Source organism: Microbispora sp. ZYX-F-249, from assembly GCF_039649665.1.
Classification (GTDB): Bacteria; Actinomycetota; Actinomycetes; order Streptosporangiales; family Streptosporangiaceae; genus Microbispora; species Microbispora maris.
Map to the genome: position 1 here is coordinate 1 of NZ_JBDJAW010000036.1, position 56,717 is coordinate 56,717.

Sequence of the window (56,717 nt, forward strand, 5' to 3'; positions counted from 1 at the left end):
CGGCGGCGCAGCTCGCACTACTTCCTCGCCCATCCCCGGGCGATCGCCGCCTTCGGGCGGCAGTGCACGCGGCGCGGGGTGTATCCGGACGTCACCGAGGTGAACGGGGCGAGGGTCATGGCGTGGCGGGGCGTGCCGATCCTGCCCTGCGACAAGATCCCGATCACCGAGGGCGGGCTCAGCTCGATCCTGGTGATGCGCACCGGCGCCGAGAAGCAGGGCGTGGTCGGCCTGCGCCGCACCGGGCTGGCGGACGAGTACGAGCCCGGCCTGTCGGTGCGCTTCACGGGCATCGACGACAAGGCGATCCTCTCCTACCTGGTGACCGCCTACTATTCGGCGGCCGTCCTGGTCCCCGACGCCCTCGGCGTACTGGAGAGCGTCGAGGTGAACTGAGGCCCGGCGCCGGCCGGGCGCTCGATGAGGCTCCCGGCCGGCGCTTCAAGGCAGCCGCGGACCGCCGCCGAGGGTGAGGACCTGGCCGACGAGTCAGGTCGCGACGTGAGCCAGGTCGCGACGCAGCCGGCCGCCAGGCCGGGCGGCGACGCCCGCGTGGTAACCGCGTTCTCCCCGCACGCGCGGCGCGGCGCGGTTAGGGTGACCGCTGGCCTGTAAGGATCCAAATAACGAGCGTCGCGGAGTGGGCTTGTTCGTAGCGTCGGATCGCGCCCGCCGGGCGGAGGCGGCCTCCGCCCTGGGCAGCCTGGAACGCGGGATCGAGGTTCTCCTGTGCCTGGCCGCCGGCATGCGGCCGATGAACCTCACCCAGGTGCACCGGTCGACCGGGTTCTCCAAGACCACCACCCACCGCCTGCTCGGGACCCTGCAGCGGCGCGGCCTGGTCACGCGCACGGGCGGCGACTACACGGTCGGCGGCCGCGTCGCGGACCTCGTGGCACCGCGCGGCTGGGCGATCCAGGGGCGTCGCCTGCCCGGCTCCCGCAGGGCGGTCCTGCCGCACCTGCTCCAGCTGTACGAGGCGACCCGGCAGACCGTCAACCTGGCCGTGCCGGACGGATTCGAGCTCGCGTACGTCGAGCGGTTGTACGGGCACAACCGGGTGAAATCGCCATCCGACGGCCTGGACCGGGCGCCGCTGTACTGCACGGCCGCGGGCAAGGTGCTCCTCGCCCACGACGCGGGCCTGCGTACGGCGTTCCTGTCCGCCCCGGCCCTGCGGCGGGTGACCGGCCGCACGGCGACGGGTCGCACGGTGACCGGCCCGGCCGCGCTGGAACGCGAACTCGCCGCCGTCCGCGGGGAGGGCGTGGGGTACGCGCGGGAGGAGTTCGCCGAGGGCGTGTGCTGCGCCGCCGCGCCCGTCTTCGGCCCGGACGGCGGGGTGTGCATGGCCGTCGCGGTCGCGGCCCCGGCGGGAGCGATGGGGACGGCGGCGCTGCCGCGTCTGGGTGCGGCGGTGCGCAGGACCGCCCGCCAGATCACCGGCGCGCTCAGCCTGTGACTCCCGATCTCCGGATTGGGGCCGCCGGGCTCGGGGAAGGCTCGACCACGTCGAGCATCGGGCCCGGCGTCCCCCGCGGTGGCGGAGGCGGCCGGTCGCCGGTGCCACGGAACGGCACAGCCGTCGCTGGGGAGAGTCATGCGTCCAGGGCCGTACGCGTCCCGCCTGATCGGCCGGGCCGGCCTCGTCGCCGTACCGATGGCCGTGTTGCTCACGGCGTTGCTCACGGCGGTGCTCACGGCGGTGCTCACGGCGTGCGGGACGCCGCAGCCCGAGGTGCGGTCGCGATCCGCTGCCACGGGTGGCCCGGCGACGGCCACGGTCTCCGCGACGACTGAAGGGGCGGCCTCGCCCTCGCCCGCCTCTTCGGTGGTCACGGCCGCGGACGATCCGCAGGCGTGCCGGGACGCGGACTGCGAGGTGGCGGTCCGCCCGGGGGACCGGCTGCGGCTCGACCGGAAGACCGGCCTCGAGGCGATCACGGTCGTCTCCCTCGACCGGGGCGAGGTGCGGCTGCGTTTCGAAGCGGGCGGGGGGACCTATCGCGTCGAGGGCATGAACGCCGACGTCAGTCAGGACTGCGTCAACGGCCGCTGCCACACCGGCGGCGGGCTGACGCTGGCCATGGGACGGCCCGGCAGGATCGGCGACATCCGCCTCCGGCTGGCGAGCGTGTCACCCGGCTACGCGGTCCTGGTCCTGACGCCGTCGTAATCGTGTCCCGCACGGCGTGACGCGGCGCTCGTGCCGCCCGGCGACGGGAATCCCGCCATGCGGAGATGCGAACGTGGACTACGGTGACCGATCGTGGACCTTTATGGCGCACTCGCCTCGTTCGCGGTCATCGTGGCATTCCTCACGCTCACGCCCGGCCTGGACACCGCCCTGATCCTGCGTACGTCGCTGCTCGCCGGCCGGAGACCGGCCTGGGCCGTGGTGCTCGGCATCCAGGCCGGCACCCTGCTGTGGGGCCTGCTCACGGCCGCCGGCCTGTCCGCGCTCCTCACCGCCTCCCAGGTGGCGTACGAGGTGCTGCGGTGGGCGGGTGTCGCGTACCTGATCTGGATGGGCGGCCGGATGCTCTGGCACAGCCGCGGCGGCCGGGCCGACGACGCGGCGCAGCCCGGCCCGGCGGACGCCGGGTGGGGACAGGCGTTCCGGCGGGGCCTGCTGACCAACCTGCTCAACCCGAAGGTGGGCGCCTTCTATGTCGCGGTGCTGCCCCAGTTCATGCCCGAGGGCGTGCCGCACGCGGTGATGGGCGTGCTCCTGGCGAGCGTCCACGTGTGCGAGGCGCTCGTGTGGAGCGTCGTGCTCATCGGGTTCACCGGCATGATGCGGGGCTGGCTGCGCAGGCCCGCGGTCAAGCGCGCCCTGGACCGGCTCACCGGCCTCATCGTCATCGCCTTCGGCCTGCGCCTGGCGGTCCAGCAGTCCTGACCGCCCGCCCTCGAATCGAAGGACGCCGCCGGCCGCGCCGAGAGGCAGCACGGGGCGGCCGTGGTCGCGGTCAGGCCCGCGCTGCTGACTCAGGTCGGGCTCCCGGCGTACGGGCCGATGCCGCAGATCCGGGGGACCGCGGTGATCGGGACGTCCTCGGTGAGGGCGCGGACCAGCAGGGCCTCGACCCCGCGCAGCATGCCCTCGGCGACCTCCCGGGGCAGGTAGGCGGTGTCCACGATGAGGCTGAGCTTCCCGGTGTCGGGGGCCGAGACGACCGTGAAGAACGCCTTGAACCGGACGCCGGGCCAGGCGTTCGTGACGTACGTCCGGGTCTGCCCGGTGAGGCGGGCCACGTCCTCGTCGGGGCCGACGGGAGGCAGGCCCGGCCAGGTGCCGACGGTCCGCCTGTCGTTGAAGAACGCGTCGAGGTCCGGCTCCCTGCCGCGGCGGCGGCCGATCTCCTCCCGCATGGCCTGCATCGCGAACGGGTCGTAAAGCGCGTTGCGGTACGCCCTGAGCGCCCCCCGTTGCGCTGCCCGGCAGGCGGCGGCGAAGTCCGTGGCGGGCAGGTCGAGCACGAACAGGCCGTCCTGTTCCACGGTGCCGACCATCGCGTGGGTGCGCGCGTCGCGGCGGTTGCTGTGCACGAGCTGCATGACCGCACGCGGCCGGCCGCTCACCGTGGCCAGCACGGTGGCGCAGGCGGCGAGCAGCACGCTGGTCGTGCTGATCGTCCAGCGCTCCGCCAGCCGTTGCGCCGCGACGGCGAGCGCCGCCGACTCCATGCCGACCTCGATGAACCGCGGGTCGTCCGCCTCGCGCGGCGGATGGTCGAACACGTCGAGCGGCCCGTCCGCCAGCACCGAGTGCCAGTATCGGATGGACTTGGCCGAGCGCGCGGGGTAGGGCTCCTCCAGCTCCGCGGCCGCCTGGTCCATCGGCTGCCACTCGGCGGGCGGCGGTTTCTCGCCGCGCAGCAGGACCTTCCACTCCTCCGAGAGCGTGTTCAACGCCTGGAAGTCCACCGCCAGATGGGAGAAGGCGATCGCCAGCGCCATCGGGCGGCCACCCTTGACGACGAGGGCGCAGCGCAGCGGCAGGTCCCGGTCGTGGACGAAGGCCGTCCGGCCCAGCTCGCCCGCGACCCGCTCGGCGACCCGCAGCGCCCGGTCCTGGCCCGCCTCCACGACGTCCACGGTCAGCTCGCCGTCGCGTGCGACCCGCTGCACCGGCCCTTCCGGAGTGAGGGCGAAGGTCGTACGCAGGCTCTCGTGGCGTTCGAGCAGCACGCGCAGCGCGTCCAGGACGCTGCCGGGGTCACGCCTGCCGTACACCGGGAGCACCCACGGGCAGCTCAGGAACGTCTGGCTGTCGCCCATCAGATGGACCGCCCGCCATATCAGTCGCTGTCCCCAGGTCAGCGGCGCCTCGCCGTCCCGCGCGCCGCTGAACGCCACCGTCACCATGCGCGTGCCGTCCCTGCGACGGGCGTGGCCCGGGCCACCAGGGCGGACAGGGTGCCGACGTCCTCGACCGCGGCGAGCTCGTCGCACAGGTCCATCTCGACGCCGAACGCGTGCTCGACCGCGTCGATGAGCCGGATCCGCCCGAGCGAGGTGAGACCGAGCGCCGACAGCGAGTGACCGGCGGCGAGCACCTCCTGGACGGTGATCTCGCCGTCCGACACCTCTGAGATCAACTGCGCCAGCCGGCGCGTGTACTCCTCCGCCGTCACGCCGCACCTTCCTCTCGTACGACCCCGTCCTGGCACCATCGAACCGAAATTTTCGCCACGATGCCCTGTTCCGCGATGGGGATAGAAGTGCTGGTTAGTCCGGTTTGGGTTGCTCCGGAAATCCGGTGCAACGTGAAGAATAGGCAACAAGAGTGGTATGGCAACAGTGAAACTTGCAAGTCTTTGTCCGAAATCTTTCGGACGGGATGGCGTGGTCTCGGGGCGTGTGCGCAGGACGGGGACGGGCGGCGGCCGCACCGGGCGGCAAGATCCTTTGTCCGCCCGGGCTCGTACGATGAGGCCCATGACCAGGCACGGTTTCACGCTCACGGCACAGGGTCCGTTCGACTTCGGCGCCACGTTGCGCTTCGTCGAGGACTGGCCGGCCACCGGCGGGCTCCCCTCCGACGGGCGGGCGCTGCGCTTCGCCTACTGCGCCGAGTCCGACTGGCTGCCGATCGGCGTGACCGTGACCGCCGCGCCCGGTGGGGTCGCCGTGGCCACGACGCGGGCCGCGGGGCCGGGGATCCGGGGCGAGGTGGCGCGCATCCTGTCCCTCGACGTGGACGGTTCCGGCTTCGCCGAGGCGGGTGAGACCGACCCGGTACTCGGCGACCTGCAGCGCAAGAGCCCGGGACTGCGGCCGTTGTGCTTCTGGAGTCCCTGGGAGGCGGCCTGCTGGGCGGTCATCGTGCAGCGCTCGTCGATGCTCATCGCCGCCCGGATCAAACAGCGCATCGCGGAGCGGTATGGCGCGCGGGTGACCGTGGACGGGGAGCCGTACGCCGCCTTTCCCCCGCCCATGACGTTGCTGGAGGCGGGCGGCCTCGGCCTGCCCGCGCAGAAGGAGGAGTGGCTGCGCGGCCTGGCGCGCGCGGCGCTCGACGGCGTGCTCACCGCCGAGCACCTGCGCGCGCTCGACCCCCCGGAGGCGCTGGCCGAGCTTCGCGCCCTGCCCGGCGTGGGGCCGTTCTCGGCCGGCCTGATCCTGATCCGCGGCGCGGGCGCGCCGGACGCGTTCCCGGGCGACGAACCCCGCCTGTTCGCGATCCTGCGCGAGGCGTACGGCCTGCCGGAGGACGCTCCGCCCGCCGCCTACCGGAAGGTGGCCGAGGCGTGGCGGCCCTACCGCTCCTGGGCCTCCTTCCTGTTCCGGGCGTCCGGGTACGGCGTCCCGGCCGACGAGAGGTGAACGGCGACTACGCCGCCAGCAGCGTGGTGACCAGAACGAAGGCGGCGAAGACGGAAACGAGGACGACGAGCCCGATCAGGAATCCGGACCTCCTCGACGCCTTCGCGCCGGGGGCGGGCACGTCCACCACGACGGTCCCGGCGATGACGTCGTGCAGGCACCGCCGGCCCGGATCGCCGAAGATCCACAGGGCGTCGACGAGATAGAGAACCGGCCCGAGATACGGGGCCGCCGAGCTCAGGAGAGGATGGACGAGCGTCCGGATCCCCACCTGGCGATTCGCCGGCGTCGCTCCGGTCGTCGCGGCCACCACTTTCAGGCGGTACAGGCGCTTGCCGAGCGTCTGGCCCCACAGGGCGTGCTGCACCCAGAAGTAGGCGGCGTCCACAGCGATGATCGCGATCTGCAGGGGCCGGCCGGCCTCCGCGTAGGGGTTGAGCAGCGTGGTGAGGTAGTCGGCCTCGTCGGCCTCGGGCTGGGAGGTGATCCCCGGCACCAGCCCGATCAGAGTGTTGGCCGCGAGAAGGATCAAGTTGTCGACAAGGAAGGCGGCGAAACGGTGACGCCGTGCGGCGGTAGTCCACGTCGCCGTCTGGGGGGCGGTTGTCATGCGCGCAAGTGTGCCGTGACGCCCCGACATCGAGAGCGGCCGCCGCGGAGAGCGGTTCCGTCCCCCGGCTCGCGTGCGGCCGGTACTGCGCTTGAGAAAACGCTGAACGGGTCGCGACACCGTCTCATCGAAGTCTCATGGGCAGCCCGCCTGGGCCGGGGAGGCCGAGGACCGCTGGGGCGACAGCGTCCAGTGGGCGCAGTACGTCGAGCGGGCCGGCGAGATGACACCGGAGGACTGGAAGACGGTCGCGGCCGCCATCGCCGCACTGGACGCCGACCTCGCCGCCGCGAAGCGGGCAGGCGTCAGCCCCGGGTCGCCCGGCGCGAACGTCCTCGCGGAGCGGCACCGCGCACTGATGCCGAGGTATTTCGACTGCACCCACTCGATGCACGCCTGCATCGGGCGGATGTTCGCAGCCGATGCCCGGTTCGCCGCACACTACGACGCGGTCACGCCGGGCCTGGCGGTCTGGCTGCGCGACACGATCTGCGCGAATGCCAGGGCTCACGGCGTCGACCCGGAGTCCGCGACCTGGGAGTGATCGCGGCGTCCACCGGTGGTTCCGGCTCACCGGGGTGGTGCCGGCCGCGGCGAGGGACCCGGTGTATCGCGGACGTATCGAAAACCGCATACGCCACCGCAACAGCCTCGCGTCTTCGATGTGGACGTGAACCAGCGCGTCACTGTCAGCGCCGGATTCGTCGAGCGAGGAAGGACCGTGATCATGGATTCGGGTTCGATACGGGGCATCGACCGGCGGCGGCTGGTCAAATGGGGCGGGCTGGCGGCCGCCGGCGTGGTGGCGGCCGGCGGGCCGTTGGCGACCGCCGGGCCCGGCCACGCCGCCTCGTCTCCTCCCGGCTCGCCCCGGCGCGACCGGATCCCGCGGGACACCCTGCCCGGCGGGGCCTACGACCGGTACGTGGCGCGGCTGGCCGCCGAGGGGAAGTTCTCCGGGGTGGTGCTGCTGTCGCACCGGGGCCGTACGGTGCTGTCCCGCAGCTACGGCATGGCCGACAGGGAGAAGGGGATCCCCAACCACGAGGGCACGGCGTTCAGCCTCAGCTCGGCCGGCAAACCCTTCCACGCGGTGGCCATTCTGCAGCTGGCGCAGCAGGGCAAGTTGCAGCTGTCCGACCCGGTGGGCGAATACCTGAAGGGCTTCGCGCCGGAGATCGCCGAGCGGGTGACCATCGACAACCTGCTGTCCGGCTGCTCCGGGCTCGACAGCCCGGCCGAGGACGTGCGACGCGTCTTCCAGAGCCGGGCGGAGGTGCACGACTACTACGAGCGGCGGACCCGGCTGGCGAAACTGGTGGGTGTCCCGGGCGTTCCCAGCACCACCCACCAGGAGGCCGAGGCCACCATCCCTCCGCTGATCGTGGAGGCCGTGAGCGGCATGACGTACTGGGACTACGTCGAGAAGAACATCTTCGAGCGCTGCGGCATGACCGGCTCGGCGTTCTACACCAGGCCGCAGTGGCTCACCGGCAGGAACATCGCGCATCCGTACATGACGCTGGCCGACGGCAGCCAGGTGGACGCCCTCCGCAACCTCGACAAGGGCAGCCCCGCCTCGTACATGCTGGACAAGAACCCGGGCCGCGCCTTCATCGACGCCCCCGGGGACGGCGGCTTCGCCACCGCTCCGGATCTGGTCCGGTTCGCCCGGGCGCTGGGCGACGGCACGCTGCTGGACCGGCCCTGGGCCGACGTGCTCACCGCGGCCAAGGTCCCGCACGGCCCGGCGTCGTTCGGGGCGTACGGGATCCCGATCGAGATCGTCAATGGTCAGTGGATGTACCAGCGTGCCGGTGGCAACCCCGGTGTCGGCGCCAACTGGAGCATCTACCCGGACACCGGCTGGGTCGGGGTCATTCTCAGCAACAGCGAGGGCGTGTCGCTGCAGGACATGATCGGGCGGGAGATGCAGGCCGTCACCGGCGCTTCGCCCAGTGGAGGATCGGGCGGGGGATCGGGCGGCTGATGAACCGGAGCGCATCCCTGTCCGCACCGCCCCGCCGCACGCGCGGGACGGTGCTCGCCGGCCTGGCGATCCTCGGCCTGGCAGGTGTGTTGTTCGTCGTGCGGGGGCCGCTCCTGATGTCCGCTCCCAGGTGCTTCGCCGGGCGGTGGCACGGCTGCTACGACACGGAGAACGGCGTGCTGCTCATGACGCTGGTCGCGCTGCCGTTGGCCGCCCTGGTGGCGTTGGCCCTGGCGCGCGTCCGGCGAGCCGCCGGCGGCCGGTCGGCGTGGCGGACGTCGCTGGCCGAGGTGGGCATGGTCTACGGGACGGTGCCGTTCGTCTGGATCACCATGATGCCGGGCCCGGGGGCCGGCGTCGTCTCCGGCCGGGTGAGTCTGATCCCGTTCCGGGACCTGCTCACGATGGGGCCGCTCGGCATCGGCGGCAACCTGCTGGTCTTCGCGGCGCTGGGGTTCTTCGCCCCGATGCGGTTCGCGGCGCTGGCGTCCGTGCCGCGGATCCTGGCGCTCGGGGCGGGCTGCTCGGCCGTGATCGAAATCGCCCAGTACGTCCTGCGGCTTGACCGGGTGTCCTCAGTGGACGACGTGCTCGTCAACGCCGCCGGTGCCGTGCTGGCCGCACTGGCGTCGCGCCGCTGGTGGCGCACCACGGCGGCGGAAGCGCCGTCGGACCGGCCTCGCCCCGCGCCGGCGTCGGCAGGTTGAGTCGCGTGTCCGGTGTGCGCGGGCCTTCGCATACCTTGGCGATATGTTGTGCTGCGTAGGCTTCGGACATGCGCGTGCTGATCGTGGAAGATGAGCCCTACCTGGCCGAAGCCGTCCGTGACGGTCTGCGGCTGGAGGCGATCGCCGCCGACATCGCCGGCGACGGCGACACCGCCCTGGAACTGCTCAGCGTCAACTCCTACGACCTCGCGGTCCTCGACCGCGACATCCCCGGCCCTTCCGGCGACGAGGTCGCCCGGCACATCGTCGCCTCCGGCAGCGGCATCCCGATCCTCATGCTCACCGCCGCCGACCGGATCGACGACAAGGCTTCGGGGTTCGAGCTCGGCGCCGACGACTACCTCACCAAACCGTTCGACCTGCGAGAGCTCGTGCTGCGGTTGCGGGCGCTCGACCGCAGACGCGCGCACGCCCGGCCCCCGGTCGTCGAGATCGCGGGTCTCCGGCTGGACCCGTTCCGCCGGGAGGTCTTCCGCGACGGACGCTACGTCGCGCTCACCCGCAAGCAGTTCGCCGTGCTCGAAGTCCTCGTCGCCGCCGGAGGCGGTGTCGTCAGCGCCGAGGAGCTCCTGGAGCGGGCCTGGGACCAGAACGCCGACCCTTTCACCAACGCCGTCCGCATCACCGTCTCCGCCCTTCGCAAACGACTCGGCGAACCATGGCTCATCGCCACGGTGCCCGGGGTCGGCTACCGGATCGACGCCGGCACGGACACCAGGCACCCATGAGCAGGCACGCATGAACAGGCGCCCGGGGCTCAGCGCCCGGTTGAAACTCACCATCAGCTACGCCGCATTCCTCATGCTCGCCGGCGCTCTCCTGCTGGCCGTGGTCTGGGTGTTCCTGCTGCGCTACGTACCCGACGGTGTGTGGATCACCGGGCTGAGGGGCGGCGGGCCCTGGGCGCCGGCCCCGCCGTTCGTCCCCAACCGCACCGACCTCCAGCGCGCCTTCGTCCCCCGCGCGGCCCAAGCACTGGCCATTCTGCTGGCGTTCGGCCTGACAGGCGGATGGATCCTCGCCGGCCGGATGCTCGCACCGCTCACACAGATCACCGACGCCACCCGGAAAACCGCGAACGGACTCCTGTCCCATCGGATCCGCATGAAGGGCCGCCAGGACGAGTTCCGTGAGCTCGCCGACGCCTTCGACACCATGCTCGAACAAATCGAATCCCACGTCGCCGAGCAGCGCAGGTTCGCCGCGAACGCCTCCCACGAACTGCGCACCCCGCTGGCGATCTCACGGACGCTCCTCGACGTCGCCCGCAAGGACCCCACACGGGACCGGGACGAGCTCATCGAACGCCTGCACACCGTCAACCAGCGGGCGATCGAGCTCACCGAGGCCCTTCTGCTGCTCAGTCGCGGCGACCGCGGGAACTTCACCCGCGAGACCGTCGACCTCTCCCTCGTCGCCGAAGAGGCCACCGAGACACTGCTGCCCCTCGCCGAACAGCGCCGGATCACACTGGACGTCACCGGCGGGGCGGCCCGGACCAGCGGCTCCGCCGAGCTCCTGCTGCGGATCGTGACGAACCTCGTCCAGAACGCCATCGTCCACAACCTCCCCACCGGCGGCACCGTGACGGTCCACACCGGGGCGTACGGCGGCGCGAGCGTGCTGCGGGTCGAGAACACGGGCCCTCGGCTCCCACCGGAACTGGTGCCGACCCTCACCGAACCCTTCCGGCGCGGAACAGAGCGCGTACGCACCGGCGAACACGCGGGCGTCGGCCTCGGCCTGGCCATCGTGCACAGCATCGTCCGCGCCCACGACGGGACACTCGACCTCGTTCCCCGGCCCGACGGCGGTCTCCTCGTCATGGTCCGGCTTCCCCGCACGCCGTAGCCACCCTCCCGAGCGGACGCGCCGGGAAGCGCGCCGCGGCCGGCTACCTCGCCGCAGCGCGGCCGTGCTCCGGCGAGGTAGCCGCGTCTCGCCGGGTCAGCCGGCGGCGACGAGCGAGGAGGCGCCGGCCGGTGACGGCGTGGCGGTCCGCGGCCGGGTGTAGCCGGCGGGCCGCAGCGGGCCGGGGTCGTCGTGCGTCACCGGCAGCAGCGGCATCACCTGCTCGCCGAACCGGTACGTCTCCTCCAGCAGCGGATTGCCCGAGACGATGAACGAGTCGATCCCCAGGGCGTGGTACTCGCGGATGCGCGCGGCGACCGATTCGGGGCTGCCGACCAGTGCGATGCCGGGGCCTCCGCGGATCAGGCCGAAGCCCGACCACACGTTGGGATACACCTCGAGCTCCTGGGCGAAGCGCGGCTTGACGCCCTTGTGGAAGGCGAGCTGCCGCGCCTGCCCCACGGACTCCTGCTTCACCGCCTCGGCCTGCACCCGTGCGACGACGCCGTCGTCCACATGGTCGAGCATGTCCTGCGCCGCCGCCCAGGCCTGCTCGTCGGTGTCGCGGACGATCAGGTTCAGCCGGATTCCGAAACGGATCGAGCGGCCGTGCCGGGCGGCCCGGGCGCGTACGTCCGCGATCAGCTCCGCGGTCTCGGCGGGCGGCTCGCCCCACGTGAGGTAGTTGTCGATGTGCTTGGCCGCCACGTCGCGGGCGATCGGCGAGGCGCCGCCGAACCACAGCGGCGGGTACGGATCCTGCAGAGACAGGAACGCGGCCTCGGCCCCCTGGATCTTGAGGTGCTTGCCGTCGAAGTCGACGCGTTCCCCGCGCATGAGCGCCCGGTAGACGGTGAGGAACTCGTCGGTGTGCTCGTACCGCTCCTCGTGCTTGAGGTGCACCCCGGCGGCCTCGAGCCCGATGTGCCCGCTCACGATGTTCAGGATGACCCGGCCGCCGGAGTTCTGGTCGAGCGTCGTCGCGAGTTTCACCAGCGACGTCGGCGTGTACACCGAGGGGTGCACCGCGATCACGAACTTCATCCGCCGGGTCGTGGGCACCAGCGAGGCCGCCGTGATCCAGGGGTCCATGCCGCCGGTCGGCTGGGTGGCCAGCAACGCGCCGTAGAAGCCGTTGACGTCGATCGACTTCGCCCACGCCTGGACGTACTCGAAGTCGACCGGCCGCTTCCATTTCGGGTCCCACGGATATCTGCCGTCGTTGGCGATCAGGTACCAGAGGATTTCCAGCCGGCGCTCGGGGAGCGGCGGGAGAAGGTCGGTCTCGGTCATCGGCGCGCTCCGTCGGTCGTGCTCGTGCTCGTGCTGGTGTGTGTACTCAAGGGACGATCGGCTTCGATCCGCCCAGGGCGGCGGCGTGGATCTCCAACGTGGCCGCCTCCTCGATCGTGGCGACGAGGCGGGCGGTGCTCAGCGGGCTGTCGTCGAAGGCGAGCAGCCCGTGGTTGGCCAGCAGGACGGCCCTGGTGCCGGGATGCTCGGCGAGCAGGCCGGCGATGGACGCGCCGAGGTCGCCGTTGTTGCGCGTGCGGTACGGCGCGCAGGGGATGTCGCGGGTCTGCCCGCGGTTGACGAGCGGCTCGTAGTTCGGCGGGATCGGCCGGTGGGCCAGGGCGAACGCGGTCGCGTGCGTCGAGTGTGTGTGGATGACGGCGTTCACCTCCGGACGGGTGTAGGCAAGGGTGTGCATCTGGAGCACCTGCCGCACCCCGGGGCCGAGCTTGCCCGCGACCAGGTCGCCGTCCAAAGTGATCACGCCGAAGTCCTCCTCGCCGATGTCGGCGGGCAGTCCCTTCGCGTTGATCAGCAGGTGGCCGGGGGAGTCCGGCAGGCGGACGCTCGCGTTCGCCGAGTACGGATTCTGCAGCGCGCCCAGTTGGTGCAGCAGGCGCACCGCCCGGACGAGTTCGGCGCGTACGGCCGCGTCGGCCGGGGTCAGCACCAGCTCACCGGCCTTCAGCCACTCGCCCTCGCGGACGGGGCTGGTCAGGGTCGGGGTCATCGGTCTTCCTTCGTGTCGCAGGTCGGGCGTGGGGATCGGGCGTGGGGATCGGGCGTGGGGGTCGAGCGGGAGGTCAGTCGTGGGTGCGGGTCGCGCCGAAGTGCCAGTGCAGGACCCGTCGCTCGACGAACAGGAAGGCGGCGTTGAGGGCGTAGCCGAGCATCGCGATGGTGACCGCGCCGACGATCAGGTCGGTCACCTGGAAGCTCTGCTGCTGGATCATCAGAAGATGCCCGAGGCCGTCGTTGCCGGCGATCATGCCGACGACGACCGAGATCACCAGGGAGGCGGCGAGGGCCGAGCGGAGCCCCACGAAGATCGAGGGTGCGGCGGCCGGGATCACGATCTCGGCCATCGTCTGCCGCCAGGTCAGCCCGAAGGTGCGCGCGGTGTCCATAGTCGTGCGGTGTGTGGATCCCGCGCCCGAGTAGGCGTTGAGCAGGATGTGGAAGAACGCCGCCAGCGCGACCACGCTGATCTTCATCGCGTCGTCGATGCCGAGGTAGAGGATCAGCAGGGGGATCACCGCCGAGATCGGCATCGGCCGCAGCAGTTCGAGCGGTGGTTCGAGCAGCACGTAGACGAGCCGTACGCGGGCCATGAGCACCCCGATCACCACGGCCAGCACGGCGGCGACCCCGTAGCCGATCAGCATCGTACGCAGGGTCTGCAGGGTCGCCGTCAGCAGCGGCCCGCCGAGGATCTGGTCCCACCACTGGACGGCGACGTCGCTGACGGTGGCGTATCTGGGCGACGGGTTCAGCGTGGCGTACCGCTGCCAGGCGACCAGGGCCGCGGCGAACACGAGCCAGCCGAAGAGCCTGCTGCGCAGCGCGCGCAGGAACCAGGGGCGGCGTTTCGGCGCGGAAGGCGCGGAAGGCGCGGAAGGAGCGGAAGGGCCGACGGCGGCGGGGCCGGGGGCCGCCGGGAGCGGCACGGCGCCGGCGGCTCTCGTCACTGTGGGATTGGTGGTCATTCGCCGGAGTCCTCTCAGTCCAGGACCAGGTGCAGCAGTTCGCGCCGGTGGTGCAGGAACTCCGGCGACTCCCGCGTGGGCACCTGGCCGCGCGGGCGGGGCAGATCGGTCCGTACGTCCGCGAGCACGCCGCGTCCCTCGGGATGCAGCACCACGACCCGGTCGGCCAGGTAGACCGCCTCGTCGATGTCGTGGGTCACGAACACCACCGTCAGCCCCTCCTCGGCCCAGGCGTGCAGGAGGACGTCCTGCAGCTTGGCGCGGCTCAGGGCGTCCACGCCGCTGAACGCCTCGTCCATGAGCAGCAGCTGGGGCCGCGCGGCCAGCGCGCGGGCGATGGCCGCCCGCTGCTGCATGCCGCCGGACAGCTCCCACGGGTACCGGTCGGCCGCGTGGCCGAGGCCCACCAGATCGAGGTAGTGGGCCACCAGCTCGTCGTGACCGCCCGCGGCCGGTTCGTACGCGTGCCGCAGCCCGAACCGGACGTTGCCCGCCACCGTCTTCCACGGCAGCAGCGACTGGGCGTAGTCCTGGAAGACGCAGCGCGCCTGCCGCGGCGGCCCGTCGATCGGCTGCCCGGCCACCCGGATCTGTCCCGCCGTGACGGGGAGGAGACCGCTGAGCAGCCGCAGCAGCGTGGATTTCCCGCAACCGGACCGCCCGACGAGGGCGACGAACTCCCCGGCGGCGATGTCCAGGGACAGCCCGCGCAGGGCGGTCACCTCCCGCCGGCGGGTGCGGTACGTCTTCGCGACGTCGTCCGCCGTCAGCAGGGTCCCGGTGCCCGCGGCCGAGCTGCGTGTGGTCCCGGCCGCGGCGGGTGCGGCTGATGTCGCCATGGAGGCTCCCGGCGTTCGTGGGTGATGGTCAGGGGGTGGCGGCCGTGGCGGTGGGCCACAGGTAGGGCGTGAGGTCGAAGGGCTTCTTCAACGCGCCGAACCGCGCGCCCGTCTCGATCCACTTGTTCTCGGCGGCCACGTCGAACGGGCCGCTGAGCTCGCCGCTGGTCGCCGCCGACGCCTTGTCCAGCGCGCCGGGATACTTGGCCTCCAGCTTGGCGACGTCCGCGCCGCCGTACTTCACCAGCAGCGTGTTCTGCGCGAGCGGCTCGGACGACTGGAACGCGGTCACGCCCTGCCGTACGGCCCGTACGAAGCGTCTGACCAGGTCCGGGTGGGCCTCGGCGAAGCTGCGCAGCGCACCGTAGCCGGACGTCGCCGCGCCTTCGGGCACGCCGGAGTCGAAGGTGCCGGCCACCGTCAGGCCGTACTGCGCCTCCCAGGCGGTGACGTACGCGCCGCTGGTGGCCGCGGCGTCGAGCGTGCCCTGGGCCACCAGGCCGCCCGAGGTGGTGCGGTCCTGCACGGTGGTGTACTTCGGGCCGTTCGGGTCGAGGCCCTGGTCGGCGAGCCACTTCTTGATCTGCACGGTGGTCAGCGCCTGCGCCGGCACCCCGAGCTTCTTGCCGGCGAGGTCCTTCGCCGAGGTGATGCCGCTGCCCGGCTTCGTCACGATGACGTTGACCGGCTGCCCGGGCTTCAGCGCGTTGGCCGGGTTGATGATCGTCAGTTTGAAGCCCTGCTCGATCGCGGCCGCCCAGGCGAAGATGTCGGCCCACGCGATGTCGATGGAGCCGCCCTCGGTGGCCGCGACGAGCGCGGGGCCGCCGCTGAGCGTCACGAGTTCGACCTTGATGCGCTCCTTGTCGAAGAACCCGTTCTCGATCGCGGAGTACACACCCGGGGGCGAGCCGGCGATGACGCCGACGCGGACGGTGTCCACGCCCTGCGCGCCGGACTCGCCCTCCGACGACGCCGCCGACGTGCCGCAGGCGGCCAGCAGCACGCCGACGGCGGCGACCGCCGTCAGGAACAACGGACGGCGGACGCGAGCACGACCGGCGGGCCGGGCCGAGGAGCCGCGGCCGCCTGAGGTGGATGTGCTGATCAACTCATGGCCTTTCGAGAGAGCAAGGGGGGTCGGCCGGTGACCGGCGCGGCTCCGCCGCTGCCGGCCCGCACGGGCGTGATGGGGGAAGACGGCGCGCGGATGACAGGCGGCAACCGGTCCCGCGCGTACGGGGAGACGACGGGCGGCAACCGGTCCCGCGCGAGGGGAGGGAGAACGGGCGGCCGCGGTCAGTCCCGCACGGCCAGCCGCTCGTACGCGAGCCGCAGGGGCTGCGGGTCGATCCAGGCATCGAGGTCGAAGTCGGCGCCGAGGAAGCCGTGACGCAGCAGGAACGCCTTCTGGATCCGCAGCAGGTCCACCCGCTCCTCGTCCAGAGTGGGGTGGAGCGTGCGGTGGAATCCCTCCCGGTAGGCCAGGAGGACGCCCTGCGCGCCGGATCCGGTCTCGGCCGCGAGCACCGCGCGTACGCCGTCCGGATCGCCGGTCGCCCAGTCGGCCGCGCGCAGCGTCTCGACCAGGAACTCGACCACCAGCTCGGGGCGCGACCGCAGCAGGTCCTCGTGCACCGTGATCGGCCGCGGGGTTCCGTTGTTGACCCTGGACCGCCGCCACGGCACCGCGTCCAGGTCGATGCCGACCACCGCGCCGCGGACGTGGGCGGCCTCCAGCGCGGCGGCGCCCTTTACGTAGACCGCGTCGACCCGTCCGGCCGCCAGCTCGTCCAGCTCCCGGAACCGCGGCGCGGCGCGCTCGGCGCGGATGCGGCCCGGGGGGACGACCGGGTCGAGCGGCACCTCGACGAACTCCACGTCGTCGAGCGTCAGACCGGCGAGCCCGAGCGCGCCCTTGAACCCGTGGAGGGCCATGGCGCGCGCATGGCTGGTGTCCCTCGTGGCGGCCCAGCCGGGTACGGCGATCCGCGCACCCCGGAGGGCGGCCGGCGAGGTGATCGGCGAGTCCGGGCGGACGACGATCGACTGCCCCTCGTCGATCCAGGTGAGCCCGACCAAGCGGGTCCTGGCGCCCTCGGCCCGCGCCGCGATGGCGGGCACGTTGCCCCCTTCGCGGATCAGGCCGACGAGGTCGTGGTCGTAGTGGTGCCGGGCGATCTCCAGCGGGGCGTCCTGGAGGATGCCGACCTCGACGCCCAGGTCCGCGTACCGCGCGGCCAGCCGGCCGGTCGCGTAGGCGAGCCCGCCGGCCGTCGGAACCGGACAGCGGGTGAACCAGACGGTGTCCACGGACTCGGCCGTCGCGGGCATGCTCCGCCCCTTTCGCCGCCGTCTCTGTCGAGACGGGCGTATTCCTAGTAACTATGTAGGAATAGTAGGAGAGGTCCGTGATCGGAGCAAGTGAGCGTTCAGTCCTGTGATGGGCGTCACGACCGCCGAATGCCGATGGCACTCGTCTTCCTCGGCATCGGCCGTAGTGCTACCCGACCGCTGTGACGTCGTGAGTCGAGGCGAAGAAGAGGGCGTGCAGGTTGGTCCGCAGGGTGTGGGCGTCGGGATGCCCGAGCTCCGTGAGGATGGAAAGGGCACGCAGCCAGGCTCGGTAGGCGGCCTCGTGCTCGCCCGCGGCGCGCTGCGTCGCACCGAGGCGGGTGAGGGTGTAGGCCTCTCCGTACCGTTCGCCGAGCTGCTGGAAGAGCGTGAGAGCCTCCTGATAGCTCGCGGCGGCTTGAGCGTGCCGGCCGAGGTGGTGCAGGGTCTGACCCAGGCTGTCCCAGGCGGCCGCCTGGCCGTAGCGGTCGCCGATTCGCACGTACAGGGACAGGACCTCCTGACAGGCGGGCAGGGCCCGACCGTGATCGCCGAGCTGACCGTGCGCCCACCACATCCCCACCAGGGCGAAGGCCTGTCCGATCTGATGGCCGGCCGCGCGGAACAGGCGAAGCGCCTGCTCGGAGTGGCGCAGCGTGTCCGAGTAGCCGGCTTGCCGGGCGAACGCCAGGGCGAGGCTGAGATGAGTCCGGCCCCTGCCGGAGGATTCGGTCAGCTTCTCCCACTGGGACAGGGCGTGCCGGTAGTGGGTCAGGGTGTCGTCGCCGAGCCCCGAGGCGTTCGGGTCGTGGCGCCCGCGCTGGGTCAGGAAATCGGCCAGGGTCCACACCAGTTGCCAGGCGTGGGCGTCGAAGCCGGCCTCGGCCGCGTGCTGGACGGCACCGACGACAACCGCGTGCTCGGCGGCGAACCATGCCAGCGCCTCATCGTGATCCAGGAGGGGGTGGACGGTCACCCCCGGCTGCGCCGGGACGAGGGAAAGCGGATCGCGAGACGGGTTCAGCAGCAACGCCGCGCCGTGAGCGGTGTGCAGGTAGTGGTCGAACATCCGGTGCAGCGCCGCGTGCCGATCGGTGTCGCCGTCCCACCGCCGGGTCAGCTCGGCGGCGTACGCGCGCAGCAGATCATGCATGCCGTAGCGGCCCGGGGCCTGTTCGGTGAGCAGATGGGCGCGGGTCAGCTCGGCCAGCAGCCGCCGGGCCCGAGCCACCGGCACGCCGGCCAGACTGGCCGCGGCGGGCACCGTGACATCGGGGCCGGGATGCAGGCTCAGCAGCCGGAACAGCTCTGCCACCGGGGTGCCGAGGGTCCGGTAGCTCCAGGAGAACACCGCCCACAGATCGCCGCTGTCGCTCAGCGCGTCGGCCACGGCCGCGAGCGGGAACGCCGGCCGGGTGGCGGCACGCGCCGCCACGACCGCCAGTGCCAGGGGCAGTCCCGCGCACGCGGCGACGATCTCCTCGACCGCCTGAGGCTCGGCCGCCACCCGGCAGGCCCCGAGGCGGCCGGCGAGCAGCTGACGGGATTCGGTGGGCGTGAGCAGGTCCACGGTGAGCGGGCAGGCGCCTTCCATCGCGACCAGACCGGTCAGCTGCTCGCGGCTGGTCACCACCGCCGCGCAGCCGGACGAACCGGGCAACAGCGGCCGCACCTGCTCGGCGTCGCGTGCGTTGTCCAGCACTACCAGCACCCGTCGGTCGGCCAGCAGGCTGCGGTACAACGCCACCTGCGCGTCGAGCGCGGGCGGGATGTCGTCAGCCGGGACGCCAAGGGCGTGCAGGAACCCCCGAACCGCCTCGCCCGGCGTCATCACCGGCCCATTCGGGTCGAACCCGCGCAGATTGACATATAGCTGCCCATCCGGGAATCGAGCGGCGACCTGATGCGCCCAATGCACCGCCAGCGTCGTCTTGCCCACACCCGCGGTGCCCGACAGGAGGGGGATCGCGACCGCGCCCGCCGGAGCCGTGCCGTCGGCGGGCAGCAGCCGGTTCAGCGCATGGAGGACACTCGCCCGTCCGGTGAAACCGGGTACGTCCCCCGGCAACTGCCGCGGCACCGGTAAGCCCGGGCGCACCTCCACGTGCCCTCCGGCCGGCGGCGGGCCGAGGGCGGGGTCGGCGCGCAGGATCCGCTCGTTGAGAGCACGCAGCTCCGGCCCCGGCTCGATGCCGAGTTCCTCGATCAGGAGGGCACGTGTGTCGCGGAAGACCTCCAGGGCCTCGGCTTGGCGGCCGGAGCGGTACAACGCCAGCATCCAGTAGCAACGCAGCCGCTCCCGATACGGGTGAGCCGTGGCGAGCCGGCCCAGTTCTCCGATCAGCGCACTGTGCCGGCCCAGCTCCAGATCCACGCAGACGCTAAGTTCCTGGGCGCGCAGTTGTGCCTCCTCCAGCCGCCGGACCTCCTGCATCACGATTGCGACATCACTGGCATCCGCGTACGGCGTGCCCCGCCAGAGTTTCAACGCCTGCCGCAATGTGGCGCCGGCCGATTCGAGGTCCCCGCGGTCATAGGCGGCCTGCCCGCGGTCCACCAGATCCGCGAAACGCAGCGCGTCCACCTGGCCGGCTCCGACGATGATCGCGTACCCGGCCGCGCTGTGCACGATGTGCTCCTGCCCGGCGATCGAATGCCGCAGCCGATGCACATAGCCCTGGAGGTTCTTGCGCGCGCTGGCGGGCGGCTGTCCGTTCCACAGCGCCTCGATCAACGCCGGCACCTCCACCGGCTCCCCGGCCCTGCAGAGCAGCAATGTCAGCAGACGACGCCACTTCGCCGGCTCCACCGCCACGGCCACCCCGTCGCGACGGACCTCCAGCGGTCCGAGCACGCCGAATTCGATCAACAGCCCCCGCCCTTCATCGCATGACAATTCGAATCTGACGGCGATCAATCAAATCGTCAAGGAAGGAGACAACCACCGCACAACCGCCGCACAACCGCCACGGCTCACCATCGGTACAGAATAGGTAGCCGGCCGATACAGCCCTTGATCCGGGGAGGTACTCCGCGTGCCTGTTCCGTCCCGATCGTCGTTGCACCACACCTGAGGGAAACACCCCGACGGAAGGATTCAGGCGTGCGCAAGTTCCTCCGCGTACTGACGACGCTCGTCGTCACGATCGCAGGTCTCTCCCTGCCGATGATCGCCGCTCAACCGGCGCAGGCCGCCGCCAGTGTCTGCTCCTCCAGGTACGGTTCCTATTGGAACCACCAGGACAAGGCGCACTGGTGGGCGGCGGCGGCAGCCGGCAGGGCGCAACAACACCGAATGCCCATCGACCTTCAGGGGCCGTGGAAGGACGACGGCGTCCAGGCCCATATCTGGGACTGGTACGGCGGAGAAAGCCAGTACTGGTGCCTGCACAGGATAGAATTCGCCAACCAGTCGTACGCATTCCAGTTCAGAAACTATTACACCGGAAAATGTCTCGGTGTACCCGAGTTGGGTAACTACGTCGCCGTGCGGCAATACACCTGCACCTCCGATGGTTACAGGCAGCGGTGGGTGCTGATGGGCCAAGGCCTCGTGAGCACACCTGACGGGATCAAGACCGGGCAGGCACTCCGTATGGACGATTCGAATTACTGTCTGGACGTCCGGGACGAGCAGACCGCGGCGGGGACGCCGCTTCAACTCTGGACATGCTCGAAAACTCCGAATCAGGTGTTCTACTGATTCCGGTAGAGCGAACTGCCCAGCCGTGAGAACGGCCCTTCGCGGCCCTGCCCGATGAGACGGGGAGAAGGCCGGGGGCTGGAAAGCAGGGGTCTCGGCGCACACCGGGACCCCTGCGCCATGTCCCGGCTCGGCCGGAGTTCGGATATCCGGTGGTATCACCATCCGCCGGCCTGCCGGCGGGAGCACGTGCGGTGACGTGCCCGAGTTGACGTGCGGGATCGCCGGCCGGGGGCCGTCCTCCAGCACCTCGACCGCGCCGAGCAGACCTCGCAGGCCGATCCGCTCGCGTTCGACGTCCGTCGGGTCGAACAGCCATTCGGCGATGGGCAGGGCGGCCGCCTCTTCTGCGAGGCCGCGCTCGGCCTCGATCATCTCCTCCTCGACTTCGATCTCGAGTTCGTGCAGGAATCCGTTCTCGTCGCTCGGAGCGGTCATCGATCCTCTCTGTTCTGTTCTGTGCGGATGGCTCGGCCCGGGGACGCGACGACCGGGGCGGCCCGCGGGGCGGAGGAACCACGGTCATAGCGTGCGCACCCGTATGGATGGACTGGACTATTCGCCGGTGGCGGCGCGGTCGAGCCAGTCGTGGTAGCGGATCGCGCCGAGCGCGGCGCCGTCGTCGACGGGCACCAGCGACCGCTCGCTCAGCTCGCTGCCGAAGTAGCGCGCGTGCTGGTCGGTGACCACCTCGCGGGGGTCGCCCCAGGCGGCCAGCGCCTGACGGAAGAACTCGTCCATCCGGAACTGCTCGGGGCCGGCGATCTCGACCCTGCCGTTCAGAGGCGACCCCACCGCGGTCCGGCCGACCGCCTCGGCGACGTCGTCGCCCGCGATGGGCTGGAAGAGCACGGGCGCGATGTGCACCATGCCGTCCACAGTGGCCTCGTCGGCGATGCCACGGGCGAACTCGAAGAACTGGGTCGAGTGCACGAGCGAGAACGGGACTCCCGATTTCTCGATCAGCTGCTCCTGCGCGATCTTCGCCGCGAAGTAGCCGTTGTCCGGCATCCGCTCGGTTCCCACGATCGACACCGCGACGTGGTGACCCACGCCCGCCGCCGCCTCGGCCGCGAGCAGGTTGCGCGTGGAGGTCTCGAAGAACTCCAGCACCGCGGCCCGCTCGAACGACGGCGAGTTCGAGACGTCGACCACCACCTGCGCACCCGCCAGCACCTCGGCCAGTCCCTCGCCGGTCAGTGTGTTGACGCCGGTGTTCGGCGACGCCGCCACCGCCTCGTGCCCCTGCCTGCGCAGCGTGGTCACGAGCTTCGACCCGATCAGGCCGGTTCCGCCGACTACCGTGATCTTCATCGCGTTCCTCTCGGTCCGCCGGGCCGCACCGTCGCCGCCCGGTCGCCAGCTAAGACCGGACAGCCCTCGGGCTTGTGACGGCTGCCGTCGAATCGTTCTCCGACCGCTGATGGGTGCGGGTGGCTGCCGTCCGATCGTGACGGCGATCAGCACAACGCAGACGGCCGCGATCGCCCCGGCCACGCCGGCCTCGCCGGTCCAGGGCGTCGCGAGTGTTCGTCGTGCTGGTTCCGGCGAACGTCTACGCCGCGATCGAGGGCGTACCGCTGAACGGCGATCCGGCCACACCCTTGTGGCTCAGAATTCCGGAGCAGATTGTCTACATCACGATCGCTCTCTGGGCGACCAGGCCCGTCGGACCACCGAGGATCACCGCGCGGGGACGCCGGCCCTGTGGCCCGCCCAAACGAGTGGCGAGTGAAAACGCCAGTGGCACGCCGTGAGGCAAGCTGATGACGTGAGTGTCCATGTGCCTCCGGACGACGTCGGAGCCCCCCGGGCGCAGGCCGGCCCCAACCCGCAGCACCTGCTGACGACCCTGCTCGGTGAGTACCTCGACTCCTCGGACGCCGGCCTTCCGTCGATGGCGGTGGTCGCGATGCTCGGGGAGTTCGGCATCAGCGAGCCCAGCGCGCGGGCCGCGTTGTCCCGGCTGACCAAGCGTGGCCTGATAGCCGTGCGGGGATCCGGACGGCCGTCGGTGTACCACCTCACGCCACAGGCGATCGCCAGGCACCGTTCCCGGATGGATCACTTCCTGAGCTTCGGCGCGCGCCCGCCGCAGTGGACCGGCGAGTGGGTGACCGTCTGCTTCTCGATCCCCCAGTCTCGGCAGGCACAGTCTCGGCAGGCACAGTCCGACAAGGCGGAGTCTCGCCCAGCAGAGTCCGGTCAGGCCCCACGGCACGCGGTCCGCAAGGCGTTGGGGGCGCTGGGGTTCGCGCGGCTGTACGACAGCGTGTGGATCCGGCCCGGATCCGACACCGGTCCGGTGACCCGGGCGCTGCACGACATCCTGGACGACGTCGACGGTGGTCGATGGTCGGTGATGCACACCCGGTTCGACGAGGAGACCGGCCCGCATGGCCCGGCCGCCGCCTACGATCTGGCCGGCCTCGCCTCTGCTTACGAGGCGTTCATCGCGGAGTATTCGGATCTGCGGGCGGCCGTCCGGAATGGGGAGATCGACGCGAGCCGGGCGCTGGTGGCCCGGACCTCCGTCATGGATTCCTGGCGGAAGTTCCCGGACATCGATCCGAACCTTCCCGAGCATCTCCTACCGGCGCCATGGCCCCGCCAGGCCGCCAGGGACCTCATGCTGGAGATCCATTCGGCTCTGGGCTCGCTCGCCGAGGCGCGGCTCATCCAGGTCGTGACGCCGTACTGGCCGGACGCCGCTTCCTGGATCACCCACTTCAACGCGTCGGAGAACTCCCTTTCGGCCCCGGCCGGCGGGGACGGCTGAAGAAACTTTCACGCACTCGCGCGACCGCCCGGCCGCCGGAACGCGTCGCGCGACCGCCGCGGCGCGTCCGCTTCCGGCCGGCAGCCGGCCCACCGAGGGCCCTCGGAGTCTCCGGCAGGCCGGGCACTGTGACCTGCGCCGGAGCCGCCTCCACCCCGCTCCGTCCTCCCTGCTCGGGGCAGGGGAGCGGTCGCGACCATCCGAGGTCGACCTGCGCGCCCGGGCCCGAGTGCGTCAGGGGCGTGTCCTGTCCGCGGGGGCGCCGCTCGATGTGTCGCATGCGGTCGCTTGACACTTTTCGTGACCGTGTTGATATTAACTGCACGCTGCTCTCATCGGCGCGTTTCGCCTGGCGCGGGCGCGATTCGCAGCCGATAGTCCGCCATATCGATCCCCCAGATTCGGTCGGCGCCGACCAGCCTGGCCACGGTGGCAGTCCTGTGCCGTCGCCGGGCTCCGTCGGCGTGCGCCGCGTATTCCACATCCGGCACAGAGCGCCGTCGTGACACCTTCGGAGGGCGAAATGAGAAAACGCTCGATCATCAGCGCAGTACTGGCGGCCGCGATGGCCCCGGTCTGCGCCGGGGTAGTGGCGCTCACGACCACACCGGCCTCCGCGGCGGTCGGCGGCTCGGGCCCCTACCCCGCTGATTACGAGACCTCGGCCAGCCTGCCCAATCACACCATTTACCGGCCCGGAACCCTTCCGTCCGAGAAGCTCCCCATTTTCGTCTGGGGCAACGGAGGCTGCTCCGCCAACGGGACGGGGCAGCTGAACTTCCTCCGCGAGATCGCGTCGCACGGGTTCCTGGTCATCGCCAGCGGCAGCCCGAACGGCTCCGGTTCGACGACGTCCCAGATGCTCACGCAGTCCATCGATTGGGCGGTCGCGGAGAACAGCCGCCAGGGCAGCAAATACAACGGCAGGCTCGACACCGGCAAGATCGCTGTAGGGGGCTGGTCCTGCGGAGGGCTGGAGGCCTACGCCGTCTCCAACGACTCACGGGTCACCACGACGACCATCTTCAGCAGCGGGTTGCTGAACGACTCCGACGACTACCAGCTCCGCCGGCTGACGAAGCCGATCGCCTACTTCATCGGCGGGCCCAGCGACATCGCCTACCCGAACGCCATGGACGACTGGGGCAAGTTGCCGGCCGGGCTGCCCGCGTTCATGGGCAATCTGAACGTCGGACACGGCGGCACCTACGACCAGACCAACGGCGGCGAGTTCGGCCGCGTGGCGGTGCTGTACCTCAAGTGGCGGCTCAAGGGCGACACGACGGCCGGCGCCAACTTCGTCGGCCCCAACTGCGGCCTGTGCAACACCCAGTGGCAGGTCCAGCAGAAGAACCTCACGCTCGACGGCGGCACCTCGTCCCCCAGCCCGGGGGTGACACCCAGCCCGACCGTGACTCCCACCTCCGGTGGTGGCAGCGGGCCGATCAGGGGGACGGCCTCCGGCCGGTGCCTGGACGTGCCCGGCGCGAGCACCTCGGACGGCACGCAGGTGCAGCTGTGGGACTGCAACGGCCAGACCAACCAGACCTGGGCGTCCACCTCCGCCGGTGAGATCCGGGTGTACGGCAACAAGTGCCTCGACGCGGCCGGCACCGGCAACGGCGCCAAGGTCCAGATCTACTCCTGCTGGGGCGGCGACAACCAGAAGTGGCGCGTCAACTCCGACGGCAGCATCCAGGGCGTCCAGTCCGGGCTGTGCCTGGACGCCACCGGAGCCGGCACCGCCAACGGCACCAAGATCCAGCTCTACTCCTGCCACGGCGGCACCAACCAGAAGTGGGCCTGGAACCGATAGCCCGCACCCGTGGCCCGCGGTGCGGAACACCACTCCGCACCGCAGGTCACGACCCGGCAACCCGCACCCGCTGATCCATGGATGACACAGGCGCACGCCACGGATCCCCGCCGCGGCGTCGGGACGCTGTGGCCCGGCGCAAGGCCCCATCCGGACACCCCGCGAAACGTCAGGATGCCTGGCAGCTTCGGAGCACGGCTGATTGTCGGTGGGGCGATCTAGTGTCCCGGCCATGACTTCAGCGACGCAGGCGTACACGTACGCCGCGCCTTCCTCCCTTGTCGACGGTCGTCTCGGATTGGCGACCTCCGGCGGGCGGGCCCTGTCCGGTCCGGCCGTGGCCCCCCGGTTCTTCAGCGGCGTGGTGACCCAGGCGGCCCCCGCCGCGGCGGCCCTGCTCGGCGTGGCCGATGTGGCGCTGGCCCGCTATCACCAGCCGCAGGCGCGGCCCGGCTGGGTGCGCGACCCGGTGGTGACATGCAACGGAGACCGGCTGCGGTTCGAGTCGTTCTCGGCCTGCGGCGGCGTGTACGCCCGGCTTGATCTGCTGAACGGCGCGCTCGACGGCGAGGTGTTCGACCGGGGCACGACCAACGTCGACGTCAACGCACCGCTCCGGGAGGCGCTGGCGCGCATCGGCGCGCGTGACCCGTTGCACCTGGGGGTGGGCCTCGACGAGCTGGTCGTGACCACGATGGACGGCGCGGTGGTGGAGAAGAAGGTGCCGCTGCCCGAGCGGTGGCTACGCGGCTTCGCCGAGGTGCAGGTCATCGCCTCGGGCATGGACCAGCGCGGTGAGCTGACCGGAATGGCGGCGGTGCGGTTCCTGCGCGGGCTGCCCAAGAAGGGCACGGTGTGGGTGTCACAGGCGGGGCGTGAGCTGAAGGTCTCCGACCGTCAGGTTCCGGGCTCGGTCCGGCTCGCCGGCCCCAACCGGCTCGGCACCCTCCTGCCGTTGCTGCGCTTCGCGAAGTCCCTCCGCGTCTACGGGCCGGCCGACGCCGCCTCCAGCGCCTGGGAGCTGGAGCTGCCGGGCATGCGCTACACGCTCACCCTCTCGCCCGAGCGCTGGCGCGGCTTCTCCGGGGAGGGCGCGGTCCTCGACGACCTGGCCACCGACGAGGCCGAGAACGACGCCGACGTGGTGGGCATGCTCCTCAACTTCGAGCCCGAGGTCGAGATCGGCCTGCTGGCCGACCGCGCGGGCATCCCCGCCGACCGGGTGCGGGCCGCGCTGACGCAGCTGGGCGTCGCCGGCCGGGTCGGCTACGACCTGGCGGAGGCCGCCCACTTCCACCGTGAGCTGCCCTATGACAAGGACAACGTGATCCTGCTCAACCCCCGGCTGGCCAAGGCGCGCAAGCTCGTCGACGCGGGCGCGGTGCACCTCGAAGGCGAGTCGGCCACCGTCCACACCTCGGGCGGCGCGCGCCGGGTCTCGCTGGCCGACGGCTCCTGCACCTGTGAATGGTGGTGGGACCATCGCGGCTCCCGTGGCCCGTGCAAACACGTGCTGGCCGCCCGGATCGTCGCCAGCGCCGCCGTGGAGGTCTCCCGATGACTGTCTGGACGGAGATCCGCGATCTGGTGAGTGGCAACCAGGTCACCCGCCTGGCCGACCGGCTGGTCACGCTCACCGAGGAGGAGCGCGCAGAACTCGGTGGGCGCTTGCCCGGCCTCGTCAAGGAGCTGCGCCACGCCCACACCGAGCGGGTGCGCGCCCAGCATCCCGACGACTTCGAGGAGATGGCCTTCTGGGAGGTCGGCGACCTGCTCGACAAACTGGCCGGCCCGCTGCTGCTGACCGGTGTCGGCGTGATCACGAGCCCGGCGGCCGCCGTGAAATGGATGACCGGCCGCGACGTCAACCGCCGCTGGGCCCCGGACCTCAACGTCGCCCAGGTGTGCCGGGTGGCGGCCACCCGGCCCTCGGAGTGGCGCCGAGATGTCGCGGTCCGGCTGGCCCAGAGGGTTCGCCGTCCCACCGACCGCATCGCGCCGCTGGCCGTGGCGCTGCTGCGCGAGTCGGGGGCCGTCCCGCCCGACCACGACCCGCTGGTGGCCGCCTGGCTGGCCGCGCCGAATGTGGCCGGTGACCCGCTGACCCCCGTGCTGCTGCCTCGTGTCTTCACCGCCGACGGCGCGGGCCGCGCTCTCCGCGACGAGCGGCTCGATCCCCGGCCGACCCGCTGGCTGGCCGCCGCCGCCCGCGAACTACCACGGGAGCAGGTGCTCGACGGCTGCGTGAGCCGTTTCCTGCGCGGCGGCGAGGCGCAGGACCTGCGCTTCTTCGTCCGGCTGCACACGCTCCTCGATCCCACGCCCGCGGAGTCCGCGCCCCGCCTGCGCGATTACCTGCGGTTGTTGCCCTCGGCTCCGGGCACGGTCGCCGAGCTGGCCGCCGGGCAGGTGCGCGGGGCGATGCCGCTGGACCACGCCGACCTGGTCGAGGCGGTCGACGCGCTCACCTTCCGGGACGAGGCGAAGCTCGCCGCCACGGGCCTGCGCTGGCTCGACCAGGCGATCCGGGCCACGCCCGGGGCGGCCGCCGATTTCGTGAACGCGCTGGCCACGGCGTACGCGCACAAGTCCTTCGACGTGCGCGGCCGCGCGGTCGAGCTGACCCTGAAATACGCGGGCCTGTTCGCTGACCACGCCGAGGCGATCCTCGACGGCGCCCGGCACCTCCCCGCCGACCTGGCCGCGAAGCTGGCCGAGCAGTTCGGCGGGGAGGCCCCGGTCGAGGAAGTGCCGGAGCAGAAGGACTTCCCGCCGCTGCCCGAGCTGCCGGAGGCGCGGCGGTTCCCCGAGCCGTCGATCTTCCCCGGCTACCACCAGGAGCGCTGGGTCGGGCAGGAGCGCTGGCTGGCGGCCTTCGTCGCCGGTATCGCCGACGACCGGGAGGAACTGCGCCGCAAGCTCAAGCCCCACGTCGAGCAGGACCATGGCTACTGGCGGTCCAGGGACGTGCGCGTCGACCCCGGCGACTGGCAGTCGGCGCTGTCCGCCGAGCTCGTCACTCCCGGCAGCGTGCCGGAGCTGCCGCCGAGAGGGCCGGAGAAGTTCTGGGACGACGCGAACCACTCCGTCAGAGTGCGGACCCTCACCCGTGGCGAGGAGCCCGAGCCGGAACGGTCGCCCCGGCGAATCATGGTGGGCGGCTTCTACCGGCCTGGCCGCTACCTCGACGACGACACTCCGCTGCGCGCCTTCTTCATCACCTGGACCAGCGACTACGGCCCGGACGGAGCGGTGGCCCGCGAGGGCGACCGGCAGATCCCCTTCGCCGGGGGCCGGATCCACCTGAACGGCTCCCCGACCGATGTCGCGCAACCGTGGCATCACGGCGCCGAGGAGGAGGACGAGGAGGCCTGGGACGACGAACTGCCGGATCGCCCCCATCCGGTGCGGACGAGACCCGGCGTCCTGTACGACGACTCCGCCGAGGCCATGCCGTCCTTCATCCTCGACCTCGCCTACGAGCGCATGGCCGAGCTCGGCGTGAACCCTGTCCGGATCGAGGCGATGCGGAGGGGGGAGCAGGTGCCCCCGCCGGACCCGGGCGAGCCGCTCGTGGAGGTGACCGTCGTCTTCGTCCCGCCCCGGCTGCGTTCCTTCATGCCCAAGGAGCTGCCCGAGCACGACGAGTGGCGGCGGCGCAACCAGCTGCCCCACCCCAATCGAGTCTCCCCGCCCCACGACTTCCTGCTGCACCGCTACGCGGAACTCGCCGAGGCCCTCCGCAACGGCACCCTGCCGCCGGTGCTGCTGGCCACACCGACCTGGATGAGCGGCCACCTCGACCCGGACGTGCTGATCGACCGGCTGGAGACCTGCGCCGCCGCCGGGGTGGAGTCACTCCCGGCCGACCTGGCGCAGGCGCTGCTGCGGCTACCGCGGGGGTGTCACCCGGCCGCGGCCGACCGGGCAGCCAAGGTCGACTCGGCGGCGGCGCGCTCGGCCGCCCGCTGGCTCGCCGGCGACGGCATGGCCGACCCCGAGTGCGGCCACGTGTGGCGGCACATGGTCAACGCGTCCATGGTCGACTTCGGCGACGGCGAACCGGAACACTTCACCGAGGTCAGACTGCAGCCCGTGCTGCGCGTGACGGCCCCGACCGGTCACCGGTTGATCGACGAGGTGCTGCTGCGCGAGCCGTTCGACTGGGTGGTCGACGAGTCCGGCGGCACGCTCGGGGCATGGCCCGCCATGCTGCCCTCGCATCGCGAGGTCACGGCCGTCAACTTCCTGCCGTTCCTGTTGCGCGATCACTGGGGCATGCGGGTGACTCCCTCGGACATCGCCGGCCTGGAGATCGCACAGGGCCCCATGGGCGAGTCCACCGCGGTGATCCTCGCCTTCCTCCTGACCGCCGGCATGCCCGACATGATCCCGCTGGTCCTGCGCATGGCCGCCAGGGGTGAGCTGCCGGCCGAGGCGATCGGCCACCAGCTCGCGCTGGTGCTGCGCCGCACCTGGCGGGAGACCCGTCCCGCCATCGCGGCACTGACCGAGCTGGCCGAGGCTGGCGGCCACCACGAGGTGTGGCGCATCCTGCGCGGCCTGCTCCCTGGGATGCTGCCGGGCGAGGGGAAGCGCATCACCGTGACGCACACCGAACTCGTCGCCTTCGCCGCCGACGTGGCACGCTGGACCGGCGCGCGCGGGGAGATCCCGGTCATCGGCGAGTTCGCGCGGAGCCGCAGGACGACGCGCTTCGTCCACGAGTGCAAGCGCCTCCACGCCCAGCTCACCGGCACATGATGATTGCGCACGACATCCGTACCGAGATCAGGATGTAGTGCGCCGACGCTCTCGAGGAATGACGGGGGATTGCCCGCGCACTCGGCGCGATCACTTCTGAATGCCCCTGACCTGCGTCATCGCAGGTCAGGGGCTGAAGGGGCGCCGGTCTGCGGAGTGGCGGTCATGGCCTGAGTGCTTCAGTCCGGTTCGCGGCCAGGCGGCGCTGGGTCTGTGCCGGCGGGGAGTTCCGCGCACTGTGGGGGACGTACATAGGGGAGGACACGCTCTCTGCAGGCGCCGATCTGCCGGAAGTTGAGCCGGGCCTGGGTGAGGCTCAGTCCGTAGTTGGGGCCGCCGCGCCGGATGTCGTCGGCATCGTGGTCGTCCTGCCCGTCGTCCTCCCAGAAGCACACGGGGCAGATCTGGTACCAGCCGCGCGAATCGAGGGTCAGGTATCCGCAGCAGGGACAGGCGTGAGGACCGCTTCCCTCCGGCGCGTGTACCGAGCGGTTGGTGGCGACTTCGACGTACTCCTCGAACACCTCAATTCCCCGCTGGACTTCCTCGGGTGTTCGTTCACGTCGTTCACGAGCAGAAATGACCCCTCCTGAGGTCCATCGAGTGATGAGGTAATCCGAGAGCAAGCAAGAAGGATTGCCGACGCCGCAACAGGCCGGCTTGAGGCGCTGAGAGATCAGGCTTCGTAGAAGCTCGGCCCATCATGGTTTCGATCAGGCCGATGCACCTCAGGGCTCGTGCGTGATCCAATCTGAACCGCCCCGTACCATCCGGAACTGCGGCCAGGAGTGCTACTCAGTGACTAGAGCGCTCTCAATGCCACCGCGAGATCGTCGCCGTACGAGGACCAACAAGAGACGGCACCCGAGTCGTCGATCTGCCCCATGAGGTAATCGCCATCGCGAGCGTCACGGGCCAGACACAGGTCTCCGATCTGAATGATCAGGGAGACGGGAACTTTCTCCAGGTCACCTGAAGGGGCGTGCAAGAAGACTGGCCTATCAAGTGGCAATAACTTGGCGGAACCGGCAACGGCCACCTCGGCGACGCGCGTCAATGTCCACCCTTCGGGAAGCTGCCCGACATCATGACTCATCGGACGATGGTAATTCGCGGAATCGTACGAACAACCCCCCCGTTGGCCGGCCCGCTCGGCGGCTTCCGGCGCGTGGGCTCCTGGTTCAGCCATACCGAGACGGCCGCATGGCGCAGGTCATACGGCCGAGCCTCTGCTCAGTAGCCCGCCATGCGCTGGTGCCACCATGCGTCGAACTGCCAGGGAAGCAGTTGGTAAGGATGAGGTTCGGGAAGGGTGCGCCTGCGGTATTCCTCGTCAAGGCGGTGCACCAGCCGTACGAGCTCGCGACGAGCTGCGGGCGGCAGCCGACGTAGTACGAGTTCCAGGTTGTCACGCGCCTCTGCGGGATCACAGCATGGACACTGATACGGCGAGAGATACAGGGTGCGGCCCCGGCGTCGCAGGAAGCTCTTGTATTGGTCGAGAGATTGAGCGACGAAGCCCGTCCCGAGTCCTTGAGCCTCCAGCCGCGCGATTGCCGCGAGAGTCCGGCTGGACATGCCGGGAATCTGACGAGCTGACCGGTCCCGTCTTTGGGCTGCTGTTTGATAAGCGCGGATGGCGCCGGGCGGCCTACGCGGCATCGCCCTTTCTGATCGTCATGATTGGCATAGTTTCATACCTCGACTCCGCGAACCACCCTGAACCGCGCCGACGAAATCGACGAGCGCCGAGAAATTTCTGCCAAGCCTGCAGTGCAGGCATGGCCGCGACCCTACTCGTAGATCCTTGCCGCTCCCAGCGCGTTGGCGAAAACGACCAGGAGGCATCGTCAGGGGCGGGCCGAATTCCTCCTCCAACCTTGTCACGAGTCGTGCAAGCTCTGCGCGTTCAAAAGCCGGCAGGCGTCGGAGCGTGTACTCCAGAGCGTCTCGGTCTTGAATCTAGGTAGGAGTCGTCCCGCGCATACCCGGCAGGTGAAACATCGCGGCCAGTTCGTCGGCACGTTCGGCAACGTTTCGAAATCCGTCGACCCGCAGGACCGGCAAGTCGAGTTCGCGGGCTTGGCGTCGTACTTCTTCATCCCAGAGTTCGTCGCGGGCCAGTCGCTTGGCGAACGCTTCGGCATGGTCACTGCTTCCCCAGTTGGCCCGTGCTCTGGCTGGGTCGGCGAATCGGGTGCCCAATGCATTGCGGCGGAATTCGGGTGTCGGCAGCAGAAAGGCGGCGTGCTCACGGCGCGTCAGTAGAGGGGCGACGTCTCGGGGCAGGGTGCGGAAGTCGTCGACGAGTACGGGACGGTCTGTGGGCAGGGTAAGCAGGTCTTCGATGACGAATCCGAATGTCTCGCCGTGCAGGCTGGGCATGGCCTGGAAGATCTCATCGGCGGTGCGTCCTGTCCATCTCTGCTCCAGAGGCGTTCGCAGCAATGCGGATAGGTAGGGCTGTCGCTGCGGGGTGCACCGGTTGACGTATCCCCGTTCGGCGCGGTCGCCGTCGTACACGAGCAGGTCGTGCCGTTCCGCCAAGGACTGAGCGAGGGTGCTCTTGCCGGCGCCGGTACCGCCGGCAATCCAGCGGACATGCGCGAGTCGACGAACGAGATCAGCAGGCGTGTGCTGGCCGAGGAGACTCATGCCCGGCAGTCTCACAAGCTTGAGCAGGCAGAAACAGTCTTGTACTTGAATCACGCGGCGGTGATGATCGAAGGAGAGGGCCGATGTCCTACATCGTGCGATCGCGCGCCCAGGACAGCCCCGGGTCATGAAAGCCGGCGCCACGTCTTCACGCCCGAGCAGGTCGCTCCGCCCCTGGCGGCCCGGCCGTACAGTCTGCGGCACGCGGCCGTGTCCCTTTGACCGAGCGCGAGTGTCCACGCTCCGGAAGCCCGCCGATCGGGCCGGTCACGGGTAGACGTCATGGCGCGACCTGGGACGAGGTGACCGACATCATCCCGACAGGCGGCGGCTCTCGGCGGCGTACGGCCGCATCGCGATCACAGTGCGATCAAGCAGAAGCCCAGGCCAAGGGCCAAAGAGGCGGGGGAGAGGAGCGCGCCCTGAGGGATTCGAACCCCCGACCGTCGGATTAGAAGTGGATGATCCCTTGTACTGCCGACACGGCTGTTGACCTGCGCCGGAGCAATGCTGATCTTTCTGGGAGCCGTAGATCATCCCGCGTATATCCCGTAGCGGGCGTTACACATATTCTTTATTCCTAGGTCTCCAACGATCCATAGGATCGCTCGGAACCGTCCGCGCTGCTGTCGAGATAGGTGGGAGCTTGCCTGTGGCACCGGAGGAAGCTCTGCTCAATCCCGTCCGGCTCTACAAGGCCGAGGAGATCCGCTCACGGGACTGCCCTATACCGGCGGCCGCTGGTGTCTATGCCTGGTACTTCACGTCGCCACCACCTAATGTGCCGCTTGAAGGCTGCCATGAGCGGGACGGTGCAGTGCTCCTCTACGTTGGCATTTCGCCGAAGGCGCCGCCTATGAACGGACGTGCTCCGAGCCGGCAGACCATCCGAAGCAGGGTCCGCTACCACTATCGCGGCAACGCGGAAGGTTCAACCCTCCGCCTCACCCTCGGCTGTCTTCTCGCGGATGAACTAGGGATCGGCCTGCGCCGGGTGGGCAGCGGCAAGCGCATGCACTTCGGCTACGAGGGGGAGGCCCAGCTCACCGACTGGATGGGTCTGCATGCCCAGGTCGTGTGGACCGTCGCCGATAGTCCCTGGAGGCTTGAAGAGGAGCTGATCCAATCGTTGGTGCTGCCACTCAATCTCGACCAGAACCTACATAGCCCCTTTCATCAGAAGCTCTCCACGCTTCGTGCCGAACAACGGGCACTCGCCCGGTCGCTACCGATAGAACGAGGGTGATGAGACTGCTGCCCCGAACCTTCTGACGATCCGTAGATCCAGCCATGTCCGGTGGTTCCCGCCCGGCTGCGAGGGGCGTCGGAGTAGAAGTGGATGCAGAGGCCACAGGGCCAGTGAGCTGCTCCGAGAGGAGTACCTGAGTGGCAGACAACGGATTGAGAGGTGTGGGAGAAGATGAGCACTCGTAGGAGGAGGGGTCGTGTTGGTGACCACTGGACAGATTACCTAAAAGGCTGGCACATCTTTGCCATCTGGATGGCGATTGTGGTCGTTGCCCCGATCGCTTTTATAATCATAGGAAAAGAGCTCAGCCTGGATCAGGCGCTCGCTTTGATCTTTATTGGGGTATGTATAATTGCTTTCATGGCCTTCTTTGGCAGCATGTCGTCCAATTGGAACAAGACCGCCGTGGAAGAAAACCGAGAGTTTTGGGCCAGGCTCGACTCTAGGACGACGAATTGCGACGATAAAACTGACGACTGAATACGCGTGTACGCCTTTCTCTTACCTGATCTCCCTAGGGCGAGGGGCCGGTCACGAGTGACTGTGGTTGCCCCCTCGTCACCCTGTCTTAATAACACGACGATCACCAATGACCTGCGGATCTACCACTCCTTGCCTTCGGCCCGGCCTTGGTCTTTCATCACGTCGATCGCAGCACCGATCGCGTGCAGCACCTTGCGGGCTTGCTCGCGATCGACACCCATACGGGTCTGGAAGTCCCACTCATCGAGGTGGACGCCGTTGCAGATCTCGTTGAGGGCGTTGTTGATAGCGAGAACGTCTTCCCGCCCGAGGATGAGCGCGATCACATCGGGTGTTGCTCTGATGATCTCCATCATCACATTCTGCAGAAGAGAGGGCACCAGCCCAGCCCTCGCCCCTGCCTGACGCTCCTATGTGCAAGGGGTCTGGTGGCTCGTTACCTCGTTGTTGCCTTGGGTCCGTTCGGGGAGGCCGTTACGAGTTCTCCTTGTCCGGCGACAGAACCTGGAGGGCCGCATTGGCCGCGTGAAGGACGCTGATCCATGCGGGATGGTCGAGGTAGGCGTGGTCCGGGGCGGTGGGGCCAAGGTCATCGAGAACGCGAAGGAGGGCGTCAACCACGAGTTGCACGCGGTCGGCTTCTTGCTCATCCCGGAAGAGTTGGGGGATCAGTGCTCGTGCGCCGGCTTGGTCGATGAAAGTGTCGTCGATTAGCCAGTGAACGGCGGCGGTGAGGTCTGGCCACCCGTGTCCTGATCGCCAGTGTTGCTCTTGATAGTCGCGGTCGCTGAGGGCTTGTAACGCGTTCAGAACGTCTTCACGTTGCTCTGGCCACTGAACCCGCCGTGCCGCGGAGGCGTGTTCGTTCACGGCGCCACGCTACTGAGAGCTGGTACTGGTAGGGGAAGCCTGGCGATATGTGACAAGACACCTCCCCTGGGGTCTACTCCGTGCTGGCCGGTGTTTCCTGGTCCCGGTGTCTGTTGTGGTCGTCGATGAGGGCACGGTAGATCACGTCTGAAAGGTGCCGTTTCAGGACGCGAAGGCTGCCCTTCCCGGTATCCCTGGTGGTTTCTCGGCGTCGTTTGATCAGGGCGCGGGCGCCTTCGTGGCAACGAGCCTGGGTGATGGCGATGCGGTGCAATGTGGTGTTGAGTTGCCTGTTTCCGCCGCGGTTGAGGCGGTGATGGTCATCGTTGCCGCTTCAGACGGGGATCGGGGCGGTGCCGTTGTGCCGGGCGAATGCTGAGGAGTTCCGGAAGCGGGTGATGTCGCCGATCTCGCCGAGGAGTTTGGCGGCGGTCAGGACGTTGACTCCGACGATCGCCAGCAACCTGGGTACCCGGGCTTCGACCAGCGGCTTGAGCTCTTTGTGGATGGCGTCGATCTCGGTGCTGAGCGAATCGATGAGAGCGATCTGTGCCAATGCCACCCGTTGGGCGGTACTGGCCGGCAGCGCCTGCAACTGCGCGACGAGCTTGCGGCGGGTGGTGATCTGCTTGAGCTTTGTCACCGCGGCTGCGAGGTCGGGATTGAGGTCGTGGATCAGCCATAACACGCGGTTGATCAGCCTGGTGCGCTCGGCGATCAGCCCCTCGCGATGGTCGACCAGCAGCCGGATCGGGCGGGTGTGCTCGTCCAGACGCGCAGTCGGCAGGTCCGGCTCGCGTAGCGCCAGCCGGGCGATGGCCAGGGCATCGATCGGGTCGGATTTGCCGCGCTCGCGTCCGCTGCGTCGCTCTCCGGCTGTGCGGTTGGGCGGCACCGGGATCACGGTCTCGCCAGCGGCCAGTAGGTCGCGGACCAGCCCGCCTGAGACGTGCCGGACATCTTCTACCGCCCAAATACGCTGGTCGGGGGAGAGTTTTCGAGCCCAGGCCAACAGTTGGATGTGCCCTTCATCGCGGGCCCGCACGGTCCGCTCGCCCTTCTTGCGGCCGACCTCATCCACCGCGACAGCGGTGTGGGTGCGCTTGTGCGGGTCGATGCCGATCACCATCATCGATGCTTGTCTCCTCGAAGTAGGGGGACGGCATCCGGGCTGGTCGGCGGACATATCTCAGTCGAGGGAACTGCCAGGCTCCTATCAAGTCACGCTGCCAGACCCGGCGCATGCCGAGTTCCAGGCCGCCGTGGACAGGTCAGGCACAAGCCATTCATCGTCCGATGGCAGATCACCCCGGAGTCACCCGGCGACCTGGACCCGCGCCAGCGGGCACTACAAGCGTGACACTGAGATCACCCCGTCTGCCATCGACCCGCCCGAAGGGAAGCGGGCTAAGGCCGCCGGGTCCAGGTGGAGCGCCCTGCCGGACGAACGACCTGGACCCGGCGGCCTTGGTCTGCTCGGCTTGTCCCGGGTCGATGGCGGGCGGGGTGATCAGGCCCCTACCTCAGCCCGCTACGGCCAGAGATGATGGGCAGACCGTTGGTGATCACCCCGGAGCCGGAGTGCCTCCGCCGGAGGCATGGTTGTCCCGGCTGCGCCCCGCTACAGTCGCCGTCGTGGCTCAGGATCTATCACCCCTCGATCGGCTTACTGCCCTTGTTCCTCCGCCGGCCACGCCGGTGTTTGGCACCCGTGATTGGGATGAAGTTTTCGCTGACCTTGGGCTCCGGCTTCCGGCCGACTATGTCGCGTTCCTAGAGCGCTATGGAAGCTGTGACTTCGCTCGCTGGCTCAGCATCAAGGACGATCGGACGCTGACGCGCGAGCAGTGTGTTCTCGCGCCGGAGTGGATGGAACACTACCGGGACCTCAGGGAGGATTACCCCGAAGACTTCCCCCTGGCGATGTGGCCTGAGCCTGGGGGGTTCTTCCTGTGGGGCTCCACCATAGCTGGCGACTACCTCGGCTGGATGACAGTGGGCACGCCGGAGGAATGGCCTGTGGCGCTCATCATCCACAATTACGAGGAGCAGGAGCACTTGTTCAGGGAGACCATGACTGAATGGCTGGTCGGGTGGGCTTCGGGCGCGCGGTTCGACAGCAGTGGGTTCGCTCCTGGAGCTGAAGGTCACCCCCTGGTATGTGAACCGTGGTAGTAGGGCGACCCTCTCGTGCGCGGGCCGAGCACGGCGCACGCGAGAACGGCCTCCGGGCCGCACGCGCAGCGTGCGGCCGAGCGCAGGCCCGCGCGGCGGCGGCGCGGAGCGCCGCCCTTGATACCTGTGAGAACAATTCGGCAGGTTACGAGACCCGACTAGTGTCCTGTCCCGCGACATGCTTGACACATCAGTCCCAGGACATGTTTGACAGGTGCCGTTTTCGGTCGATCTTTCGTGCGTCGTTTGCGGATGGCGCGCGTCGGGAGGCCGGGATTGGCCCTGGTCGATTTGTCGGTTGTCGAGCAGCGTTATCGGGCGGTTTTGGCGGTCCTCGCCGGAGCGAGTGTGAGTGAGACCGCCGCTCAGGTTGGGGTGTCGCGGCAGACGATGCATTCCTGGCTGCGCCGGTATCGCGAATCTGGTTTGTCCGGGTTGGCTGACCGTTCCCGGCGTCCGAAGTCGTCGCCGTCGCAGTTATCGGCGGAGGTGGAGGCGGTGGTGTGTGAGCTGCGGCGTGAGCATCCGCGGTGGGGTCCGGTCCGTCTGGTGCACGAGGCAAAGCGCCTGGGGGTGGATCCGGTGCCGTCGCGGATGGCGGTGTATCGGGCGTTGGTGCGCCATGGCCTGGTGAATCCGCGGCAGCGGCGCAAGCGCCGGGAGGATTACCTGCGGTGGGAGCGGCCTGCGTCGATGCAGTTGTGGCAGATGGACATCGTCGGCGGGGTGTTCCTGGCCGACGGCACCGAGGCCAAAGTCGTCACCGGCGTCGACGACCACTCCCGCTACTGCGTCATCGCGCAGGTGGTAGCCCGTCCGACCGGGCGGGCGGTGTGCCTGGCCTTCGCGGCGGCGCTGCGGGCCTTCGGGGTGCCGCAGGAGGTGCTGACGGACAACGGCAAGCAGTTCACCGACCGGTTCGGCAAGGGCGGGGAGGTGCTGTTCGACCGGATCTGCCGCGACAACGGCATCACGCACCGGCTGACCCAGCCGCGCTCGCCGACCACGACGGGGAAGGTCGAGCGGTTTCATCAGACGCTGCGCCGCGAGCTGCTCGATGACGCGGTGCCGTTTGAGGACCTGGCGGCGGCGCAGGCCGCGGTGGACGCCCGGGTGGTCGAGTACAACACCCGGCGACCGCATCAGGCGATCGGCATGGCCTGCCCGGCCGAGCGGTTCACGCCCACGGCCGATCCCCGGGAGGAGCTGTTGCCGCTGCGGCTGCCCGGCGCGCTCAAGGCGATCGACGGCCAGGCCGCCCCGCCGCAGCCAGCACCAGCACCAGCACCGGAGGTTCCCGCGCCGACGCAGGTCCCCGATCGGCGGGACGCGCCTGCGATCGCCGACCAGGAGCCGGTCAGGGCGTGGTCGGGCGGGCCGGTGGAGTTCGACCGCGTCGTCCCGGCCAGCGGGAACATGTTCGTGGCGGGACGCCAGTTCTGGCTGGGCCCCGACCGGGCCGGGGTGATGGTGACGTTCTGGGCCGACACCGACGTCATCCACCTCCTGGTTGCCGGGGTCCGGCTGAAGAGCTTCCGCTCCCACCTGTCCAACGCCGACCTGGCCAAACTCGCCGCGAACGGGGGCCGTGCGGCGGGGCCGGCGCCGCTGCCGCCCGCCGAGCCGGGCACGGCGGTGGAGGTCGACCGGACCGTCAGCCGATCGGGCACGGTCAGCCTGGCCGGACGCGTCGTGCTGGCCGCCGAGATCCTCAACGGCCGCCGCGTGACCGTCCGGATCGAGGAACACACCCTGATGTTCTTCGACCCGCAGACCCGCGAGCTGCTGCGCACCCGGCCCAACCCGATCAGCTGGGACCGGATGCGGCACCTTCGCGACGCCCGCCCGGCCGGGCCGCCACCGAGGCCCTCGGCCGAGCCGGTCACCGTGCAGCGGGTGGCCAGCAACAGCGGCGTCATCATGGTCGTCGGGCAGAAGGTCGCCCTCGGCCGCATCCACGCCCGCGCCATCGTCACCGTGCACGTCAGCGACACCACATTGACCGTCGAACTGCCCGACGACACCCGCGTGGTCCGCCGCACCACCACCCAGCCCGTCCGCAGTATCAAAGCGGCCCGGCCCCGCAAGGCCGGTCATGTTTCCTAGGGTGCCCGTCAAGCATGTGGTGGGACAGAACTGTCAATCATGTCGTGGGACTAGACAACGAGACCCGACTAGGCTCAGTTAGGTTTGGGTGTCACGCCGGACGTTGACAGCAGTAACTGAGCCAGAGAGCTAGCTTGGGAAGCAGGGGATTTCGTGTCAGAGAACGAGATCGAGTCGATACTGAATTGGCTAAACCGGAGCGGTTATCCGCTTGAAATGAGGGCGGCCCGTCAACTTTATCTAGCTCAAGCGGAGACAAGTGTTTCTGTCCGCTACAGGGATCCCATTGAGCGCACATATCGCGAAGTAGACATTGTGGCTACGTGGAACATAGAAGCCTCAGAAGGGAATGGAAAGCGCACTAAGGCAAAGGTTACATTCGTTATTGAATGTAAATCTACAGGAATACCGTGGGTAATGTTCGCGTACGACCGAGAAAGTAATCTTGAAGAAAACTACGACGAAAGCCTGGTGATCCATGATCTCCCTAACAACCTCGGCGAGTTCGAGACTCTATCGGCAGCGCATGCCGCCTATGAACGCCTCTCATTGTTTTCCCGATTCAGGCACCTCGGGTATGCGATTGCAGAAAAAAGGGATCCCGAGAAAGGGAAGGGAGGGCGTGATGCGGCTTATGACGGATCCCGACAGGCGGCATCTGCTGCATTAGGTTTATTGCAAGCTACTGCAGATGTGCCGCACATATTTGTTCCAATACTCTTAACTAATAGTCCGCTCTATATCTGCTCGCTCGATTCGGATGCCGCTCTCCAGATTACGCAGACTGATTCGTGTGCTGTAATGGTAGACCTAGATGAGAGCCTGGGATCCCCGGTGTGCGTTGCACAATCCGACGTACTCCCTGCGTTAATACAGGACGTACGGCAAGCTATTTCCTCCTATGAGGGTAATATCGGCGTCCTTACTGAGGCCTGGGAGCCGAAAGCTCTCAGTGACTTTAAGCCTCCGTCTGTCTCGGGGCGAACGACCCCACCGCTTATTTATGTGCGAAGACTAATTGAAGCTGTCAACGATGTATTGGATGAACGCCGTGAGGAGAAAGAGCTACATGAGGTGGCTGGGGATGAGGCGACGCCACGAGATGAATAGTATCGCAGGCGTCACGGGCTCTAGCCGCCGATAATTTAGCGAGAGGATAGCCACTCCTCCGGAACTAGTTTGCGCCCATCGCGCCAATTGTGAGTGATCGAATCCTGGAACCACTGCTCTGGCAGATTTGCGTGATCGCAAACAATCACTTGAAGAGCTGGAGCAAGCTCGTGTACGACATCCCGGATCAGCTCGAACATGCGACGGACGGCCTCCCTATCCGCATCTGACTCCGCGATACCCGTGCGGCGAGCCACTTCAGATGGGTAATAGGCTTGAGTTGGCTGGTCAAGCATCAAGAAGCGAGGTACGGGCCGTGTCTGCCGGACGAAATGACGGTGCAGCGCTAGATGTGTGACTAAATGGTATCCGATCCAATTAGCCGCGCTGCCGATACGGAATAGGGGAACGGGACCGCGTTCTGTATCGGTAACTACTGTAAGCCGTGCAAGGTCGAGTCGAACGACCTCGCCGCTGTGTTCTAGCCCTAGCCTTTTCGCGTAAGACGTCATGTCGCGGCCGACCGACAGTAAGCGGGAGGTTAACTGCTCGCGATCCTCATTGTCGTCCAATTCTGCCTCAAGCGCTTGAACCATCGCTGCGTAAGTGGCGACTTCTTCTTGAAGACGCGCTAGCTCAACGTCTCCCGCGGATGAAAGACGTGCGAGGGTAGCATCAATGCGCCCGCGGATGAAGTCGCGTGAGTCGCCACCGCTCTCCTGGCCCACTCGATCCGCGGCCAGCAAAGCATTCAACGCTGCTTCGATACTACTGAGCTGCTCTCTGAGGGATGAGGCTTCATTGTCCAAACGCTCCAGAGCCGCCCGCTGAGCGGGCCGTGCCTGGGAGATACTGCCTAACTCCTCACGTAGGCGTTCTAGGCTGGCTCGCATTGTCATTGCTGTCGGATCTGGCTCGCGCATGTTCTGCCCGCAGGCCGGACAGCGGTGCTCCTGATTCGCGATGCCGTCGCTATCGTCTCCATTGGCCAGCGGTGGATCGATCAAGTCGAGGCTACTCAGCCGGCTAATTTGAAGCTCCAATGACTCTTCATAGCCGCCGAGGCCGTCACGTTGGTCAAGTAGGAGTGCACGTTCAGACATCACCCGTCGCAGGGCGCGTTGCAGCGCGTCCCGCTCACGCTCCAGAGCGACTCTTCGATCCTGCTCCTGGAGCACTTCAGAGGCCTGCCGTTCGCGAGGTGCCGGAACTCGAGCGGCCTGAAGTACCCGAATCAATTGGGCATGATCCGTGATGTCCTCATCGGGCACCAGGTTGACAGCTCGGGCTTCGGCTAGTAGAGCACGTAATTCCGTATCAATCGTCGCCGATGCTAGTTGGGCCGCCCGCAGCGTGGCCTCTCCCCTTTGTAGGGCGCGTCGAGCGTCACGCAGCCTCGCTCGTTTGAGCGCCTGGTCATGCGGGACCGCTCCAAGGAAGTACGGGATGGTGTCTCTTAGGGCATCTTCGATGCCTCGCTCACCCTGTCTGTGGAAGATTGCGTTCGCACTTGCAATCTCATTCTGAGTCTGTAGACACAGCAGAGCTGCATGACCGAGGTTTGCCTCTAACGGTGCGCGCAGCGAGCGTGTTCCAGGGTCTGAGAGGTTCTCCTCGATACCGATACGCCGACCGAGTTGCTCCCGCAATGTAGCTGAGTCAGTGTTCACCACAAGATCCTGAAAATCAGGAAGGGCGGGTCCCATGCCGAACTCGAGCATGGCCTGTTGGGTGGACGCCTTACCTACTGCAGGCGCCGGCCTCGCGATGAAAGCCTGGCCCTTGTCTAGCTGCCAGAGCGTTCCGTACCAGGCGACCGTGTCGGTGATGGGACCGACTGGAACGCGCATGGTGTCGCGCCCCAGGCAGTACTCCACGATGGTCAGCAGAGCGCTCTTACCTGTCTGGGACTCTCCTGTAACGATGTTCAACGCCCCAGGAGTGAAGGGGACACGGCGAGTACGACCGTCTCGGTTGTAAAGGATCAAGGAGAGTAACTGCACTGGATCAGGGTGCCACACCGAGCAGGGCGAATGCAGTACTTGGCTGATCGATCTTCGTCAGCCACTTACCTACAAAACCGGCAGATCGCACAACTGCCGCAAGGTCGCTGCCTCGCTGTGGTCGTGCAGAGGATGAGAGTGCGCCGAGTAATCCTCCGCCTTGGGTAACTGACAAGAAGCCGTTGGCCAGCCCAAACCGCAGCCCCTCACGCACCGGCTCTACGAGAGATCGAGCCCGTTGAGGAAAGCCGGAGCGAAGTACAGGGTTATTCGTAACCCAAGTTGCAAGGTGAGAGCGAGTGTCTCTGGGTAAAGCCTCGCGTGTCTCACGGTGCAACACTAGTGGGGCGATCAGGAACGCGAGCGCCCAGGGCATCTCCTTATCTGAGGCTCGACGATACTCGCTGGCGGCAGCTGCGGTCACCACGCCTAGCAGTGCAGGGTTCAACAGGGCAGCCGCCACGGGGGAACGTTCTGTCCAGAGAGTCATGGTGCTTCTCTAGGCCTGTGCGGTTGTAACTTTGGACAATAGCGCCTCTAGTCGGGTCTGAAAATCTGGGTGCCAGCCGATGTCTCCACGATCGGCTAGCTCATGACGCTTTCCCCGCGAGAAAAACTGATCATTATAGCGCTCGCGAACGGTGATGAATGTTGAGTCTCGCAATTTACGTAGCAGCTTCTTGCCGACTTCGATCTTTGTTGCCTCGTCCGCATCCGACCCCAAGTCCTCCCGCATGTCGGCCCATGCGCGGGACCACTCGTCGCGTAGGTTATCCTCAAAACGCTGCAGTTCGTGTAATCCGATTAGGTCTTCGGTTAGCCACTCGGTGGTTTGAGTTATCGCTCGATGGTAATCCACGATCGCTTTTCGCAGATTCGTGGTATTGCAGGCGACCCATCGTAGCTGGTGGACAAATGGGCGAGAATCGTAGATAGGGACTACGGTGTCCTCGTCTACGTCTGCGATCTCAACCATGGTGGGCAGATTATCGTCGTTGAATTGGCTGCGAAGGTCACCAATAAATTGGCGGGCCTCCCTAGCGCTCACTGACCGTCTGTTGCGGTTGAGCATGTCTAGCGAGACCTGAGCCCACCAGTGCCAAAGTTGCGCGAGGAAAAGTTTTTCGTGTCCGAGAGGTAGTGTGTAGTACAGCAATTGAGCTAGCTCATCGTCTAAGTCTTGCGCTGAAACCTCTCCGTCGACAACTGTTATCCGAGAAACGAATACTCGGCGCTCTGCCTCCGTTAGCGTCAGGTATCGCTCTCGAACTTTCTGTGTTGACTCTGACTTGGACGTTTTGGCGGCTTGCTCCAGTAATTGAAGTGCTTTTGCCGTGTCTCGGCTATCTTTCCTGAGGGCGAATGCAGCACTCCCGTCCTTTGCTATCGAAGTGCTGACCAGTACTAGCTGAGGTCCGTAGGGGTCTTTTGGGTTGGCGACATCCATCCAGACTTGTATGGTCTTCCAAATGTCCGCATCTTTGTCACTCAATCCAATATTTGACTTTAAGTGATGCTTGGTCTGGAGTAGCTCTTGCGGCGTCCCATTCTCTTCCCAGGAGACGTCATCATATAGCTCTAGGCTGATGGCACTATCGGGACGATTCGGCGCTTTGCGCAATAATTCGAGGAGGCACCAATTGACCTGATACAGGTAGCCGATCGCGCTGGTGGAGGCATCGTGCTGACCGGCCGTCATACTCCTTAGTCTGTACTCATGATCCGGCGCTGTCTAGAAGGATGCTGCAGGGAGCCGTGCTGCCAGTAGCTCGCGAGTCTAGAAGATCGACGCTTTCTGTGTACGTTGACCCAGCTGACCGGTAGCTTCGCTGTGTGGCTACCAATGAAGAGCGGTCGCGGTGGGTCGTGCATGGTGAGCGACTGATCTATGACAACCGGTGGATCCGGCTGGGCTTGGTGGACGTCGAGATCCCGGATGGTGAGCGGTTCGAGCATCACGCGGTGCATCTGGATCGGGCGGCCATCGCTGTGGTGGTCGACGAGCAACAGCGGGTGCTGATGATGTGGCGGCACCGGTTCCTGTTCGACCGGTGGGGTTGGGAGTTGCCGGGCGGCCTGGTCGACGCGGGGGAGGATCCGATGACGACGGCGGCCCGTGAGGTGGAGGAAGAGACCGGGTACCGGGTCAAGGAGATTGAGCACCTGGTGACCTATCAGCCGATGGCCGGCATGGTCGACTCCGAGCACAACCTGTACCTCGCCCGCGGTGCCGAGCTGGTGAAGGAGCCCAGCGGGGAGATCGAGGCGGACCTGATCGAGTGGGTTCCGATGAAGGAGATCCCGGACATGATCGCCCGGGGGGATATCTGGACCTCGGGAACGCTGGTGGGTCTGTATGCGGCCCGGGATCGGCTCAACGCAGAGCGCGGGTAAGTCGCCGGCTGAGTTCGTCGATGCGCTTGCGCTGTCGGCGTGAGCCGGTCATGGTCGCCAGGTGCTTCGCCCGCTGGATGTGGGGTTGGGCGGCTCCCGGGTCGCCCAGGGCCAGCAGGGCGTGTCCCAGGTCGCAGCGAAGTGCGGCCTCGGCGCGGTTGTAGGTGCCGTCCATCCCGGCCAGTGCCGACCGTAGGTCCTCGATAGTGCCGGGGTCGCCGAACCGGACGAGGCAGTTGCCGCGCCACCGGGCGAGGTGGTGGGTGTCGAGTGACAGGTAGGGCATGTCCGGGTCGCTGTGCCCGCTCGGTAGGAGAGCGGCGGCCTGATCGAGCGCGGTTCGGCAGGTCGCCTCGTCGCCGAGGATCGCGGCGGCTTCGGCCTCGGCCGCTGAAAGCCATGAGCGCAGCCGGGCGGGGATGCGGTCGCGGTAGGTGGCGTGGACGTATTGCAGGAGTTCGGTGGCGTGGGCGGGCTGTCCCAGGTCCATGAGGACGTATGCCTGTTCGGCGGAGACGTGGGCGATGACGGCGGGGTCGTCGGCTTCGCGGGCGGCGGCCTTGGCGTTCTCGTAGTGGTTCCAGGCGTCGTTAAGGGCGCCGGTGTTGATGGCCTGCCATCCGGCGAGTGAATCGGTTTGCGCGAGGACGTGGGCGAGTTGTGCGCGTATGCCGGGCCGTACGGCATGACGATGGGCGCGCTGTATTTGGGATATTTGGGCGCGCATTTTATCGGCGATGGCGGCGCTGCCGAGTCGGCGGTCCAGTAGGCGCAGATTGTTGGTGTCGGTATTGAGGATCATCACCATCGTCGGGTCGATGGCGGCGGCGGCCTCGATACGTGCAGAGAGTTCCTCGGCTTGCTCCTGGTGCTCGTCGCCGTGATCGCCAGTGGGAGAGGCGATATCGAGCGGGGCCAGGCCGAGCAGCATGCGGGCGTGGTCGGGCAGGCCGAGGCCGGCGGCGATGCGCTCATAGACCTCAAGGTCGGTGACCTGGCGCTGACCGCGCATGAGTTGACTGATCCGGCCCTGGGCGATGCCGGTGGCGGCGCTGAGGCGGACCTGGCTGGCCCCCGCGTACTTGACAGCGAGGTTGAACAAGCCCGCTACGTCGCGTTTTCTAAGGATTTCCCTGCTTTCTTCGCGGTCCCATACCCGTTCGGGTAGCTGGATCGGCTCGAAAGCGTTCCCGTGCATTCCGGCCTCCGGTCGTTCGCCCAGGCTGGTGGTGCATGGCTTGTGCTGAGAACTCTATATCTCCCGGTGATATATCCCGTGGGAATAGGACTGGATTCGTCTGCGATCCATTCTTTCCGGCATGACCACACCAGTTAAGTGCACCGCGTGCGACGGTCGCGGCTGGAAGATCGTCACTCGACGCGGGCAGGTTGCCGCCGTGTCGCTCGGCCTGGAGACCTCGTCTCGGGAGGACTGCCTGTACTGCGACGACGGCCAGGTGCTCGTGGAGATGTTCGAGTGGGAGGTCTTCGTCACCGCTGACGGGATCGACGAGCTCGGGCCGTGCGGGACCAGCGCGGGACAGGCAACCTCGATGGACGAGCTCCGCACGGCGCTGCGCCGAATGGACCCGGCACGGCAGCCGTGGGGGAGGATCACGCACCGGGTCTACGACTTCGGCACCGTGCCGGACGACTGGTCCCGCCGAATCATCTTCCGCGCGACGCTTGATGCGGCCGGACAGGTCCGGTTTGAGCGGACCGACCGGTGAGCAACAGGGCTCCGGCATGGGGTGGGCCGTGCCCGTCCCCGCATCTCCCGCCGTTGCAGAACGGGGCCATGCCGCTCGCCTGGCACAAGCCGGGACAGTTCGCCTGGTCGCGGGTGCTCGCCTGGACCTGCCACGAGCACCGCAACACCTGGTACGAGTTGTGCGCGGCTGGCGGCCTGGCCTACATCCGCCGGTACAAGGGAGATGAGTTGAAGCCGGAGGTAGCGCACACCCATGCCTGGCGGGAGGCTGAGGCGCGGGCGGTGTGGCTGGCGCTGCTGTCCGGGCGGGCTCAATAGCCTTCCCGCTGGTGGCTGAGGTCCTGACAGGCATTCGCTTAGCCGCTACTGTGCTTATGCAGACAAGTGGAAAAGTGATTGGGCGCTTAACATGAGCATGGACTTCGCCCCGCCGAAGTACGCCCAGGTGATGACGGCGATTCAGCAGCGTATCCGGGACGGGGAGTACGCGCCCGGCGACATGCTGCCCTCGGAGACGCAACTCGTCCGGGAGTTCGGCGTCGGGCGCACCACCGTTGTGCGGGCGCTTCAGACCCTTGCCATGCAAGGCTGGATCGAACGCGAACACGGCCGCGGCTCGTTCGTGAAGGGCCGCCCGGAAAGCCCCGCCGAGCGGGTACGGCCCGGCCTGTCGACGGCCGAGCATCCCGAGAACGCCGAGAACATCGTCAGCGTTGCCCGGGTGCCGGCCCCCCGGCATGTCGCCAAGCTGATGGGCGTCGACGAGCGAACCCCCGTGATTGCCCGTCACCGCGTCACGCGGCAGGGCGACCGGGTATCGGCGGCGGAAACCCTGTGGTTCCCCTTGGAGATCGCGCTGGGCACCGACCTGGACAAGCCCGATCCACTGCGCCATGGGGTCCGGCAGCACCTCCAGGCGGTCAAGCACCTGCGGATCGACCATGTCACCGAACGCCTGACCGCGCGCAAGCCGACCAGGGAGGAAGCCGAACTCCTCGGTTCCTCGTCCCCGGTGCTGGGCGTGCTGGCGACCGTGCATGACCCGGCGGGGAACGTACTCCTGGTGCTGAGTGTGGCCCTGCCTGGTGACCTGCATGAGCTTGAGGATGTCTATCAGGTGAGCTAAGTCTTACCCCGCTCGTCTCGCTCGGTTACTTGTGCGGACGAGTGGGCAAGACTTACAGTGGAACTCAGTCGGACAAGTGGACGAGCGCATGAGCTGCTCGTCCCGAGCAAAGGAAGCACGCACATGGCCATCCAAGGACCCATCCCGATCGCCTTCGAGCACGTCTTCCCGCACGGCTGCTACCTGGTGGGGGAGGTGGAGCAGGTCAAGGACTTCACCGCCTCGACCGGCGGGCGCACCGTGTTCGCCAAGGACAAGACCACCGGCGAACTGGTCTGGCAGGTCGCCGTCATGGACGCCAACCCGGCCGCCAAGCTCGCCCAGAAGACGGTCGCGGTGAAGATCGTCGCCCCGGTGCAGCCGGTCCCGCCGCCCTCCACACCCGGCCTGCCCATCACGCCGGTCGAGTTCGAGGGAATGACGGTCACGCCGTACGTCCACCAGACCACCGGACGCCTGGCCTACTCCCTGCGAGCGAGGAGCATGCGCGCTCCCCGCACCGGGGCCGCCTCGACCAAGCAGAGCGGCGCGGCCGGTAAGGAGGTGGCGGCCTGATGCTCCGCGACCCCTACACCTACGTCACGCTGTCGCTCAGCCCCGGCAACCCGGCCAACGTCGGCATCTCGTTCTACTCGCCCGAACTGCGTGCCGGGGCCTCGGTGCTGGACTCCGGACGGCCCTACTTCGCCATCACCAGCCCGAGCGTGGACGTGACCGTCTCGACCACCGCGGCCGGGCCGGTCACCCCCAGGGACGTCGAGATCGCCCGGCAGATCGTCCAGGCCGCCTCGCGCTACCTCGCCGAGTGCGAGCGCCTGGTCAACCAGCAGCCGGCCGACTCCGACCAGCTCGCCCTTCCCGGCGTCGACGGCTCGGCGGCCTGACACGCAAGCGGGGCCGCTGGAAGCGGGAACTTCCGGCGGCCCCTCGGATCTCCCACGCACGCCAATGCTTGAGAGGACTCCAGCCTAATGCTGAGAAGACTGCCCGGAGACGAGGCACGTAACCTCGTCTCCACCACCCCGGACACGGCCGTCGTCTTCCGCCCGGCCGTCATGCAAACCCCCGCCATCGTCACCATCGTGATCTGGCTGGCCCGCCTCCTGCGCGGGCTCGTCCGGACGCTCTGGCGGCACCCGATCGCCTGCACCGCAGCCGTAGCTCCGGCTGTGGTCACCCTCGCCTACGGGTGGCGGATGACGGTAGTCCTGGCCGGTTTCCTGCCCACGGTGGGCCTGTCGTGGGTGCTGCTGGAGCGGGACTCGTTCCTGCGCGTGGTCGGCTGGCCGCTGCTGGCCTGGTGGCGCCTGGTCTGGGTCTACCGGCGGCACTGGCAACCGGTGATGATCGTCTCCGGTCTCGGTCGGCACCTGCGCGGCCGGGACTACCTGCCCCGCCTGGTCAAGGTGCGGTGTACCTCCTGGGCCGACCTGGTCACCGTGAAGATGCTCAACGGGCAGGCGGTCAAGGACTGGACCGACCGGGCCGACCACCTCGCCCACGGCTTCGGCGCCCGAAGTTGCCGGATGTCCATCGCGCGAGCCGGTCGCCTCGTGCTGACCCTGCCCCGGCATGACCCCCTCGCCGAGCCGTTGCCCGCCATCCCCATTCCCGAGACGCCTTCGGTGGGGCCGGTTGAGATCGGCCTGTGCGAGGACGGTACACCGTACCGGCTCAAGGTCCACGGCACGCATGTGCTGATCGCGGGCGCGACCGGCGCGGGCAAAGGCTCCTACCTGTGGAGCGCCATCCGCGGCCTGCTCCCCGCGATGCGGGCCGCTCTCGTCCAGGTCTGGGCGCTCGACCCCAAACGGATGGAGCTGTCCTTCGGCCGGGCACTATTCGGTAGTCGCTACGCCGCTACCCCCGCCGAGTGCGCCGACCTGCTTGAGGCCGCTGTCTCGCTGATGCAGGAGAGAGCCGACCGATTCGGTGGCAACCAGCGCTCCCACACACCTACCGTGGCGGACCCCTTCGTCCTGGTCGTCGTCGACGAGGTCGCCTTCCTGACCGCCTACCAGTCCGACAAGGGCCTCCGAGAGCGAACCAAAGCAGCCCTCGCCACGCTCACCACACAAGGCCGCGCGGTCGGTGTCGGCGTCATGGCCGCACTTCAGGACCCGCGCAAGGAGGTCATGAACATCCGCAACCTGTTCCCCGACAAGATCGCGCTCCGGCTGGACGAGTCGGAACAGGTGGACATGGTCCTCGGCGACGGCGCACGCGACCGGGGCGCACTCGCCGACCACATCTCACCCGTCCCCGAACTCGGCGCGGGCATCGGCTACGTCCGGCTCGAAACCTCACCCGACCCGATTCGCGTCCGCGCCGCGTACGTCTCCGACGAGGACATCCGCGCCATGGTCGCCAGCTTCTCGACCGGCAGGGCGGGGGCGCATGCCCGTGGTTGAGATCTCTCACCTTCTCGACGAGCTCACCTGCGCGGCCTGCGGCACCCGCAACGCGCTGTGGCTCTACCCCATTCGGGGCGTCATCGAGTGCCGCGAGTGCGGCGAGAAGGCAACCGTGATCGTCGAGCCCTCCGGCGGTAACCAGTGACAGCCACGACCGACAGGACCACCCCTCGCGCCGTCCGCATGGCGATGCCGCTCGCGCGGGACGTGGTCGAGGAGATCGCCAAGCAGTACGGGGTGTGCATCCGCCCGGTTCCGCTTCGGCGGCAGGACATCCTCACCGGTCAGGTTGAGGTGATCGACGTGCCGTGTGGGGCGACGCTGGAAGGCAAGTGTCCGCCGTGTGCGAAGCGGAATCGGCAGTTGCGGCGGGCGCAGTGCCGGGAGGGCTGGCACCTCGAAGCCGAGCCGGTGAACCTCCCGGACAACGCCGACGACTATCAGCGCCATCTCGTGGAGTTGCGGGCCGATGCTCAGGCGTGGCGGGATGAGGTGGAAAAGGCCGGCGGTGACACCACCGATCTGGACGCCGCGATCGAGGACCTGGACGAGGAGATCAACCGGGCCGGGATGCGCGGCAAGGTCCTCGGCCGGACCAGCGGGAAGCGGTCGCGCTCGACCAAGCGGCGGCAGGACGCCCCGGATCTGCCCAAGCGGCAGATGACCAAGACCACGCTCGGGCGGACCTTCACCGGCTCGGACGGCAAGGTCTACCGTCCCTCGATGTTCGTGACCCTCACCCTGCCCTCCTACGGGCGGGTGCTGGAGGGTGCTCCGCTCGATCCGGACCGGTACGACTACGGGCAGGCGGCCCGCGACGCGCTGCACTTCTCCAAGCTCGTGGACCGCTTCGTGCAGAACCTCCGCCGGGTCGCGGGCTATGACGTGCAGTACTTCGCCACCGTCGAACCTCAGAAGCGGCTCGCCCCGCACCTGCACATGGCGATCCGCGGCACCCTCCCGCGGGCGGAGCTGCGGCAGATCATCGCGGCTACGTATCACCAAGTGTGGTGGCCCTCGACCGACGAAGTCCGCTTCGAGGGTGAGCACCTGCCGGTCTGGGAGGACGGGGCCGGCTACCTCGACCCGACCACGGGGGAAGTGCTGCCGACCTGGGAACAGGCCCTCGACCGGCTCGACCAGGACGACGAGGCCGAACCCCTGCACGTGCTCCGCTTCGGCGACCAGGCCGACATCAAGGGCGTGCTCGCCGGAACGCCGGACGCCGACCAACTCATCGGGTACCTGTCGAAGTACCTGACCAAGTCCCTCGGGGACGCGCTCGGCACCGACGATCCCCGCCGGAAAGCTCACGCCGAACGGCTGCTCGACGCGCTGCGGTTCGAGCCGTGCTCGCCGACCTGCCCGAACTGGCTGCGGTACGGCGTGCAGCCCAAGGGTGCCAAGCCCGGCATGGCCCCGGGCCGGTGCAAGGGCAAGGCCCACAAGCCCGATCACCTCGGCTACGCGGGCCGCCGCGTGCTCGTTTCCCGCAAGTGGTCGAACAAGACCCTGACCGAGCACAAGCAGGACCGCCGTACCTGGGTCCTGGAAGCGCTCGGCCTGCCTGAGGAGCCGGTCGACCCCCACCGCTACATCTGGCGGCCGGTCAAGCCCGGTGATCCCGAGCTGGCCCCCATCGGCGTACGGCTCCTGCGCGCGGTTCACGAACGCCAGCGCTGGCGCAACCACCTCGACCGGCTCCAGGCCGAGGCAGACGGGAGAGATCTTTCGGCAACTGAAGGGAGGGCGGCGTGAAGAAGGACGACAAGCTGATGACGGTCCCCGAGATTCTCGCCGAACTCGGCGGCATTTCCCGCCGCACCTTTTACCGCTGGCGTGAGATCGGCAAGGCTCCCGAGGGTCTGAAGCTCCCCAACGGCGAGATCCGCATCTACCGCAGCGAGTTCACCGCCTGGCTTGAGAGCCTCCGGGAGGCCGCGTGAACGCCTCCTACGACGTGAAGTTCTGGGAGACCAGGCGGAACAAGTCGAGCAAGAAACCGTCCTACGAGGTGCGCTGGAAGGTCGGCGGCCGGGAGAAGTCCAAGACCTTCGGGACCAAGGCGCTCGCGGACAACTGGCTGTCCGACCTCCGGCAGGCCGCCAAGCGCGGCGAGGCGTTCGACGTGGAAACCGGCCTCCCGGAATCCATGCTCAAGGCCAAGAAGGCGCGCACCTGGTACGCCTTCGCCGTCGCCTATGTCGAGACCCGCTGGCCTCACTCGGCGGCCAAGAGCCGGGAGGGCATGACGGACGCGCTGTCCAACGTCACGCCCGTGCTCACCAGCGACCGACCGGGCCGACCGGATGGCGAGACCTTGCGGCGTGCGCTGCGGGAGTTCGCCTTCATCCCGGCCGACCGTCGCCCTGCCCCCTCGCCGGAGATCGCGGCGGCGCTGCGCTGGCTGGAAGCGGCTTCGCTGCCTTTGACGGCATTGGAGGACGCCAAGCACACCAGGGCGGCCTTGGAAGCCCTCTCGCTGCTCCTCGACGGCAAGGCCGCCGCGGCGTCCACCTTCCGGCGCAAGCGGGCCGTGTTCCATCACGCCCTGGAGTACGCGGTTGAGCTGGAAGAGCTTTCGGCAAATCCGCTCGACCGGGTGAAGCTGCGCCGGACCAAGGCGAACGGCGAGATAGATCGGCGCGTCGTCGTGAACCCGGCCCAGGCGCGGGAGCTGCTCGTCGCGCTCACCTACTGCGGTCGTAAGCGCGGGCCGATGCTCGTGGCGATGTTCGCCTGCATGTACTTCGGCGGCCTACGCCCCGCCGAGGCGGCCGGGCTACGGGAGAAAGACTGTCACCTGCCCGAATCCGGCTGGGGCCTGCTGACGCTGGAGAGGACTCGTCCCCAGAGCAACAAGCGGTTCACTGACTCGGGGGAGGGCCACGACGAGCGGGGCCTCAAGCACCGGGACGACACGACAACGCGAGACGTCCCCATCCCGCCGGAACTGGTGAAGATCCTTCGCGCGCACCTGGAAACCTTCGGGACGGCGAAGGATGGCCGGCTGTTCCGGACGAGGACGGACGGGGTTATTTCGGGCTCGGCGTACGCGAAGATCTGGAAGCAGGCCCGCAGCTACGCCTTCACTCCCGAGCAGGTCGCCTCGCCGCTCGCGGCCCGTCCGTACGACCTGCGCCACGCGGCTGTGTCCCTCTGGTTGAACGCGGGTGTCCACGCTCCGGAGGCGGCTGAGCGCGCCGGTCACGGCGTGGACGTCATGCTGCGCGTCTACGCCAAGTGCATCGACGGACAACGCGAGATCGCCAACCAACGTATAGAGGGCGCTCTGGCCTCATGAGTGATCAATCGCGGAATACTGGTCTGGTGGAACTTTCCCCCGAGCTCAGGAATCGTCTGGCTGAGCTGAGGGGTGATCTCCTCTGGGGCCGCCTCTCCGGGACCGCGCCGGAGGCCGGTTGGTTGGCCTGCGAACTGATCGAAGCGGGGCTCGACTCTCCAGAGGTGTGGGAGTTGGCGGGCTGTGCGCTGTCCATTGGATCAATGACCGAAGTTGAGCCGCTCATCCGCGAGGTGATGACGGAGAGCGGCTTCCCACCCATCGATGTTCAGCGCACGCCATGGGAGGTCGCCCGCGACGTGGCGCAGGGCATAGCCGAGGGCACACTCCCCATCGGTAAGGGTGCGGACTTCCTGATCCTCGAACTCAGGGACAGGTGCGACGGTCCCGAGGAGATCTTCTGGCTGATGATGCTTATCGACGACTGGGAGGCAGTCCGGGCAACTCCACCGAGCGACGACGAACTCCGCCAGCAAGCACGAAAGATCGCGGACGTCGCAACCGACCGGCTTGAGGCGTTGAAAGATAAGGACTCGTAGAAGTGGGAACCACGCCAGCCCAGGGTCTCGGATCGCTCCGGGACCCTTCGGCGTTCCCGGGGCGGGTCTCATCCCGCAGAGGGCACGGAAAGCGCCGCGCGACCTGGGGAAACGCGACCAACATCATCCCGCGTATATCCCGTGACTGGTGACAAGCGGCGGCTCTCGGCGGCGTACGGCTGCACACGCGATCACAGCAGGATCAGGCGGAAGCCCAGCTCAGAAGGCATCCGGGCTGGATGGGGGAGCGCGCCCTGAGGGATTCGAACCCCCGACCGTCGGATTAGAAGTCCGATGCTCTATCCAGCTGAGCTAAGGGCGCTCGTGCCTAATTCTGCATGATCCGGGGACCGGGTACACACCCGGTTTCCCGGACATGGGCCGGAGCGCGCCTCCTACGGGCCCCCGAGCGCGGTGGCCGTGCCCGTCGTTGACCCGCCCAGCCTGCGCCGATGCGCTCAGGCATTCGCTGCGGAGAAGCCGGTTCAGCGCCCGTCGCCGGCGCTCGCCGTGCTGCCGCGGAGGAAGGCCAGGATGGGTTCCGCGTGCCCGCGCAGGCCGTGCGGGGCGTCGGGGAGGCAGCGGACCGTGGCGTGCCGCACCAGGCGCCGCACCCTGCGCTCGGTGTCGCGGGAGTCGAGCAGGACGTCCCGGCCGCCGAGGATCACGAGCATCGGCATCGTCAGGCCGCCGAGGGCGTCGTCGCCGAACACCGGCAGCCTCTCCCTGCGCGGCCTGAAGTGCCTGGAGACCTCGGTTGCGTAGTCCAGATACGCCGCGAAGCGCGGGTCATGCGGGGCATCTCCCATGACCATGGTGAGCAGCCGCCGTCGTCCCCGCTCACCGAACAGGAGCAGGAACAGCGCCATGAACGCGAAGCCCGGCTTCTGCCGGCCGATGCCGCCCGGGCACAGCAGCGCGAGCCGCTCGACCCGGCCGGGACGCCGGATCGCGTAGTCCAGGGCGAGCCAGCCGCCCAGTGAGGCCCCCACCAGCGACACCCGCGACAGTCCCAGCCCCTCCAGCACGTCGTCCAGCCACAGCGCGTACGCCTCGGAGTCCAGCGGGGGACGTGCGGGGGCGCTCGGTCCCGGCTCGCCGATGAGGTCGACGGCGTAGACCCGGAAATGCGGCGCCCAGGTGGCGACGTCGCCCAGCCACATCACGCAGGTCGTGCCGGATCCGTGCAGCAGGAGCAGCGGTGGGGCCTCCGGAGGGCCGGAGGCCACGACGGAGGTCTCACCCTCCCGGGTCGGGATCCGCAGCCGCTCGCTCGGGACCGGCCAGCGGGTGAGGAGCTCTTGGTACCGCTCCCGCAGTTCGCGCTCGCCCTCGATCGTGACGTAGATGCCGGTGGCAGTCATGCCCGCCTTCCTTCCCTAAAATTCCCTACAAACATTAGTAGGGAAGGTTGGGCCGTGATAGGGAGTTTCTCGATACGTGGACGATCGTCCGGTTGGCGAGACGTTTTCCCGTACTTCGTGCATTCGGGCGGAAATTTGATCGCCTGCGGGGCTAAAATCCAGCGCCATGTCCGTACGCGAGATCCCGCTCATCGGAGACGTCTCCGAGGGGGTCGTGCGGGTGGGGGCGACCGTACGGCGGCCGATGCGGCCCTCGTCGCCTGCCGTCCACGCGTTGCTGCGGCATCTGGAGGCCGTGGGGTTCGACCGGGCGCCCCGGTTCCTCGGGACCGACGAGCGGGGCAGGACGATCCTCACGTACGTCGAGGGCGTGGTGCCCGCGCATCCCCTGCCGGCGTACGCGGTGAGCGACGAGGCGCTGACGGCGGTGGCCCGGCTGCTGCGGCGCTTCCACGACGCGGCGGCGTCGTTCACCCCGCCCCCCGGCGCGACCTGGGAGGACGGCTCGGCGCCGGAGGGCCCCGCCGAGCTCGTGGGGCACTGCGACGTCACCCCCGCCAACGTCGTCTTCCGGGAGACGACGCAGGGACTGCTGCCGTACGCGCTGATCGACTTCGACCTGGCCAGGCCGACGACGCGGCTGTTCGACGTGGTCACCACGGTGCGGCACTGGGCCCCGCTCGCCGACCCGGTGGACCGCGACCCGATGCAGCGCTCCCTGGACGCGGCGGCCCGCGTCCGGCTGTTCTGCGACGCGTACGGCCTGTCCGCGCGGGACCGGCTCATGCTGGTGGAGACGGCCAGGATCCGGTTCGGCCGCTCCTACACGCTCATGCGGGACCGGGCCCGGACGCTCGGCGGAGGCTGGGCGCGCATGTGGGCCGGCGGCGCGGGCGGGCGGATCAGGCGCGCCGCCGCCTGGCTCGACGCCAACGAGGACGCCATTCAGCGGAGCCTGCTGCCCGGCTC

Annotated in this window: 53 protein-coding genes, 1 tRNA gene and 4 pseudogenes (1 of these 58 running past the window's edge); 35 read left to right on the plus strand and 23 right to left on the minus strand. The window is 68.5% G+C overall.

Annotation, left to right across the window (positions count from 1 at the left end; translation table 11 throughout):
- The 4 genes and pseudogenes from AAH991_RS31185 to AAH991_RS31200 form a co-directional block, all read left to right on the plus strand.
- Window positions 1–396: pseudogene (locus AAH991_RS31185) on the plus strand (Crp/Fnr family transcriptional regulator); the annotation flags it as partial.
- Window positions 397–646: 250 nt separating this feature from the next.
- Window positions 647–1,462 carry an IclR family transcriptional regulator gene (locus AAH991_RS31190; RefSeq protein WP_346229504.1) on the plus strand — a complete coding sequence of 272 codons (816 nt, stop codon included), beginning with the start codon at window positions 647–649 and terminating at the stop codon, window positions 1,460–1,462.
- Window positions 1,463–1,600: 138 nt separating this feature from the next.
- Window positions 1,601–2,176 carry a hypothetical protein gene (locus AAH991_RS31195; protein WP_346229505.1) on the plus strand — a complete coding sequence of 192 codons (576 nt, stop codon included), beginning with the start codon at window positions 1,601–1,603 and terminating at the stop codon, window positions 2,174–2,176.
- 93 nt (window positions 2,177–2,269) lie between these two features.
- Complete coding sequence (locus tag AAH991_RS31200) at window positions 2,270–2,902, plus strand: LysE family translocator (RefSeq protein WP_346229506.1); 633 nt, start codon at window positions 2,270–2,272, stop codon at window positions 2,900–2,902.
- An 89-nt stretch (window positions 2,903–2,991) separates the two neighbouring features.
- Here AAH991_RS31200 and AAH991_RS31205 read toward each other — a convergent pair whose 3' ends face one another.
- Complete coding sequence (locus tag AAH991_RS31205; RefSeq protein ID WP_346229507.1) at window positions 2,992–4,371, minus strand: condensation domain-containing protein; 1,380 nt, start codon at window positions 4,369–4,371, stop codon at window positions 2,992–2,994.
- Window positions 4,365–4,640 carry an acyl carrier protein gene (locus AAH991_RS31210; RefSeq protein WP_346229508.1) on the minus strand — a complete coding sequence of 92 codons (276 nt, stop codon included), beginning with the start codon at window positions 4,638–4,640 and terminating at the stop codon, window positions 4,365–4,367. The genes AAH991_RS31205 and AAH991_RS31210 overlap by 7 nt, the downstream gene beginning before the upstream one ends.
- Before the next feature lie 304 nt (window positions 4,641–4,944).
- On the opposite strand from AAH991_RS31210, the gene AAH991_RS31215 reads away from it, so the two are divergent.
- A complete protein-coding gene (locus tag AAH991_RS31215; protein ID WP_346229509.1) occupies window positions 4,945–5,832 on the plus strand; it encodes a DNA-3-methyladenine glycosylase family protein in 888 nt (295 codons plus the stop codon).
- 7 nt (window positions 5,833–5,839) lie between these two features.
- On the opposite strand, the gene AAH991_RS31220 is transcribed toward AAH991_RS31215, so the two are convergent.
- Complete coding sequence (locus AAH991_RS31220) at window positions 5,840–6,442, minus strand: RDD family protein (RefSeq protein WP_346229510.1); 603 nt, start codon at window positions 6,440–6,442, stop codon at window positions 5,840–5,842.
- A 166-nt stretch (window positions 6,443–6,608) separates the two neighbouring features.
- Between AAH991_RS31220 and AAH991_RS31225 the strand changes: the two are divergent.
- The 5 genes and pseudogenes from AAH991_RS31225 to AAH991_RS31245 form a co-directional block, all read left to right on the plus strand.
- Window positions 6,609–6,986, plus strand: a pseudogene (locus AAH991_RS31225) (TipAS antibiotic-recognition domain-containing protein); the annotation flags it as partial.
- 183 nt (window positions 6,987–7,169) lie between these two features.
- Entirely contained in the window at window positions 7,170–8,432 is a 1,263-nt protein-coding gene (locus tag AAH991_RS31230; protein ID WP_346229511.1) for a serine hydrolase domain-containing protein, read from the plus strand.
- Entirely contained in the window at window positions 8,432–9,139 is a 708-nt protein-coding gene (locus AAH991_RS31235; RefSeq protein WP_346229512.1) for a VanZ family protein, read from the plus strand. Before AAH991_RS31230 ends, AAH991_RS31235 begins: the two co-directional genes overlap by 1 nt.
- Window positions 9,140–9,207: 68 nt before the next feature.
- On the plus strand, window positions 9,208–9,888 hold the full coding sequence (locus tag AAH991_RS31240) for a response regulator transcription factor (RefSeq protein ID WP_346229513.1): 681 nt from the start codon (window positions 9,208–9,210) through the stop codon (window positions 9,886–9,888).
- 10 nt (window positions 9,889–9,898) lie between these two features.
- On the plus strand, window positions 9,899–11,011 hold the full coding sequence (locus AAH991_RS31245) for a sensor histidine kinase (protein ID WP_346229514.1): 1,113 nt from the start codon (window positions 9,899–9,901) through the stop codon (window positions 11,009–11,011).
- 96 nt (window positions 11,012–11,107) lie between these two features.
- On the opposite strand, the gene AAH991_RS31250 is transcribed toward AAH991_RS31245, so the two are convergent.
- From AAH991_RS31250 to AAH991_RS31280, 7 genes are all read right to left on the minus strand, one after another.
- Window positions 11,108–12,304, minus strand: coding sequence for an LLM class flavin-dependent oxidoreductase (locus AAH991_RS31250; protein WP_346229515.1), 1,197 nt, complete (start codon window positions 12,302–12,304; stop codon window positions 11,108–11,110).
- Window positions 12,305–12,350: 46 nt separating this feature from the next.
- Window positions 12,351–13,034 carry a class II aldolase/adducin family protein gene (locus AAH991_RS31255; RefSeq protein WP_346229516.1) on the minus strand — a complete coding sequence of 228 codons (684 nt, stop codon included), beginning with the start codon at window positions 13,032–13,034 and terminating at the stop codon, window positions 12,351–12,353.
- 73 nt (window positions 13,035–13,107) lie between these two features.
- Window positions 13,108–14,010, minus strand: coding sequence for an ABC transporter permease (locus AAH991_RS31260; RefSeq protein ID WP_346229517.1), 903 nt, complete (start codon window positions 14,008–14,010; stop codon window positions 13,108–13,110).
- Between the two features lie 14 nt (window positions 14,011–14,024).
- Complete coding sequence (locus tag AAH991_RS31265; RefSeq protein ID WP_346229518.1) at window positions 14,025–14,849, minus strand: ABC transporter ATP-binding protein; 825 nt, start codon at window positions 14,847–14,849, stop codon at window positions 14,025–14,027.
- A 28-nt stretch (window positions 14,850–14,877) separates the two neighbouring features.
- Window positions 14,878–15,885 carry an ABC transporter substrate-binding protein gene (locus AAH991_RS31270; protein WP_346229519.1) on the minus strand — a complete coding sequence of 336 codons (1,008 nt, stop codon included), beginning with the start codon at window positions 15,883–15,885 and terminating at the stop codon, window positions 14,878–14,880.
- Window positions 15,886–16,148: 263 nt separating this feature from the next.
- Complete coding sequence (locus AAH991_RS31275) at window positions 16,149–17,183, minus strand: ABC transporter substrate-binding protein (RefSeq protein ID WP_346229520.1); 1,035 nt, start codon at window positions 17,181–17,183, stop codon at window positions 16,149–16,151.
- 169 nt (window positions 17,184–17,352) lie between these two features.
- Entirely contained in the window at window positions 17,353–20,052 is a 2,700-nt protein-coding gene (locus tag AAH991_RS31280; RefSeq protein ID WP_346229521.1) for an AfsR/SARP family transcriptional regulator, read from the minus strand.
- Window positions 20,053–20,286: 234 nt separating this feature from the next.
- Between AAH991_RS31280 and AAH991_RS31285 the strand changes: the two genes are divergently transcribed.
- Window positions 20,287–20,886: an RICIN domain-containing protein gene (locus AAH991_RS31285; protein WP_346229522.1), complete on the plus strand. Its 600-nt coding sequence runs from the start codon at window positions 20,287–20,289 to the stop codon at window positions 20,884–20,886.
- A 213-nt stretch (window positions 20,887–21,099) separates the two neighbouring features.
- Window positions 21,100–21,414 carry a hypothetical protein gene (locus AAH991_RS31290; protein WP_346229523.1) on the plus strand — a complete coding sequence of 105 codons (315 nt, stop codon included), beginning with the start codon at window positions 21,100–21,102 and terminating at the stop codon, window positions 21,412–21,414.
- A gap of 27 nt (window positions 21,415–21,441) precedes the next feature.
- Here AAH991_RS31290 and AAH991_RS31295 read toward each other — a convergent pair whose 3' ends face one another.
- Window positions 21,442–22,200, minus strand: coding sequence for an SDR family oxidoreductase (locus AAH991_RS31295; protein ID WP_346229524.1), 759 nt, complete (start codon window positions 22,198–22,200; stop codon window positions 21,442–21,444).
- Window positions 22,201–22,412: 212 nt separating this feature from the next.
- Between AAH991_RS31295 and AAH991_RS31300 the strand changes: the two genes are divergently transcribed.
- The 5 genes from AAH991_RS31300 (at window position 22,413) to AAH991_RS31320 (ending at window position 30,245) form a co-directional block, all read left to right on the plus strand.
- On the plus strand, window positions 22,413–22,643 hold the full coding sequence (locus tag AAH991_RS31300) for a DoxX family protein (RefSeq protein ID WP_346229525.1): 231 nt from the start codon (window positions 22,413–22,415) through the stop codon (window positions 22,641–22,643).
- Between the two features lie 14 nt (window positions 22,644–22,657).
- Window positions 22,658–23,665 (plus strand): PaaX family transcriptional regulator, encoded by a 1,008-nt coding sequence (locus AAH991_RS31305; protein WP_346229526.1) that lies wholly within the window; start codon window positions 22,658–22,660, stop codon window positions 23,663–23,665.
- A gap of 523 nt (window positions 23,666–24,188) precedes the next feature.
- Window positions 24,189–25,481 carry a ricin-type beta-trefoil lectin domain protein gene (locus AAH991_RS31310; protein WP_346229527.1) on the plus strand — a complete coding sequence of 431 codons (1,293 nt, stop codon included), beginning with the start codon at window positions 24,189–24,191 and terminating at the stop codon, window positions 25,479–25,481.
- A gap of 232 nt (window positions 25,482–25,713) precedes the next feature.
- Entirely contained in the window at window positions 25,714–27,042 is a 1,329-nt protein-coding gene (locus tag AAH991_RS31315) for an SWIM zinc finger family protein (RefSeq protein ID WP_346229528.1), read from the plus strand.
- Window positions 27,039–30,245 (plus strand): amino acid adenylation domain-containing protein, encoded by a 3,207-nt coding sequence (locus AAH991_RS31320; protein WP_346229529.1) that lies wholly within the window; start codon window positions 27,039–27,041, stop codon window positions 30,243–30,245. Before AAH991_RS31315 ends, AAH991_RS31320 begins: the two co-directional genes overlap by 4 nt.
- A 179-nt stretch (window positions 30,246–30,424) precedes the next feature.
- On the opposite strand, the gene AAH991_RS31325 is transcribed toward AAH991_RS31320, so the two are convergent.
- The 3 genes from AAH991_RS31325 to AAH991_RS31335 form a co-directional block, all read right to left on the minus strand.
- Window positions 30,425–30,871 carry a CPCC family cysteine-rich protein gene (locus AAH991_RS31325; protein WP_346229530.1) on the minus strand — a complete coding sequence of 149 codons (447 nt, stop codon included), beginning with the start codon at window positions 30,869–30,871 and terminating at the stop codon, window positions 30,425–30,427.
- A gap of 176 nt (window positions 30,872–31,047) precedes the next feature.
- The gene (locus AAH991_RS31330) at window positions 31,048–31,341 is read right to left on the minus strand and encodes a hypothetical protein (RefSeq protein WP_346229531.1); all 294 of its coding nucleotides are present in this window, start codon (window positions 31,339–31,341) and stop codon (window positions 31,048–31,050) included.
- An 866-nt stretch (window positions 31,342–32,207) separates the two neighbouring features.
- Window positions 32,208–32,900 carry a hypothetical protein gene (locus AAH991_RS31335; RefSeq protein ID WP_346229532.1) on the minus strand — a complete coding sequence of 231 codons (693 nt, stop codon included), beginning with the start codon at window positions 32,898–32,900 and terminating at the stop codon, window positions 32,208–32,210.
- A gap of 652 nt (window positions 32,901–33,552) precedes the next feature.
- Between AAH991_RS31335 and AAH991_RS31340 the strand changes: the two genes are divergently transcribed.
- Both AAH991_RS31340 and AAH991_RS31345 read left to right on the plus strand, forming a co-directional pair.
- A complete protein-coding gene (locus AAH991_RS31340; RefSeq protein ID WP_346229533.1) occupies window positions 33,553–34,146 on the plus strand; it encodes a GIY-YIG nuclease family protein in 594 nt (197 codons plus the stop codon).
- Window positions 34,147–34,308: 162 nt separating this feature from the next.
- Window positions 34,309–34,629 (plus strand): hypothetical protein, encoded by a 321-nt coding sequence (locus tag AAH991_RS31345; protein ID WP_346229534.1) that lies wholly within the window; start codon window positions 34,309–34,311, stop codon window positions 34,627–34,629.
- A gap of 122 nt (window positions 34,630–34,751) precedes the next feature.
- On the opposite strand, the gene AAH991_RS31350 is transcribed toward AAH991_RS31345, so the two are convergent.
- The 3 genes and pseudogenes from AAH991_RS31350 to AAH991_RS31360 form a co-directional block, all read right to left on the minus strand.
- Window positions 34,752–34,988, minus strand: a complete 237-nt coding sequence (locus AAH991_RS31350; protein WP_346229535.1) for a hypothetical protein — start codon at window positions 34,986–34,988, stop codon at window positions 34,752–34,754.
- 118 nt (window positions 34,989–35,106) lie between these two features.
- Window positions 35,107–35,502 (minus strand): SCO4402 family protein, encoded by a 396-nt coding sequence (locus AAH991_RS31355; RefSeq protein ID WP_346229536.1) that lies wholly within the window; start codon window positions 35,500–35,502, stop codon window positions 35,107–35,109.
- Window positions 35,503–35,575: 73 nt separating this feature from the next.
- A pseudogene (locus AAH991_RS31360) lies at window positions 35,576–36,688 on the minus strand (IS110 family RNA-guided transposase).
- Window positions 36,689–37,137: 449 nt separating this feature from the next.
- Here AAH991_RS31360 and AAH991_RS31365 point away from each other — a divergent pair.
- From AAH991_RS31365 to AAH991_RS31375, 3 genes and pseudogenes are all read left to right on the plus strand, one after another.
- Window positions 37,138–37,677, plus strand: coding sequence for an SMI1/KNR4 family protein (locus AAH991_RS31365; RefSeq protein ID WP_346229537.1), 540 nt, complete (start codon window positions 37,138–37,140; stop codon window positions 37,675–37,677).
- 291 nt (window positions 37,678–37,968) lie between these two features.
- Window positions 37,969–39,228, plus strand: a pseudogene (locus AAH991_RS31370) (IS481 family transposase); the annotation flags it as partial.
- Window positions 39,229–39,936: 708 nt separating this feature from the next.
- The gene (locus AAH991_RS31375) at window positions 39,937–40,893 is read left to right on the plus strand and encodes a hypothetical protein (protein ID WP_346229539.1); all 957 of its coding nucleotides are present in this window, start codon (window positions 39,937–39,939) and stop codon (window positions 40,891–40,893) included.
- 35 nt (window positions 40,894–40,928) lie between these two features.
- Here the strand turns inward: AAH991_RS31375 and AAH991_RS31380 are convergent, their stop codons facing one another.
- The 3 genes from AAH991_RS31380 to AAH991_RS31385 form a co-directional block, all read right to left on the minus strand.
- Window positions 40,929–42,770, minus strand: coding sequence for a DUF3732 domain-containing protein (locus tag AAH991_RS31380; protein WP_346229540.1), 1,842 nt, complete (start codon window positions 42,768–42,770; stop codon window positions 40,929–40,931).
- 130 nt (window positions 42,771–42,900) lie between these two features.
- Entirely contained in the window at window positions 42,901–43,386 is a 486-nt protein-coding gene (locus AAH991_RS40555; protein WP_428834056.1) for a three component ABC system middle component, read from the minus strand.
- Window positions 43,387–43,395: 9 nt separating this feature from the next.
- Complete coding sequence (locus AAH991_RS31385) at window positions 43,396–44,595, minus strand: ABC-three component system protein (RefSeq protein WP_346229541.1); 1,200 nt, start codon at window positions 44,593–44,595, stop codon at window positions 43,396–43,398.
- A 134-nt stretch (window positions 44,596–44,729) separates the two neighbouring features.
- Here AAH991_RS31385 and AAH991_RS31390 point away from each other — a divergent pair, with 134 nt between their 5' ends.
- On the plus strand, window positions 44,730–45,290 hold the full coding sequence (locus AAH991_RS31390; protein ID WP_346229542.1) for an NUDIX hydrolase: 561 nt from the start codon (window positions 44,730–44,732) through the stop codon (window positions 45,288–45,290).
- On the opposite strand, the gene AAH991_RS31395 is transcribed toward AAH991_RS31390, so the two are convergent.
- Complete coding sequence (locus AAH991_RS31395; RefSeq protein ID WP_346229543.1) at window positions 45,271–46,488, minus strand: NsdA family TPR-like regulatory protein; 1,218 nt, start codon at window positions 46,486–46,488, stop codon at window positions 45,271–45,273. The genes AAH991_RS31390 and AAH991_RS31395 overlap by 20 nt on opposite strands.
- A gap of 121 nt (window positions 46,489–46,609) precedes the next feature.
- On the opposite strand from AAH991_RS31395, the gene AAH991_RS31400 reads away from it, so the two are divergent.
- The 11 genes from AAH991_RS31400 to AAH991_RS31450 all read left to right on the plus strand — a co-directional run bounded on the left by AAH991_RS31400 (window position 46,610) and on the right by AAH991_RS31450 (window position 54,384).
- Window positions 46,610–47,020, plus strand: coding sequence for a hypothetical protein (locus tag AAH991_RS31400; protein WP_346229544.1), 411 nt, complete (start codon window positions 46,610–46,612; stop codon window positions 47,018–47,020).
- A gap of 68 nt (window positions 47,021–47,088) precedes the next feature.
- Window positions 47,089–47,319: a hypothetical protein gene (locus tag AAH991_RS31405; RefSeq protein WP_346229545.1), complete on the plus strand. Its 231-nt coding sequence runs from the start codon at window positions 47,089–47,091 to the stop codon at window positions 47,317–47,319.
- A gap of 91 nt (window positions 47,320–47,410) precedes the next feature.
- A complete protein-coding gene (locus tag AAH991_RS31410; RefSeq protein WP_346229546.1) occupies window positions 47,411–48,127 on the plus strand; it encodes a GntR family transcriptional regulator in 717 nt (238 codons plus the stop codon).
- 123 nt (window positions 48,128–48,250) lie between these two features.
- Window positions 48,251–48,682: a plasmid replication, integration and excision activator gene (locus AAH991_RS31415; protein ID WP_346229547.1), complete on the plus strand. Its 432-nt coding sequence runs from the start codon at window positions 48,251–48,253 to the stop codon at window positions 48,680–48,682.
- Window positions 48,682–49,011, plus strand: coding sequence for a 4a-hydroxytetrahydrobiopterin dehydratase family protein (locus AAH991_RS31420; RefSeq protein WP_346229548.1), 330 nt, complete (start codon window positions 48,682–48,684; stop codon window positions 49,009–49,011). The genes AAH991_RS31415 and AAH991_RS31420 overlap by 1 nt, the downstream gene beginning before the upstream one ends.
- A gap of 87 nt (window positions 49,012–49,098) precedes the next feature.
- On the plus strand, window positions 49,099–50,538 hold the full coding sequence (locus AAH991_RS31425; RefSeq protein WP_346229549.1) for an FtsK/SpoIIIE domain-containing protein: 1,440 nt from the start codon (window positions 49,099–49,101) through the stop codon (window positions 50,536–50,538).
- A complete protein-coding gene (locus AAH991_RS31430; RefSeq protein ID WP_346229550.1) occupies window positions 50,531–50,686 on the plus strand; it encodes a hypothetical protein in 156 nt (51 codons plus the stop codon). The genes AAH991_RS31425 and AAH991_RS31430 overlap by 8 nt, the downstream gene beginning before the upstream one ends.
- Entirely contained in the window at window positions 50,683–52,299 is a 1,617-nt protein-coding gene (locus AAH991_RS31435; RefSeq protein ID WP_346229551.1) for a replication initiator, read from the plus strand. The genes AAH991_RS31430 and AAH991_RS31435 overlap by 4 nt, the downstream gene beginning before the upstream one ends.
- Window positions 52,296–52,487, plus strand: a complete 192-nt coding sequence (locus AAH991_RS31440; RefSeq protein WP_346229552.1) for a helix-turn-helix transcriptional regulator — start codon at window positions 52,296–52,298, stop codon at window positions 52,485–52,487. Before AAH991_RS31435 ends, AAH991_RS31440 begins: the two co-directional genes overlap by 4 nt.
- On the plus strand, window positions 52,484–53,845 hold the full coding sequence (locus AAH991_RS31445; protein ID WP_346229553.1) for a tyrosine-type recombinase/integrase: 1,362 nt from the start codon (window positions 52,484–52,486) through the stop codon (window positions 53,843–53,845). The genes AAH991_RS31440 and AAH991_RS31445 overlap by 4 nt, the downstream gene beginning before the upstream one ends.
- A 26-nt stretch (window positions 53,846–53,871) precedes the next feature.
- Window positions 53,872–54,384, plus strand: a complete 513-nt coding sequence (locus AAH991_RS31450) for a hypothetical protein (RefSeq protein WP_346229554.1) — start codon at window positions 53,872–53,874, stop codon at window positions 54,382–54,384.
- 248 nt (window positions 54,385–54,632) lie between these two features.
- Here the strand turns inward: AAH991_RS31450 and AAH991_RS31455 are convergent.
- Both AAH991_RS31455 and AAH991_RS31460 read right to left on the minus strand, forming a co-directional pair.
- Window positions 54,633–54,706, minus strand: a tRNA-Arg gene (locus AAH991_RS31455).
- 163 nt (window positions 54,707–54,869) lie between these two features.
- The gene (locus tag AAH991_RS31460) at window positions 54,870–55,748 is read right to left on the minus strand and encodes an alpha/beta fold hydrolase (protein ID WP_346229555.1); all 879 of its coding nucleotides are present in this window, start codon (window positions 55,746–55,748) and stop codon (window positions 54,870–54,872) included.
- Between the two features lie 166 nt (window positions 55,749–55,914).
- Here AAH991_RS31460 and AAH991_RS31465 point away from each other — a divergent pair, with 166 nt between their 5' ends.
- Window positions 55,915–56,717, plus strand: partial view of a phosphotransferase gene (locus AAH991_RS31465; RefSeq protein ID WP_346229556.1) — the 5' portion only. Its footprint extends 4 nt past the window's final position; 803 of the gene's 807 nt are visible here — the first part of the coding sequence; the start codon lies at window positions 55,915–55,917; the stop codon falls past the right edge of the window.

What these genes read in the sequence shown, in the direction of transcription:
- AAH991_RS31195 (WP_346229505.1), top strand. Translation starts at nt 1,601, where the DNA reads ATGCGTCCAGGGCCGTACGCGTCCCGCCTGATCGGCCGGGCCGGCCTC.
- AAH991_RS31205 (WP_346229507.1), bottom strand. Translation starts at nt 4,371, where the DNA reads ATGGTGACGGTGGCGTTCAGCGGCGCGCGGGACGGCGAGGCGCCGCTG.
- AAH991_RS31215 (WP_346229509.1), top strand. Translation starts at nt 4,945, where the DNA reads ATGACCAGGCACGGTTTCACGCTCACGGCACAGGGTCCGTTCGACTTC.
- AAH991_RS31220 (WP_346229510.1), bottom strand. Translation starts at nt 6,442, where the DNA reads ATGACAACCGCCCCCCAGACGGCGACGTGGACTACCGCCGCACGGCGT.
- AAH991_RS31230 (WP_346229511.1), top strand. Translation starts at nt 7,170, where the DNA reads ATGGATTCGGGTTCGATACGGGGCATCGACCGGCGGCGGCTGGTCAAA.
- AAH991_RS31235 (WP_346229512.1), top strand. Translation starts at nt 8,432, where the DNA reads ATGAACCGGAGCGCATCCCTGTCCGCACCGCCCCGCCGCACGCGCGGG.
- AAH991_RS31240 (WP_346229513.1), top strand. Translation starts at nt 9,208, where the DNA reads ATGCGCGTGCTGATCGTGGAAGATGAGCCCTACCTGGCCGAAGCCGTC.
- AAH991_RS31245 (WP_346229514.1), top strand. Translation starts at nt 9,899, where the DNA reads ATGAACAGGCGCCCGGGGCTCAGCGCCCGGTTGAAACTCACCATCAGC.
- AAH991_RS31250 (WP_346229515.1), bottom strand. Translation starts at nt 12,304, where the DNA reads ATGACCGAGACCGACCTTCTCCCGCCGCTCCCCGAGCGCCGGCTGGAA.
- AAH991_RS31255 (WP_346229516.1), bottom strand. Translation starts at nt 13,034, where the DNA reads ATGACCCCGACCCTGACCAGCCCCGTCCGCGAGGGCGAGTGGCTGAAG.
- AAH991_RS31260 (WP_346229517.1), bottom strand. Translation starts at nt 14,010, where the DNA reads ATGACCACCAATCCCACAGTGACGAGAGCCGCCGGCGCCGTGCCGCTC.
- AAH991_RS31265 (WP_346229518.1), bottom strand. Translation starts at nt 14,849, where the DNA reads ATGGCGACATCAGCCGCACCCGCCGCGGCCGGGACCACACGCAGCTCG.
- AAH991_RS31275 (WP_346229520.1), bottom strand. Translation starts at nt 17,183, where the DNA reads ATGCCCGCGACGGCCGAGTCCGTGGACACCGTCTGGTTCACCCGCTGT.
- AAH991_RS31295 (WP_346229524.1), bottom strand. Translation starts at nt 22,200, where the DNA reads ATGAAGATCACGGTAGTCGGCGGAACCGGCCTGATCGGGTCGAAGCTC.
- AAH991_RS31310 (WP_346229527.1), top strand. Translation starts at nt 24,189, where the DNA reads ATGAGAAAACGCTCGATCATCAGCGCAGTACTGGCGGCCGCGATGGCC.
- AAH991_RS31315 (WP_346229528.1), top strand. Translation starts at nt 25,714, where the DNA reads ATGACTTCAGCGACGCAGGCGTACACGTACGCCGCGCCTTCCTCCCTT.
- AAH991_RS31320 (WP_346229529.1), top strand. Translation starts at nt 27,039, where the DNA reads ATGACTGTCTGGACGGAGATCCGCGATCTGGTGAGTGGCAACCAGGTC.
- AAH991_RS31330 (WP_346229531.1), bottom strand. Translation starts at nt 31,341, where the DNA reads ATGAGTCATGATGTCGGGCAGCTTCCCGAAGGGTGGACATTGACGCGC.
- AAH991_RS31335 (WP_346229532.1), bottom strand. Translation starts at nt 32,900, where the DNA reads ATGAGTCTCCTCGGCCAGCACACGCCTGCTGATCTCGTTCGTCGACTC.
- AAH991_RS31350 (WP_346229535.1), bottom strand. Translation starts at nt 34,988, where the DNA reads ATGATGGAGATCATCAGAGCAACACCCGATGTGATCGCGCTCATCCTC.
- AAH991_RS40555 (WP_428834056.1), bottom strand. Translation starts at nt 43,386, where the DNA reads ATGACTCTCTGGACAGAACGTTCCCCCGTGGCGGCTGCCCTGTTGAAC.
- AAH991_RS31385 (WP_346229541.1), bottom strand. Translation starts at nt 44,595, where the DNA reads ATGACGGCCGGTCAGCACGATGCCTCCACCAGCGCGATCGGCTACCTG.
- AAH991_RS31395 (WP_346229543.1), bottom strand. Translation starts at nt 46,488, where the DNA reads ATGCACGGGAACGCTTTCGAGCCGATCCAGCTACCCGAACGGGTATGG.
- AAH991_RS31400 (WP_346229544.1), top strand. Translation starts at nt 46,610, where the DNA reads ATGACCACACCAGTTAAGTGCACCGCGTGCGACGGTCGCGGCTGGAAG.
- AAH991_RS31405 (WP_346229545.1), top strand. Translation starts at nt 47,089, where the DNA reads ATGCCGCTCGCCTGGCACAAGCCGGGACAGTTCGCCTGGTCGCGGGTG.
- AAH991_RS31410 (WP_346229546.1), top strand. Translation starts at nt 47,411, where the DNA reads ATGAGCATGGACTTCGCCCCGCCGAAGTACGCCCAGGTGATGACGGCG.
- AAH991_RS31415 (WP_346229547.1), top strand. Translation starts at nt 48,251, where the DNA reads ATGGCCATCCAAGGACCCATCCCGATCGCCTTCGAGCACGTCTTCCCG.
- AAH991_RS31420 (WP_346229548.1), top strand. Translation starts at nt 48,682, where the DNA reads ATGCTCCGCGACCCCTACACCTACGTCACGCTGTCGCTCAGCCCCGGC.
- AAH991_RS31425 (WP_346229549.1), top strand. Translation starts at nt 49,099, where the DNA reads ATGCTGAGAAGACTGCCCGGAGACGAGGCACGTAACCTCGTCTCCACC.
- AAH991_RS31460 (WP_346229555.1), bottom strand. Translation starts at nt 55,748, where the DNA reads ATGACTGCCACCGGCATCTACGTCACGATCGAGGGCGAGCGCGAACTG.